Genomic DNA, 57671 nt, shown 5'->3' on the forward strand with positions numbered 1-57671 from the left:
CGCCATTTCTTCTTCCCGCAAGCCGGGCCCCGCATCGCGCACGCACAGGGCCACGCCGCCCTCGGGCACCAGCCTGGCCGACACGGTGATGGCACTGCCCGGCGGGCTGAACTTGACGGCATTGTCCAGCAGGATTTTCAGGCACAGGGCCATGCCGGGCACGTCGCAGCGCAGGCGGGCCGGCAAGTCTTCATCCAGTTCCAGCTGCACGGTGTGGCTGGCCGGCACGGTGGCGGCCGCCTGCTGCAGCAAGGCCAGCGGCGCGATGCCGTCGGCGGCCCGCTCGCGGCCAAGCGCCGCCATGCGCTCGGGCGACAGATAATCGTCGATCATGCCCAGCAGGCGGTCGACGGCCGTCTGGATTTTCACGTAGCGCTTGCGCGTGGCCTCGTCGGCGTCTTTCGACGTCGAAACCAGGCGCTGGATGGCGCCGTCGATGGTGGCCAGCGGCGTGCGAAATTCATGCGACAGCATCGAGGCGAAGCGCTTCTGCTCCTTTTCCCGCTCCGCTTCCTGCGCCTGGATGGCGCTGACGTCGCGCAGCGTGCCCGCCAAGGTCACGCCCCGCCCGGCCGCCGCGGGCACGATGGTCGAGCTGATTTCCAGCGCCAGTAGATGCCCGTCGGCATGCGGCAATTCCACTTCGCGCAGCAGGGACAAACGGCTGGTGTCGCCATCACGCCAGCGCTGCAGACGGGCCGGCAGATCGGCCGCCAGGCGCGCCGCGTGGCTCTGCAAGGCGGCCAGGTCATGGCCCGTCAGGTGCTGCGCGGCGGGGCTGATGTAGAGTAATTCGAGGGTGGTGGCGTCGAGCAGGAAGGCTGCGTCGCGGCCGTGTTCGGCCAGCAGGCGGAACTGCGCTTCGCCCGCGCGCGCGCGCAGCAGGGCGCGGCGCAACTGGACGAAACGCAGCGCCATGAGGATGGCGCCGGCAAGCAGCAGAAGGAGAAAGGGCAGCATGCGTTATACCTGGCAGGAAAGAATCGCCAAGTATAAGCGCGCGGCAGCGTTAATCTTCCAGCGGGGCGAAAATCTGCTGCAAGTCTTCCTGCGTGAGCGCCATCTTCTGCGCTTCGCCTTCGGCCAGGATCGATTGCGCCAGCTCCGATTTCTTTTGCTGCAGCAACTGGATTTTTTCTTCCAGGGTGCCCTTCGCAATCAATTTGTAGACGAACACGGGCTTGTCCTGGCCGATGCGCCAGGCGCGGTCCGTAGCCTGGTTTTCCGCCGCCGGATTCCACCACGGATCGTAATGGATGACCGTGTCGGCCGCCGTCAGGTTCAGGCCCACGCCGCCCGCTTTCAGGCTGATCAGGAAAATCGGCACGGCGCCCTGCTGGAAGGCCGCCACTTGCGCGCCCCGGTCCTTCGTTTCGCCCGTCAGCAAGGCGTAGGGAATGTCGCGCGATTCGAGTTCTTCCTCGATCAATTCCAGCATGCTGGTAAATTGCGAGAAGACGAGGATCTTGCGCCCTTCGTCGAGCAAGTCTTCCACCATCTGCATCAGGTCGAGCAGCTTGGCCGAACCGGCCGACTGCTTCTTCGCCGGCAGGGATTTCACCAGGCGCGGGTCGCAACAGACCTGCCGCAGTTTCAGCAGCGCTTCGAGGATGACGATCTGGCTGCGCGCCACACCCTTCTTGTCGATTTCCTCGCGCACTTTCTGATCCATCGCCAGACGCACGGTTTCATACAGGTCGCGCTGCGGCCCCGTCAATTCCACCTTGCGCACCATTTCCGTCTTCGGCGGGAGCTCTTTGGCCACATTGTCTTTCGTGCGGCGCAGCAGGAACGGTTTGATGCGGCGGTTCAGCAGCATGCGGCGCAGCGGATCGTCCTGGCGCTCGATCGGATGGCGGAACTGGGTGTTGAACGTCTTCTCGTCGCCCAGCAAGCCCGGCAGCAGGAAGTGGAATTGCGACCACAATTCGCCCAGATGATTTTCCAGCGGCGTGCCGGACAAACACAGGCGGTGGCGCGCGCGCAGCAAGCCCGCGCTTTGCGCCGCCTTGCTGCGCGTATTCTTGATGTAGTGCGATTCGTCGAGGATGACCAGGTGGAAATCGTGCTCGCGCAAGGTTTCCTCGTCGCGCGGCAACAGGGCGTAGGTGGTCAGCACCAGGTCGCATTGATCGATCTGGTCGAATTGCTGGGCGCGGTCCTTGCCTTGCAGCAGCAACACTTTCAGGCTGGGCGCGAATTTGGCCGCCTCGTCCTGCCAGTTGCCCATCAAACTCGTCGGTGCAATGACGAGAGCCGGATGCGTGAGGCGTCCCGCTTCCTTTTCCACCAAAATATGCGCCAGGGTCTGCACGGTTTTACCGAGACCCATGTCATCGGCCAGGATGCCCGCCAGGTCATGGTCGCGCAGGAATTGCATCCACGCCAGGCCATCGGCCTGGTAGTCGCGCAGGGTCGCCTGCAGGCCGGCTGGCGCCGCCACTTTTTGCACGGAACCGAACTGGCTCAGCTTGCGGCCCATGGCGCGCAACTGCTCGCCGCCCGTCCAGCGCAGTTCCAGCCCCCGCGCCAGCTCCTCCAGGCGCGCCGCATCGAGGGTCGACATGCGCACCGCATGTTTGATCTTGTCGCTGAAGTACAGTTCCCCCAGGGTGTTGAGGATGGGGCGCACACGGCCCCACGGCAGCGCGACGCGCGTGCCGTCCGGCAAGGTCGCCAGCATCTGGTCATCGTCGGCATGCGCCTCGATGACTTTCGGGTTGAAATCGTTGGGCGCGTTGCGGATCAGCTGCACCAGCACGGGCAGCAGCGGCACTCTTTCCTGGTTGACAACGATGCCCAGTTCCAGCTCGAACCAGGCATTGCCGCTGTCCGGGTCCTGGTCGTCGATCTCCGCGTACCAGTCGCCCACGTCGCTGACGTCATAGCGGTACTTGGCCGTTTTTTCCACGATCCAGCCCTGCTCCAGCAAGGCATCGATGCCGGACTCGGCAAAGCGCAGCCATTCCGCCTGGGACGGCAGTTGCAAGGCGCCCTTCAAGCCGCTCAAGGGGGCCGAGCCCGGCTTCTTGAATTGCAGCTCGGCCAGGGTGGCCAGCGCGCGCGCTTCATCGAGCGTATTTCTCTGGATAATTTCCGTCACCTCGCCCACTTGCCGCACCACGCGCTGCGACGGGTCGAACGAGACTCTTTCCCCATCGTAGTCGTAGGACAGCACGGCAAAATCGCTCCAGCGCTGCGCGCTGCCATCGGCCAGCATGGCGCTGTCGAGCAGCAGGACCGGTTGCGCCGGCACGTCCTTGCGCAAGCGCTGCGGCAACGGTTGCGGCAGCGGCATCAAATGCTGCAATCCTTGCGCCAGCAGCAGTTGCGACACGCGCACCTTGTCGTTCGCATTGAGCGGCGGCGCCTGCGCCACCAGCGCCTGCAGATCGGCGAGGGAAATATCGGAGCCGCCCTGGTTCAGTTCCAGCACGCCGCACGACAGGTTGTCGATGTACCACGGCGGATCGGTGGGCAGCATGTAGTCGATCTGGTCGGCGCCATGGTGCTTCGCGCCTTCCGGCGGGTCCACTTGCCAGCCCAGGCGCATGGTCTTGCCTTCGTCGCGCCAGAACAGGCGCGCGGGACGCACGGGACCTTCCTTCAACGGGTACACGAGGCCATTGCCGACGTCTGCCCAGGAATTGGCCCACAACAGTTTATCTTGCTCGGCCAGCATTTTCAGCAGGGCCGCGCCCACCTTGCCCTTCGGCTCCGTGGCGCTGCCCGTCTGCGAATTCTGCCCGCTGCGCATGGCCACGAAGAAACGCACGAGGTCTTCGTCGGCTGGCGTCAAAAAGGTGGGCGGCGCCGACAGCAGCGAAAAGATTTCGCTGATGGGAGAAGCGGCCGCCACGTCGCCATTCGGCCGCAGCCGCGCCTTGTACAGGCACAGGGCCACATGGCGGCCACCGCTGGTGGGCGCCAGCACGTAGATCAAGCGATGCGCGTTGAGTTTGGGGTCCGGTTCGGCAATCGTCAGCACGGCCTTCGGATGGGCGGCAGCCTCCACCCGCTGCAGCCAGGTGGCGACGGCATACGGCAAAGGCGCTCCCGGCGCGCTGGCCGGGGCAACTGGGGTTTCACTGGTTTCGTCGCGGGTAAAATCCATGGGGCGCATGTTTGTGTAAAGGTCGTATCCAAATCGGCAACAGGCAATATTATCCGCCATACAGGCCTTGCTGGCTTGATTCACACACGCTCTTTGAACAGTTTTAATGCGCGATGCCTAAAAAATAAGTATTTAATACGACACTTGGGACCCGCAGACGGCAAAAATGGCCCGTCACGGGCCATCTTCGCCACCCGTGGATGGTTCTTGTCAGGCCGGCACAGTTTCTTCTTCCGCCACGCTGGCGGCCTCGACTACCGGCGCCGTGCCCGTATCGGCTGGCGTAAAGTTGCGCAAAAACAAAAAGAACTGGCCCATCATCTGCGTCCACAGTTGCAGATTGATATTCAGGTATTCGCGGCTGACGCCACCGGCGACCAGCACATCCATTTCCAGCACGACGAAATCGCCATGCTGGGCCACGCGGGCAAAACGCTTGCTGCGGTGCCATTCGGCCAGCAAGCCGGCCGGCAAGTCGCCGCCCTGCACGCGCAGCGGGCAGCTCAGGGTCAGGTCCGCGTACTGGCCAGGCGCCGTTTCATTGCCCCACAGCACTTGAAAGCCGATGCCATGGCTGGCACTGTGCAGGCGCACGACGCCGTCGTGTTCGATGCTCGTCACGGCGCAGCCGGCCGCCTTGATGGCCTCGGCCGTTTGTTCCGCATTCAGGGTGGTCAGCAAGTTGGTGTTGGTGTGTTCCATCGTCATTCCATTCATTTCAAAAAATAAAGTTATTGGGGTGCCGCCGCGGGAGCGGCCGGCGTTTCCGTCTGGCGCGCGTCAAAGCGTCCCTGGTACAGCTGGTCGCCATATTGCTGGGCGATTTGTTCCAGCTTGACCCGGCTTTGCGCGGCGAACGGCTGGCGCGCTTGCATGACGCCCAGCACATCGAGGCCTTCATACGCACGCAGGATGTCTTGCCCGGCCGCATACAGCTGGGCATTCTTGCTTTCGCAGCGCGCCAGGGCGCTCCGCTGGGACGTCACTTCGCCGTCGAGGCGCGCACGCTCCGCTTCGATCTGCTTGCCCGTGGCGGCCAGCCGTTCGCTGGCCTGGCGGTACTGCGCCAGGCTGGCCGTTGCCTCTTGCGCGGCGGCGGCGCCGCGCTGTTGCTCGGCTGCCAGCTTTTCCCGCTGCGCGCGCTCCTGCGCCAGCTGCGACTGGCTGCGCGCCAGCTCCTTTTTCAAGCCGTCGCTGGCAGGCGCGGCGGCAGCGGGCACGGCCTTGGCTTTGAGTACGTCCAGCTCGCCGCGCGTCTGCTGCAATTGCGCCGTCACATTGCGCAATTCGGCCCGCAGACGCTCTTCCATGCTTTGCCCCTTCTGTCCCTGCGCCTGGGCCGTGCCGGCGCCCAGCAAGCTCAGCAACAGCAAAGGCAGGCGCATTTTCTTGGATATCAACATCGTGGCTCCTTAAAAGCGCGCGTTCAGTTCGATTTGCAGCGTGTCGATCGACAGCGCCGACCCGAACACTTCGCGGCTCGACGTCCAGCGGCCGTTCAGCCAGGTATTCTTGTCGAGCGCATACGCACCGCCCAGGTAATAGCCGCGCGCATTCGTGCCGCCCAGGTGGAAGGTGGAATCGTTGTAGGCGTCAGGCAAGGCGTCCGGTTCGATGCGCTTGTAGCCGAGCAACACGTTCCAGTCGCCGCGCGCGGCCGGGCTGGCCTTGCCCAGGGTCGCCTGCAGCATGTAGGCATTGCCGCCGCTCCTGAAATCGGCTTGCGAGACGCCGCCCGTGCCGCCGAAGTTGTTCATGATGCCGCCCTTGGCGCGCGCCCACATGGCACTCTTGTCGTAGGCCATGTTGCGCACATAATCGCCTTCGATGCGCAAGTCCTGGCCGCCCGCCACCTTGCTGTCCCAGCGCGCATTGATATTGGCCAGACGGAATTTAGAGGCCAGACCGACGAATTGCGGCTGCGGCGTGTTCGCCGGATCGAGCGGGTTCAAGGCGATATTGCGCAGCAACATCAAGCTATTGCCCTTTTGCATGCTCGATGGACGCGACCAGTCCGTGCTGCAGCCATCGGCGCCCGCGTACAGCGCACACGGCTGCGAGTACTCTCCGCTGATGTTGCGGAAGTTGTAGTAGGCCAGGGCGCCGCGCAATTGGTGGTCGCTATTGATCTTCCACGAGGCGCCCACTTGCGCGCCCAGCAGCCACTTGTTTTCGCTGGCCATTTTTGCCTGGCTGCGGCTCGGTGCATTGTCGGACGAGTACTCGAGCGGAATGATGCCCAGGGTGCCGAAGACGGTGACGTCCTTGTTCGCGCCCACCGGTTGCTGCAGCTTGGCGGCGATGCCGTCGAAATTGAGTTCGCTGGAAAACAGTTCGTCGCCAGAGACGAATGGATTGTCGAAGCGGCCCGCCGTCAGTTTCAGCCAGGAAGCGGGCTGGTACGACAACCAGGCCTGGTCCAGCCAGATATTTTTCTTGCCCAGGCCGCCACCGAGGGTTTGCGTGGTCGACACGGGGCTGTCGTCGTTGCCGCTGGCCAGGCGGATACCCGCTTGCGTGTTGTCGGAAAGGTCGGCCAGGATGCCCAGGCGGGCACGCGCGCGCAGCAAGTGCTTGCGGTCTTCGCGCGTGTTCAGCAGCGCCGGCAGGGCCAGGTTGGTGTTCGCATTGACGTCGTAGCCGCTGCCGCTGTTGAGCGAGCGCCAGTCGATCTCGATATTGCTGTTGGCCATGTCGTAATAGCGCGATTCGTAGCGCGCGCGCACATCGCCTTCCAGACGGATGCGCTTGGTCCAGGCCGGCGTTTCATTCGGCGCCGCCCAGCCGCCCGCCTTGGCTTCGGCCAGCACTTGCCCCTTGATCTCGTCGCGGATCTGCTCGCGCACGGTGTGCGACAGATACGGCACGCGCACGTCGCCCGGCTGTACCTGCGCCAGGGCCGCCGGCGCGGCGGCCGGACGGGCTTGCGCTTCGCTCTGCGCTTGCGCCAGCAGCGCCTCGCCGGCATCCTTGTTGAGGGCGCCGCTCTGGATCAGGCCGCGGATCAGTTTGACCATGGTGCTGTCCGCCGGTGCTTGCGCTTGTGCTTGCACGGCGCCTGCCGCCACGCTCAGGGCCAGGGCAGCGAGCGCCAGCGGAAGGCGGCGCAGACGCTGTGGGGAGGTAAATAAGGAATTCATCGCTTCTTTCGGTAAATGAGGAATTAGTTCATGCGCTTACGGGCGCCGACCTTTAATGGAAACGCGGGCCGGGAACCGCAGGGATGCCGGTGGCCGCTCGTCGGCGCGGAAATCGCGCACCATGGCCAGCACTTGCTCATCGGTCTGCGCATTGCCCGTGCCTTGCACCAGCTGCACCTTCGTCGTCTTGCCTTCCGCATCGAGCCACAGGTCGACGCGGATATCGCTAAACGCCAGCTGGCGCGTGCGCGGGTCGCGGGCGAACGCCATCTGCAGGGCATTGGCCACATAGCGGCCATACGATCCCGCGCCGAGTCCGCCGCCACCGCCGCCGCCCGTCATGCCGCCGCCGCGCCCGGCCTGGATGCCGAAGGCGTCGCTGCCGGCCTGCGCCGCACCATCGATGGTGACGGGGTCGCCCTTGTCCGGCGACGGGCTTTCCGGCGCGTCATCCATGGGCTTGTCGGCCGGCGTCGGTTCCGGTTCCGACACTTCCGGCACCACCTTGTCGGGCGTCGGTTCCGGCAGTTTTTCCGGTTCCGGCGGCGGCGGTGGTGGCGGCGGCAGCATCAGCATCGGCGGGGCCGCCACTTCGCGCTTGGTGGCGGCCGTGTCGGACAGCAAATACCAGACCAGCGCGGCCAGACCAGCGGCCAGCAGCGCGCCGCCAGCCACGCCGCCCCAGCGGCGCCACCACTGCGCCGCGCCCGACGCTTCCGGGGCGGCCATCTTCATCATATCGTCACGCTTCACCTTGCGCTCCTCATGCCGGCTTGCCGGTCACCAGGCCCACCTGGTTCAGGTCGATCCGGCGCAGCAAGTCGAGCACTTCGACCACTTTCGCGTATTGCACGGCAGCATCGCCACGCACGATCACGGGAAAGTCGGGCGTCAGGGCCTTTTCCGTGCGCAAGCGCTCTTCCAGCTCGGGCAGGGTGACGGGATAGGCATCGAGAAAGACCTGGCCCGCGTTGTCGATGGTGATGGCCTTGGTCTTCGGTTTTTCCAGCGCCATGGCCGAACTGGCCTTGGGCAGGTCGACCTTGATGCCGGGAATGCTGGCGTTGCTGGTCAGAATAAAAATCACCAGCACCACCAGCAGCACGTCGACGAAGGGCGTGATGTTGATGCCGCCGCTACGCTTGCGGGGGTAAACTTGGCGGAGGTGGCCATGGTTATGTGCCCCTCACGCCTGTTGCAGCACGGGACGCATCTGGCGTCCGTCGCCCTGCTCTTCCGCCAGGCGCGTGGCGAATTCATCGACGAAGACGGCCATATCGGCGACGATGGCGTCCGAACGCGAAGACAGCCAGTTGTAGCCGAACAGCGCGGGAATCGCCACGCCCAGGCCGGCAGCCGTACACAGCAATGCTGCCGCCATGCCCGGCGCCACCGAGTTGATGTCCACGGCACCAGCCATGGCCGCCACGACGAACACCAGCATGATGCCGATCACGGTGCCGAACAGGCCGACGTAGGGCGCGCCTTCGATGGTGGTCGAGAGCCAGATCATGCGTTTGGACATGCGTTCGCTTTCGCGCACCATCACGCCATCCATGGCGGCGCGGATGGCGCCGATCGTCGCGTTCGAGACGGCGTTCAGGTCGTAGCCGCGGTCGTGGCGGCGGCGCATCTCGTCGATGGCCACGTCATACAAACGCCACAGCGAGGAATCGGTCTTCACGGAAGGGCTCAGCTTGCCGTTGCGCGCCAGGTGGTCGAGCGGCGCGCCGGCCGCTTCGTGGAAGGACTGCATGAATTGCGCATTCGCGCGCGCGATGGCGCCATAGCTGCGGCCCTTGCCGATCATGATGATCCACGACAAGACCATCATCAAGCCCAGCAGACCCACGACGATCCAGGCGTCGAGCGGCATGGCGGCGATGATGAAGCCGAAATGGCTTTTGCCCGCTTGCTGTTCATCGGCGCCAAACACGGCCAGGCGCGATTCGGAACCTTGCGAGACGGCGTCGGCCAGCAGCAGCGCATCGGGACGGGCCGTGCGCGACAGGCGCAGCTCGTCGATGGCGCCCGTGAAGTTGGCCAGCGTGGCGGCGCCGGAAGCGACCGGCGGCGCATCGGCGCCCACCGAGGCGGCCGTGGCGAACGCCGGCAGGGCCGTGGCCAGCGAGACGGCCGGACGGCCGCCCACGTACAGGGCCACGTTGGCTTTATCGGCTTTCACCGCCAGGTGCGACCATTGCGCCGCCTGGATCGGCTGGCCCGGCTTGCTGCGCTGGCCATTCACCTGCACGAAGGGCACGCCCTGGTCGATTCCGATCAGCAATTCATTGGCGCCATCGCGGCGCGCATACAGCACTTGCTGCGCGCCCAGGCTGTCCGGGCGCACCCAGGCCGAGAAGGTGAATGGCGCGCCGGCGGCCAGCGCCAGCGAAGGCGAGGCGGGCAGCATCAGCGGCGCGCTGCCCAGGCGGGCGCCGGCGCCGATGACGGAACCGTCCAGCGACGGCACGGCCGTCTGGGCGTGGTTGCCGTAGGCGGTGCTGTCGCGCGAGGGCACGCCAGGCTCGGTGAAGTGGTACACCAGGCTGTAGTCGGGATCGAACGTGCGCTGGCCATTGCCGGACGCGGGCGCCTTCGGATTGCCGTAGTACATCCACAGCTGCTGCGGCGTGCCGGCCGTCAGGGCCGGTACGTCGACCCAGATCAGGGCGATGCCCAGGAGCGGGTTGAACTGTTCGATCTGGTGGTTCAGCACCGTTTTATCGTCGCCCGCCACGAAGCGCAGGTCGGCGCCGTTGTCGCTGACGCCTTCGAAATTGAAATTACCCGAATGCAAGCGCAGCAGCACGGGAATGCGGCCGGGATCGCCGCCCACGGCGCCGGCCTTCGGGCCCGCGTCGACGGTGACGGGTTTGCGGTAAGCCCAGTCGGGCTGCCACCAGGCATGCGCCAGGCCGGGAACGAGCGTGCCCAGGATCGTGAGCAGGAATAATAAACGTTGCATGACAGTGATTCTCCGAATTAAAGTCTAAAAAAGTGCAGTGCTGGTGAGCTGGCCCGTCAGTAGCTGGCCGACAGGTTGAAATTAATGCGGCGCACGTGTTTGTGCGTGCGCGGGCCATCGCGCAGCGGATACGCAAAGTCGATGCGGCCATTCAGGTAGCGCAGGAACTGAAAGCTGCTGCCCACGCCCACCGAGGCCAGGCCGAACAGGTCTTTCTGTTCCACCAACGGGTCGCGCAGGCGCAGGCGCGCGCCATCGGCAAACGCGTACAAACGCCAGTTTTCCAGGCGGCTGAAATACGTCAGCTGGGGCGTGCGCCATTCGACCGTGCCGGACACGCCGTAGTCGCCCGTCGCTTCGGCCGACAGATAGCCGCGCACGGAATTGGCGCCGCCGGCGGCCATCTGCTCGCCCGACACCAGCGCCGCGTCGGCCAGTTGGCCGGCCAGCTTGCCGTACAGCTGCGCGCCGCTGCCCAGGGTGGTGGTGGCGTTGGCGTCGCCTTTCAGGACGAGGAAGCTGGGCGAGGCCTTGTAGCGCTTGTTGTCGTAGGCGGCGCTGTCGCTGCCATAGCCGAATGAAGCGCGCGTGCCGGCCACCAGCGACAGGCCCAGGCCGTAGGTCGCCGCCTCCGTCTGCGCAAAGCCGTTATATGACACGCTGAGCGGCACGTATTTCAAGGGAACGCTGGAACCGGCGCCATTCAGTTTCAGCGCTTCCTGGTTATCCTTGAAATCGATGCCGGCGCTAAAGCTGTGCCACCAGATGCCGCTGTTGGGCACCGTGTAATTGACTTTCATGCCCAGCGCATGGCCCTTGCCCAGCACGCTGGTGCCGCCCGTGCTGGCCACGTTGCTGTTCGACTGGTAGCCGGTCGCTTCCACGCTCCAGCCCTGCGTGCCGATCGGCGCCACGTACGAGGCGGACCACACCTTGGTCTGGTTCAGGTCGCCCGGCGTGCCGAAAAAGCTGATGGTGGCGCTATGGCCCAGTTGCCACAGGTTGTCGTGGCCGAGCGAGACGCTGCTGCGCAGCTTCTTGGTATCGGCGCTGTAATCGTTGTTCAGGCCGACGCTGGCGCGCCACGGGCTGCTGTCGTCCACTTTCAAGTCCACGTCCATGGTGCCGGGCAAACTGCCTTGCTTGACCAAGGGCATCACCTGGCGCTTGGGTCCCCGGTTCAGGGCCGTCAGTTCCACTTGCGCCTGGGTAAAGTCGGGCACCTTGCCTTCCGTCAGCGCCGGCACTTGCTGGCGCACGTCGAGCGGCGAGTTGTATTGCGCACCGACCACGCGCAAGCGGCCCACCCTGGTTTCGCTCACCTGCAGCACCACCACGCCCTGCTCCACCTGCTGCTCGGGCAAATCGACGTAGACGGACTGGTAGCCGCGCGCCTGATACGCGGCAACGAGGGCGTCGCGCGCCCCTTCCACGTCCTTCAAAGTGCGGCCCGGCCCCAGGAAGGGCGTGACGGCCTCTTCGATGGCACGCGCATCGAGTACGGTATTGCCGCGCACCAGGTATTCCTCGATCGTCACTTGCCGTTCCGGCGCGGCCACGGGGGCGGCGTCCTGGGCGCGCGCCATGCCGGGCAGCGCCAGCATGGCCAGGCACAGCATCGTCAAGGCGGTTGCGGGCGCCTGCGGCACGCCGTTACCTCGTTTATTCATCTCACGCATCTTCCATTCACCTTAAAATCAAACGGTTGCCCTACCCGGTATTGCGGCGCCGAACGCTATGCTCAGCAAGACAGTACCTAGACGAACGCCACATGCACGAACTGACGTTTGTCATCAAATGTTCATAAAACTCCGGCCGCGACCTTGGCGCCGCGGCCGGAAAGGCCTCCCGTCAAGCCCGGACTGCGCTTACGGCTGCAAGCCGCGCCGCTCGTTTGGCGTGAGCGCCTGCAGCTGCGGCGCCGTCAGCGGCCCCGCGCCCAGCACCTGCACCACGCCGGCCGGCTGGTAGCTGGACGCTTGCGGCTCGCTGCCCTTGCCCTTGCTGCCCTCGTCCGCCTGCTCGTTGCCAAAGCCCAGCACCTTCACGGTAAACAGCGATGGCAGCGCCTGGCGCGTGGCGGCCCGTTCGCGCTGCAGCACGTCCTGCGCCGCCGTCACGGCTTGCGAGGCGGCCGCGCTGGCGTTGCTCAGTGCGCCCACGTTCACGGAAGCGATGGTCGGCACGCCCGTCGACTTGCCCTGCACCTGGATGTTTTCCGCATTCACCACCTGCAAGGCAGCCAGGTTGACGTTGCCCGAGACGCGGATGCCCGCCTCGCCCGCGTCGATGCTGCCCAGCGGGGCGATCAGGTCGATGTCGCCGGGCGGCACCTCCGGGATCGGATTCAGGGTGGCGATGCCGGCGCCCGTCGTCGGCGTGCTCGGCGACAGGCTGACCAGGCCGATGCTGTCGTAGGTACGGCGCTGCGGCGTGTAGACGACGGTGGACTTGGTGCCGCGGCCCGCATTGATGTCGCCCGTGGCCGACCAGGCCAGGATGTTGCCGCCGAAGGTGGTGAAGATGCGGCTCTGGCCCAGCAGGATGCTGTCTTTCGCATACATCTGGATGTCGCCCTGTCCCTGCGTCAGCACGCCCGAGCCTTCGCCCGGCGCATAGCCGCCATCGACGCCGATCAGCGCGCGCCCGCCCGGCACCGTGATGCCGATGTCGCCGCCGGCATCCGTGTGGATGCCCGCATCGTTGACGGTCACATAAGGCACGTTGTAGTCGGGACGGCCGGCCTCGGCCCATTCCTGCGGACTCAGGTAACGCACGCCCGCGACGGGACGCTTGGTGTACACGCCGCCGTATCCGTTGACCGTGTACAGCGCGCTGCTGAACATCGTCAGGTCGCCCTGGTACTCGATCTTCTGGCCCGCCTTGTCCTGCGATGGGAACAGGGTGGCGATCGCTTCGCGGCCGCGCAGGTAGCTGCCGCGGCGCATGCCGTCCGGATCGTTGTACTCGCGTCCGGCCGCCTTCAGTTCGGCAAAGTAGACATTGCTCAGGTAGACCTGCTGCTGTTCCTTCGGCAAGGCGGCAAAGAAACTGCGCGCATCGGTGGCCGGGTCGTAACGGATGCCCAGGCCGCTGTCGCCGCCAAAGCGCGTCGTCAGCCAGTTCACCAGGTGCAGCTGGCTGACCTGCGCATACTCGCGCGCCAGGTCGCGCCGCACGCCGCCCGTCTGCTGGCCGGCCTTTTCCAGTTCCGCCTGCTTCGTGCCGAGGAAGGCGGACGCGCCCGCCTCGTCGCCGCTGTAGGCGAACTGGCCGCGCAGCCAGTCGGCCAGGGTCAGCTTGCCGCCGTAGACATACACGGCGCTGCCGGCCTGGTCGGCCAGCGGCTTGGCCGGATCGGCCAGCCTGGACGGGTCCAGATAGCGCGCCGCGAAGGCCGCATAGTCGGGACCGTTGCGGCCCACGCCGGCGGCCACGCTGATGCCGGCGCCGTTGCCGCGCTTGTCCTGGCCGACATTGACGATGGAGCCGAGGCTGCGCAATTCCGCCTTGTCGGCCATGTACAAATCGCGCCCGGCGCTCACGTTCAGCTGGCCCGGCCCCGCCACATAGAAGGTGCTGTAGCGGATGTCGCGGCCGGCGCTGACGACGGAAACGTCGTCGGCATGGCGGTGCACGAACAGGTTGCCGCGCGCCGATGAGCTGCCGAAGACGACCGGCTTTTCCGGCAGTTCGGGACTGTTGGCAAAGGGCTGGCCGGTCCATCCCGCTGCGCCGTCCGGTACGCTCTCGACGTTGCCGAGCGGCGTGCCGGAGTTGACGATGTCGCGTCCGGCACGCACGGCCACGGCGCCGCCGCCCTCGTACCACAGGCCCAGGGCGCCGCTGACGCCCTTCAGGTTGCCCCGGTACACGATACCGCCCGTGCGCAGGCCGACGATGTCGCCGCTATTGGCATAGAAGTGCGCGGGCAACTGGCCTGCCGGCACATAATCGGAAACCGTCGGCGGGGTCATGCTGAACAGCGGATACGTCTGCTGCGCACCGCTGGCGCCGTTGCTGGTCGCCCCCAGCAATTTCAGCGCTGAAGGCGCCAGCGCCTCCTGGCTGACGTTATGCAGCGGCAAGTGGCCGAACCACACCGGGCCCAGGGCACCGACGAAACCGGGATTGAACGGGCTCGGCAAGAGTCGCGGATCGGCGCCCGATTGCGTGATCGGATAGCCGGCCGCATGGATGGAGTCGGCGGCCAGCATTTCCAGCTGGCCCGCGCCCGTCCTGACAAACTGCGGCGCCACCGGTGACGGCGCCAGGATCACGCCGTTTTGCGGCATGTCGACCTTGCCGCCATCACCCAGCCTGCCCAGGCTGGCATTGCCGTAGTACAAACTGCCGCTGGCGGCCACGGCGCGCAGCACGGACGGCATGACGAAACGCCCGTCCGACGGCGCGTAGTTGTCGCCGACCGTCGCATTGATCCAGGACGAGGTGGGCGTCAGGTTGCCGCCCGCGCTGAACAGGTCGATGGCCGTGGCCGGCGTCCACAGCGAGAACCAGCTCCAGCCTTCGCCGGTGCGCTCCACGCCCTGGTAGCTGAACGGCGAACCATAGCCCAGTTGCTTCACGCGGCCCGCATCGGCCACGCCGCCCAGCACCACATCGCCGCGCGCATCGATGCGCACGCCGCTGTCGCCCGGCACCAGGATAGGCCCGCCGCTGGCGATCGCCGTACCCGCCGTGTAGGTTTCATACGGCCGCGATTCCTTCGGATCGGCGCGGTCGAAGCGCAATTCGATGCCGCCCACGGCGCCCGCCTCCAGGCGCAGCGCGCCGCGCAGGTTGGTCAGCGTGCTGTTCAGGCCAGGCAGCTGGCGTTCGAAACGCGTGTTCGGGTTCGGCCGGTCGCTATTGCTGTCGAAGCTGCGCACCTCGGCCACAGGGTTCAGCCCGCCGCCGATGCGGATATCGAGATCGCCGCCGCCCGTCAGCAGCAGCTTGCCGTCCGGCGTCACCCTGCCCGTGCTGCCCACGGCCACGTTCAGGCCCTGGCTGCGCGGCGCGAACTCGCCGCCCGCATCGGCGCGCGAGGCCAGCATGCCGGCGTCGCCGCCCGCCTGCAGCAGCAGATTGCCGCCACCGAGGGTGCCGATGCCCGTAAAGCCCGACAGGAAAGGCATGCCCGAATACAGGTCCGCCCCTTCGGTGCCCGGAACATAGGTGCCGAAGTTGATCCACCATGCCGTCGGCACGCCGCCGCCCGTGCTGCCGCTGCCCTGGCGCCACAGCCAGGTGCCGATGTCGCTGGTGTCCTGCTGTGGACGCAGCCAGCCGATCGCGTCTTCGCGCCGGCTGACGGAGGCGGCCAGCGTATCGCCCTTGACGTCGCCCTGGGCGCGCAGCAGCAGGTTGCCGCCATGCTCGGGATACCAGGCGCGGTACAGGCTCTGGCTGCCGCCGTCGACGAACGGGATGAAGGCATCGCCGTCCGTCCCCAGCAGCTGGCCCTTGACGGTCCGCGCGCGCGGCAGATTGAACAGGTCCTTGCCGCCCACCAGCGGCGAGGCCGACTGCGTGCCCGCCGTGTAGACGCCATACAGGGAACGCATGTCGAAGTCGCCCGCAGCGAGCAAATCGAGGTCGCCCGTGCCCGTGCGCAGCACGCTGAACAGGGGCTGGCGCGCCGGCTCCACGCTGATCACCTCAACGGGCGGCGTGCCCTCCGCCACCTTGATCACAAAGTGCGCAAAGTACTCCAGCATGATTTCCTCGCCGCCAAAGTCTTCGACATTGACGTCGCCCGGTCCGTAGCCCTCGGCGATAGCCGCATCGCTGTAGATATATTTGGCCGGCAAACCCGTGCCCGGCTTGATGGAAGTCACCTTGCCCATGCCGTAATGCGCATCGGCCAGCATCAGATGCGCGTCCTTCGCATGCGGCTTCAGCGCGCGCGTGTCGGCGGCCGCCGTATCGGCGCCACCCACCAGGCGCAGCGACCACGCTTGCGAACCCTGGGCCAGCATGGGCGCCAGCGCCAGGTTGCGGCCCTGGCTGCCGCTGCCATCCGCGCTGCGCAGCGACACCATGGTGACGTCGCCCGGCAGCTTGACCACGGTGCCGGCGGGCAGCACGCTGCCCTTGTCCAGCGCCAGCGCCGAGGCCAGCACCACGCCATTGACGGCATTCGTGGCATCGGCCACATCCCACGGCCTGCCTTCGGGGAAAGGCAGGGCCACGTTCGCCGGCCACAGCATGGCCGCCACCCTGGCCGCGCCAGGCAGGCGCAGGCCGGCATCGAGCTGCATGCCGCTCGACAAGGTCAGCGCCTTTGGCAAGACCGTGCCAGCCGCGTACAGCACGCTGCCGTCGGCATTGCGCACGGCGCCGCCCAGCACGCTGCCTGCCGGCAGATTCAACTCCGCCGTCAAGGTGGCGCGCGCCGCCAGCAAGGTGCCACTGCGCAACTCCATGGCTTTCATCGGCACGGCGAAATTGACGCTCGTGCCCGATTTGAAATACGTGTCCTCGGCCAGGGTCACCAGGCCCGCTTGCGGCACGACAACCTCGCCGCCCCACGGCAGCCGGCCTTTCACCAGCTGCCAGCCCTTGTCATCGACCGTGACTGGCAGGGCGCTGGTATCGAAACCGTCGGTGATGCTGCCAAAGACGCTGAGCTTGCCGCCAGCGCGCAGCACCAGCGCACCGGCCTCGCCCGAGCCGTACACGCCGCTCAGGCGCGCCAGCGGGTTGACGCCGTCGTAGCGGTGGCCGGACAGGTCGATGTCGCCATCGATATGCAGGTCGCCGCCCGGCGTGGCGCTGACGATCTCGACGCCGGGGCGCAGGTGAAAAGCGTTGGCGTCGCCGCGCAAGCCGCGCAATTTGTTGTCCATCAAGTTGCCGTTGGCCAGTGCGTGGGCCATGAAGGCCTGGCTGTCCGCGTGTTTCTCGTCCAGGTAAGCCTGGTTGATGCTCTGGTAGCTGCGGCCGTCCGCATCCTTGCCCGTGCCAGCCGGCGCATCCTTGTATTGCCAGAAGGCATTAACGTTGACCGTGCGCGCGCCGGCGATGTTCAGCGCGCCGGCCGCGTCGATGTCGATGTCGTCGCCCGTGGCGCCGCCCAGGCGGCGCGCGTTCAGGTCGATGCTGCCGTAGTTGCCGCCCTTGTCTCCGCTGCGCAGGTCGAAACGCGCGCCGCTTTCCAGGGTCAGGCGGCCGCCAGGCGCGGCCAGTTCGATCACGGCGCGGTTCGGCGCCTCGATCACCTGGCCATAGCTGTCCGTGCGCAGCACCGTGCCGTGCGCATCGAGCACGGCGCCGGATTGGATGGTGACACCGTCGCGACCGGCCAGGCGGATGCTGCCCACCTGCTCGCCGCTGGCGTCGATGCGGCCGCTCACCGTCAAGCTGCCGCCGTCGACGGAGACGCTCACTTCGCGTGCCTTGAGCTCGTCGCCGATGGTCAGATTGCCCTGCTTGAGCTGGAAGCTGCGGCTGCCGAACACCTTGCCCGTGTTCAGGCGCTGGTTCAGGCCGGCGAAGTCGCCGATCTGTTGGGCCCGCACCTCCACGCCGCCCGCCGCGTACGGCACCTGGGTACCGCCCGCGTCATAATGGCCGCTGGCGCCGCCCAGCAGGCTGCCGCGCAAGTCGGCCGTGCCTGCCGCGTCGCCCGTGGCGACCACGCTGAGCTTGCCGGCGCGGTTGTTCACGGCCGACACGTCGATCACGGAAGCGGCCGCCTGGCGCACGTCGCCTGCGCGGCTGTCGAGGATCACGTCGCCGCCCCAGCTGTACTTGCTCGTGTCGTAGAAATCGATCTTGCGGCCCGCCAGGTCCAGCTTGGCCTTGTCGCCCAGCAGCACATCGCGCTCGGCCGACAGGGTCAGCTTTCCGCTTGGCAGAACCACCGAGGTATCGACGCTGACACTGTTGCCGCTGAGCGCCACTTCCGCGCCCAGGGCGCCGGCCAGCGCCGCATTCGTCGGCGTGGCGGCAGCGGCACCGGCCGGTGCGCTCACCTTGACGGCGCCGCCCGCCGTGAGGCGGTTGACGGAGCCGGCCGCGCCCGTCAACAGCGGCGTGTTGATCAGCAGATCGCCGCCGCTGTAACGGTAGCCATTGGTGGCCGTATCCCACGCGCTTTGCGACTGGTAGACGGACAGGCTGCCCTTGTTGTTGGCCGTCAGCTGTTCGCTGGCATTCAACGCCACCTGGCCGAAGCCCAGCATCAAACGGTCGAGGTTATGGATGGTGTCGGGACGGCTGTCCGGCGTAAAGCCGAACTCGATGCGCCTGGCGTCGACCTGCAAACGGCCGCTGCCCGTGCCGGGACCATTGGCGACCACGGCGCCCGGTGCATTCGTCGCGCCCTGCCACACGAGGGTGTCCGTGTGGATGCGCGCCAGCGCGTCCGTGCCGCCATAGCCGTAGATGGCCGGCGTATTGAGCACCAGGCGCGACAGCGAGGACTTGCCCGTGGCCGCATCGATGGTCGACAGTTGCGACGAATCATAGAAGTTGAAGGAATTACGCGCCGTCAAACCCAGGCTTTCCAGCGCCGGTGCGCCCGTGCTGGTGTCGCCGCGCAGCAGGCGGTCGAGCACGCCCTGGTTCAGCGCCAGGCCGTCGGGCAAGGCGCCGCGGGCGCTGGCGTCCGCCAGCGACGCCTCGCTGCCGACATTGATCGCCCCCATGCCCAGCACCAGGTTGCGCGTGCCGTAGCGCACGTTGTCGCGCAGGGTAAACGCGCGCTCCGTCACGGCCGCGATGGTGCCCTCGGAATACAGCGAGGTGCTGCCGCCGCAGGCGCCGCCAACTTTCGTGCAGGCGCCGATATCGATGATGCCGGGGCCATACGATTCGGACGACGGCGGCGCGGCCGGCAGCATGTCCAGCCAGCCGTTCGAGACGGCCAGCACGCTGCCCATGGGCTCGTACACATAGCCATCGCGCGAATCCCAGGCGGCCTTGCCGCGGCCCAGCGTATTGATGCCGGAGCCCTGCTCCAGGATGATGCCGTCGTCTTTTCTCGCCGTCACCAGAAACACTTCGGCCGCCTTCAGCACGGCGCCGTCGCGCAGCACGATGCCGCCCGCCGATTCCTTGATGGCGGCGATATTGGCGTGCTGGTTGCTGCCCGTGCCAAAATCGCTGTAGTTCACGCGCGGCAAGCCGCCGATGCCCACGCGCTGAGCACCGAAGGCATTGATCTGCGACGCATGCACGGACACGCCATCGAAATCGGCCAGCGGCGCCGTGCCGTCGGCCAGCACTTCGTAGCGCGTCGACGCATGGTTGCCCGTGCCCAGCAACAGGGAGCCGCCGAAGCCGCCCTCGGCCGGCGCATACAGGGCGCTGCCATCCATCATCAACGGCGTGTGGTTATCCTTGACGCTGTGCACGGATGGGGCGATCAGCTGCACCCGCACGCCCTTGGCATCGCGCTCCAGCGCGGCGCGCGGCACGCCGTCGCGCGTGGCTTGCGCCACGGCAAAGGCGGCATAGCCCGTTTCATTGTATTGCGAATAGCTGCGCAGCACGTCGGCCGGCGTCAGGATCGCTTGCTGCGCCACCACGTCGCGGATCGCCGTGCCTGCCACGCCCGTCTGCGCCGCCGTGGCAAACGAACCGTTGCGCATGGCGATCGTGCCGCCCGTCTCGACGGCGCCGGCCAGGCCATTCAATTCCACGCGGAAAGCACCGGGCAGCAGGGCGAAATTCGATGGCAGCAGGGTATAGGTGCCGGCCGCCAGGCCAGGCACGCCCGCCGCTATGGTGATCTGGCGTCCCACGGCGGGCTGGCCCGCGCCTTGCTCGGCCGTCAAAGGCGCCACGTCGGGCTGTACGCCGGGAATGATGGCGTACACGGGATTGGTATTCAGGCCGGGCAAGGTAAAGCCGCCGTTCGGCTTCATCTGCACCAGCGGATTGAGGCGCGCGTCGGTGGACCCGCCGCGTCCGGCCAGGAAGGCCGCGCCCGTCAAGGTGCCGCCGCCCGACATGTCGAGCACGGCGCCGGCCTGCACGTCGATGGCGGCGCCCGTCAAGGCGATCTCGGGGCCGTTGCCCACGCCCTTGAAGACGACATCGTTGCCGTCATACAGGTAGCTCAAGCCATCGAGCGTGCCGCCGTAGGGCATCGTCAAGCCTTTCGCGCTGACCGAGGTCAGGCTGCCAGGCAACAGGTTGACGCGGCCCGTATTGGCTTCAAAGCCTTCGGCGCCCAGGTTGATCTGGCCCAGCGGCGCGCGCAGCACGCCATGCTGGTTGATGGTGGGCGCAACCAGGCTCAGGGTGCCGAACACGGAGAACGGCTGGTTTGGCGTGGCGCCGTCGCCGCTGCGCCCGATATTGAGCGTGCGCAGCGGATCGAGCGTGACGCGGAGGTTGCCGTATTCGTCGATGCCGCTCTGCTGGCCCACCGTGACCATGCCGCTGTCGCCCGTGGCCGGGTAGATTTGCGCGGCCACCAGGGTGGCATTGCCGGGCTGGTACAGGGCGGCGCTGTTCGACAGGCGCATGTCGCCGCGGCTGTTCAGGGTCAGCTGCTCGAAGGCATCGCGCTCGACCACCAGGTCGGCGCCGCTGCTCTGCGCGATGGTGCCGCGCGTACCCATGTTGACCTCGCCCGCGATATCGAGCATGCCCGCATCGATCTGCAGCAGGGAATCCTCGGCCACCAGCGGCACGCCCAGGATGCCGCGTCCCTTGCCCAGGTTCTTCGAACCTTTCACGGCATTGGGCACGATGTAATCGTCCTTCTGCGCACGCACGGCCGTACCCAGGCGCACGTACGGCGCCGCCAGGTGCACCTGGCTGGCAAGGCTGCCCGCCTTGTCCTGGCCATCAGGCAAAGGCTGCTGCGCCAGCCCCAGCGAGGTGGCGCTCAGGCGCAGGCTCTGGCCCAGCGACAGCTTGACGTCGCCGTCAAAACTGAGCATGCCGTTCACATGCAGGGCCAGGTTGTCGAAACCGCCCGCCTGCACGCGGTCGGCGCCCAGGCGCGCGCTGCCGTAGCGCAGCGCCGCATCCTGCTGGCCGGCGCGCAAGTCCTCGGGCAAGGCGCTGTCGCCCTGCACCTGCGCCAGCTGCAGTTCGCGCGGCACGCGCACCGCGTTGTCCACGTTGTCGCCTTGCAAGTCGTAGCGGTTGACCTTGCCATAATTGGGCGTGTCCAGCGCCAGCGCCAGGGTGCCGCCGGCCGCACCGGCGCCACCGGCCACGGCGCGCAGGGTGCCATCGGCAAAGATGCCGTTATACGAACTGAGCGCAATCAAACCGCCGTTGCCGGCCACGTTGACGGCGCCCTGGTTCGGCAAGTCCAGCGTGGCTTGCGCGCCGCTGGCGTCAAGCAGCGCACCAGGCCGCACGACGACAAAGGCGTCAGCCGCGTCGACGCTGGCGGCGTCGGCCTTGTAGCGGGCACCGATTTCGATGCTGCCGCCCTTGTCGGCGCGGCCATAGCGGTCGCCGCGCATGTCGGTGGCGACCGTGGCGCGTCCGGCGACGTCGAGCACGGCCTTGTCGCCGATCCAGATCGACGTGGCTTGTCCCTTGCCGTTCGGCACATCCACCTCATTGCCCGTGCCAAACGTGCCGGGCAGGACGGCGATCTTGCCGCCCCAGGCGTCGAGGCGGCCGTCGATGGTGATCTGGTCATTGCCTGTCAGGCTGATCTGGCGGCCCGGATCGACCTTGATGGCGGCACCTTCCTGCACCGCCAGGGCCCCCTTCACGTAGGAGCTGCCGGCCGTCAGCGACAGGTTGGCGCCGGCGCGCTGCGTCAGACGGGCCTTGCGCGCATCTTCCTGGTACAGCTGTGGCGTCCACAGTTCCAGCGCTGCAGCCGGATCGGTACCGCCCGCCACCGTGTGGCCCGTGGCGGGATTGAAACGCAGCACGGGCATCGCGACATCGATCTGCGCATCCTTGACCACCACGACGCCATCGCGGCCCGTGATGGCGTAGTCGGCAAAGCCGCTCTGGAACAGGCTCGCGCCCAGCGCCAGCATGGGCTGGACGGCAACATCGCGTCCCAGCACCATGCCAGTCGGCAGCAGCATGCCGCGCGGCGCGCGCACGTCGTCGGTGGCGACGCTGCCAGCCGCATACTGCGTCGTCACTGGCTGAATCGGCAAGCCGTTCGGAAAAACCGCCGCCGAGACCTCGAAACCTGTAGTGAGACCGTTGATGGCCGTTACCACGCTGCCGGCGGGAACGATGGAACCACCCCAGACATACGCCGTGCCGTTGATGAAGAAGCTCGCGCCCTGCGGCACCAGCAAGTCGGCCCCCAGCACCAGCGGTTTCTGCATCGACACATCCGCCGTCACGGGCTTGGCCAAGGTCTGGCCCGGCTTGATCAGGCTGGTGATGATGGCGAAATCAAAGGGGACCTTCTCGCCCTTGGCAATCAAAAATTCATCGCTCAGGCGCAGGCCGACGGGGGCGCTGCTCCCCGCCGCCAGCACGTCGCCGCCCTGCAGCTTGCCGCCGATGCTGACGGCCGTGCCGCTGTCGATCACCAGGCGCCCGCCGCCCTTCACGCCATGGCCGCGCAACTCGCCGTCAAGCTTGAGCAAGGCGCCCGTCGACGCTTTCTCCGTCGGCAGATCGACCGCCAGGGTGATGTCGCCGCCGCGCCCGCCCTGCAGGCTGCCATTGCTCATCAGGGCCGCGCCGGACGAGACGTCGATGACGCTGCCGCCCGTCAGCTCAACGCCGCCCGAGCTTTTCAGAGTGACCTTGCCGCCATTCACATATGGCAAGCCGGCGACCGCGCCCGGATCGAGTTCCAGGTTGCTCCACAGGCCGCGCGCATCGAGACGCACGCCGGGCGCCACGCGCACGCCGGCCGTTCCCGCAGGACGGTTGTCCGGCACCAGCTTGCCTTCGACCCATACCGCGCCCGCATTCGCCAGGTAGCGCGAGATGATGTCACCGGCGGCGATGCTGCCGCCGCGCGCGCTCACGTTCGCCTTGATGGCCACGTCGGTGGCGTGCAGGGCGACGTCGCCGCCATCGGCCACGCGCACGTCCCCGTTGACGTCGAGCTTGTCGTAGGCGTAGATATTCAGGGCGCCCAGTTCCAGGCCATTGAGCCAGTCCGCATCGAGCTGCAAGGTCTTGCTGCGCGCGGCCGGCAAGGCTTCAGTGAGCAGCTGGCCATCGGCAACAGGCGCCACCTTGCCGATCTCGACTTTTTCCAGCACGGCTTGCGGGCTGTCGCGCAGCTGGCCCGCCTTCGTGTCGAAGACGGGCGTCATTTTGCCGACGATCAATTGACCGGCGCGCGCCGCCGACGTCTGCGCCTGCTTGTAGCTATCCATGCCGTCATCGCGCTTGCGCTGCTGGCGCTCGCCCTGGAACACGGACGTGTCGATATCGCCTTCCAGCACGGCCGCGCCCGTGGAAACGATCAGGCGGCCCGCATCGCGGCCCACCGTGTAGCCGTTTTCCAGGCGTTCGCGCGGACCGATCAAGGCATTCGCATAGGTTTCCGTCGTGTTCGCGCCCCAGCGCGCATGCGTGCTTTCAAAGCCGCGGTACAAGCCAGTGTACAGATTGTCGCCGGGGGCAGTGCTGAGCTTGTACATCGCGCCATCGGCGCCCTTCAGCCACGTCTGCCTGACCATGCCCGTCTGCACGTCCAGCGAGCCGCCGGCGATATTGATGCGCGAACCGGCCTGCGTCACCACTTCGCCGCCGCCAAAGCCGACGGTGCCGCCCTGGGCCGCCCACTCGCCGATGCCGTGGCCACTGGTATTGAGGTAGCCGCTCACTTCCAGCAGGCCGCCGGCCGTGTACCAGCGGTCCGTGGCGTAGCCATTGGTGCCGGCCGGCACCAGCACCAGATCGCGGCGGTCGACCCACACGTCGCTGTTGTTCAGGTATTTCGCGTCGCGGCTGCCAGGTGCGTCGCGCTGTTCGTTGCCCTGCACATTGATCAGCACATTGTTGCTGCTCATGTCGACCTTCACGCCGACGGCGCCGGAGACGTCGATGGCGGCGTCGCGCGCCACGTGGCTGCGGCGGGCCGCGTCGACCAGCACCTGGCCGCCCGTGGCCAGGGTCAGCGAATCGCCTTCGAATTCCACGTTACCGGCCGAAACGATGCGCACCAGCGACTGGTCGCGCCGGTCCAGCGGCGTGTCCGTGCCCTTGCCCGTGTCTTTCAGCAAGGTATCGCGCTGCACGTCGAGCGCCGTGGCGCCGTTGTCGTCGATAAAAATGGCGCTGACGCTGCCGCGTCCCATGGTGACCTTGGCGTCCTCGCCCGCCGCCGACAGGTGGATGGCGCCGCGTCCGTTGACGGAGGTGCTCGACAGCAGCATGCCGTCCTGGCGCAGCGTGTTGCCGCTCAGCGTGATGTCGCCGCCGGCCGACTGGATCAAGCCGCGGTTGACGACGGCGCCGGCGCCGCTGCCGGCCGTGCGCAGCATCTCGACTTCATTGCCGCGCGTGCTCGAATGCTGGTTCTTGTCCGTGCCCTGGCCCGGGCGCACGACGATGGCGTCGCCGGCGGCCAGCGTGGTCTGGCCATTCGGCGTGGTGATGGCGCCCGCATTGTCGACGCTGCGGCCGGCCAGCAGCACATAGCCGCCGCCTTCCGTCACCGTTTGCGGCTTGCGCGTGTCGATGCGCGCGCCGGCGGCGACGACGACGTCGGCCTCGGCCTTGCCATGCGTAAAGGTATTCTGGCCCAGCAACAAATCATTCGCGAAGGTCGGCACGGCGCCCGCGCCCTGCGCCTTGCCGTACAGGCCGCTCTTGAACTGGCTGTCGCTCATGCCCATGGCGGCGGCCGCCAGGTTGCGCGTATCGACCTGGCTGCTGCCCGTAAACACGATGCCGTTGCGGTTGACGATCATCACCGTGCCGTCGGCCTTGATCTGGCCCTGGATCTGGCTGGGGCGCGCCAGCGGATCATTCACGCGGTTCAAGACGGACCAGTGCGATTTCTGCTCGAACTGCACGGTGGTGTTTTTGCCGACGTTAAAACTTTCCCAGTTCAAAATCGCCTTGTCGTCCGTCTGCACCACCTGCACGACGGTCTTGCCGTCGGCCTGGCTCTGCACGGGGCCCTGGGCGTTGAGCCAGCCCGCCGTCAGGCTGTTAGTGTCGACCTGCAAGCCGCCCTTGACCAGGCCATCGGGCGCACCGCCGGCGGCCAGTGCCGCCTGGCGCGCAGCCGCCTGCACCGCCTGTTCGGCGGCGATGCCGCGCGCGGCCAGCAACAGGTTGTTCAGCGATTGCTGCAGCTTGCCTTCGGCCTTTTGCTGCTGCAGCAAAGGATTGTTCAGCGAGGTGGCCGGCTGGCCATTCGGCAAGCGTCCCGTGGTGGCGGCCGTGCCCTGCTGCGCGCCCTTGCCCGCGAACCAGGCGCCGCTGAACGGCTGCTGCGCTTGCGCACCGCCCGCCTGCAGCAGCATGGCGATGGCCAGCGCCAGCGGTTTCAGGCGCACCGGACGCCCGTGGTGGCTGCCCGCCATGGCGGAGGAGGATGCGTGTTTCGTGACCGACTTGCTTCGCTGCATGGCGACATTCCCTTTTCATGTTCCGTTGCTGACCGATATCGCGAAAGGGCGCGCGGCACGCACGGGGCGGGCGGCAGGCACTGATTCGCGGCTTCCAGCAGCATTGACAGGGAACAAGGTCCGGGACTGCAAAAGGTCATGAAAATGTCATAATTGGCTGAGCACCTCGGGGCGCCAAGGCGGAGCGCCAAGGCGGGGCTCAGCCGAACAGCACGATGCCGCCCGGCAGCCGCGTCACGCGCGCGCCATACGCGTCCTGGATCAGGGCGATCACGTCGTCGAGGCGGTCGAGCGAAAAGCTCGCTTGCACGCGCGTCAGTTTCAAAGCCTCGCCATTGAGGATCAGCTTGCCGGGACGGTAGCGGTTCACCTCGTCCACCACCTCGGCCAGGGTGCTTTGTTTAAAAACCAGCAACCGGTGGCGCCACGCGCTGACGTCGCTTTTTGCCACCGCGCGGGCGATGCCGAAATGCTCGGGCCGGTAGCGCAGCTGCTGGCCCGCCGCCAGTTCCGCATCGTTGCCGGCCTGCGCCACGCGCAAGCGGCCCGCCAGGCACGTCACGCACACTTCCTGGCCGAACAGCCGGATATTGAAGCGCGCACTGCCGGCCGACACCGTGCCGTCGCCCGCCTGCACGCGCACCCGCGCCGCGCCGCGCAAGCCGGCCTGAAATTCCGCTTCGCCCGCCAGCAGCACCAGCGCCGCGGCGCCATCCTGCAGCGGCGCCGCATCGAGGCGCGTCTGCGTATTCATCTGCACCAGCACGCCGCCGTCGAGCGCCACTTCGCGCTGCTCGCCCGTGCCGGTGGCGTAGTCGGCGGCAAGACCGGCCACGGCCGGCCACAGGTCCGTGGGCGGGCGCAGCACCAGTAAACCCAGCGAGGCGGCCACGGCGCCACCGAGCCAGGCGCGCCGCGCCACGTTGACGGGCGCCTGCGCCCGCTTGACGGCGCGCGCGGCCGGCGCCATGGCGCCCCACACGGCGCGCGCCTCGGCAAAGGCGTTGGCATGCTTGCGGCTGCGCGCGCACCAGTGGCGAAACACTTGCGCGTCGCGCTCGCTGACCTGGCCCGAGGCCAGGCGCACGACCCACGCCTGCGCTTCCTTCTGGATGACACCCATGTCGTCTTCCGTTTGTTCAATCATGATGTTTAGACGTTTTTCCCGCGCCGGGACCGAAGCGCTGGATGAAATCGCGTCCCATGCGTTCACAACAGTGTTCGAGGCCGGCGCGCAATTCCTTCTCCACCGTGCGGGCGGAAATGCCGAAGCGCTCGGCGATGTCGCGGTGCGGCAACTGGTCGACGCGGGCGGCGATGACGATGGCGCGCCGGCGTTTCGGCAACTCCTGCATGGCCCGTTCCAGTTCTTCCAGTTCGGCGCGCGCGCTGAAGGTGCGGGCCGGGTCGGCCAATTCATCGGCCATCTCGTACAAGTCGTCGATGTCGGGCAGGCTGAGCAGACGCGCATTGTCGCGGCGTTGATCTTCCGCAATGTTGATGGCGATACGCATCAGATACGCGGACGGGTAGCTGATCGCCTCGGGCGTATTCATCCGTTCCACCCGCAGATACGTTTCATGCAGCGCGTCATTGGCCAGGTCTTCCGAGCCGAGGCGGCGCTGCAGGTGGCGGCGAAACTGGCCGTAGCGCTCCAGGAACAGCTTGCGCAAGGTGGTTTTGAGTAATTCCGACATGCTCAGGGCGCTCCAGCCAGCTGCAGGTAGGGCGCGCAATCGGCGCCAGGGTCGGGCCGCGGCGTTAATAAAATCGTCAGCGGCTGCGGCAAGCCCGCCGGCGGCGCGCCATCGATCAGCAGGCTGCTCAAGCGCAGCAGCACGGCACGGTCGCGCTGTTCCACGCCGCTCGGTTCGAGCACGTGCACGGCGCGCACCTTGCCCCGCTCGTCAAGCCACAGCTGGAAGGCCAGCCGGTAGCGGCCAAAGGCGTCCGGATGCAGCCGGCACAGGGCGCGCGTGAGCGAGCGCTGCAGGATGGCGGCATAGCCTTGCAATGCTGCGCTGGCAGGGGTCACTTCGGCAGGCACGGGCGCTGCTGCCACGGGCGCGTCGGCCAGCGCCAGCAAGGTAAACGCATTGCTGCCGCTGAAGCGCGCGCCCAGCTGGGTGCCTGCCAGCAGGCGCTGCAGCGCTTCGGCCGGCGTGTAATCGCCGCGCACGGGCGCGGCCACTTTGCCGGCCGCCAACTGGCTGCTGACGAGCACGGAATACCCGGTCACTTCGCCAAACGCCACCAGGGCCGCATCGAGCGGCTGGGCGGGCAAGTCGAAGCGCACGGTGGCCTGCGTGCCGGCCTCATTGCCGGACGCACTGGCAGCCGGCCGCGCGAATGTCATGAATGTCATCAATGTCATCAGCAAGCAGGCGGACAGGGCATTACCCCTTGCGGTGCGGCGGTGGATTCGTGTCATTGTCCAGGGAAATCAACGAGAGCCTGCTCATGAAGTGTCTTGACTGCAATGTTGTCTGCAGAATGGCAGGATGGTAGCTTCATAAAATGACAACTGCATGACATGGCGCCAGCCCGCATCCCGCCTGTGTCATCGCCGCGACATATGATCTTGCTATGCTGAACGCCTCATCCACCTCTCCGGGAGCCGCCATGGCACGCCTGTTATCACTGTTGCTGCTGGCCTGCGCCACCCTGCCCGCGCAGGCGGACGAGCACACCGTCGTCGTGCAAGCCGCCGCACCGGAGAAGGGCTGCGTGGAAGTGGAAGTGAACGGCAAGCGCGCGCAATCGATGTCTTGCTTGAGTGAAAAATTATTACCCAACAGCAACACCGTGAACCGGCCGCCGCCTGCCCTGTCCGGCGCGGAGGCGGTCATGCAGCGCCCGTCGAACCAGCTGGGCCTGTACAACCGCGCCGCCCTCGAACACCGCATGGGCAATGCCTTTGGCAAATCCGTCACGCCGCAGCGCCCGAGCACGCCGCCGCCCGCCAGCCCGCTGCTGCCGCCGCGTTGACCTTGTTGTCAACGCACAGTCCATTTGCGCTGTCAAGATTGCGCAATCGCGCCGATTGCGTATCATTCCAGGCTTGATCGCTCTGGAAACAACCATGCTGCCCACTATCGAACAACGCCTTGCCCTTGAACTTGCCGCCAAACCGGTGCAGGTTGCCGCCGCCATCGAACTGCTCGACGAAGGCGCCACCGTGCCCTTCATCGCCCGTTACCGCAAGGAAGCGACCGGCGGCCTCGACGATATCCAGCTGCGCCTGCTCGAAGAGCGCTTGCGCTATCTGCGCGAGCTGGAAGAGCGGCGCGCCGCCATCGTGGCCTCGATCACGGAACAGAACAAGATGACGCCCGAGCTGCTCGACGCCGTCATGCACGCGGAAGACAAGACGCGCCTGGAAGATTTGTACTTGCCGTACAAACAGAAGCGCCGCACGAAGGCGCAGATCGCCATCGAAGCGGGCCTGATGCCGCTGGCCCACTGTTTGCTGGAGAACCCTGAACTGACGCCGGAAATGGAAGCGGGCAAGTTCCTGCGCGACGCGTTTACTAGTGCCGACGGCAACAACCCGGGCGTGGCGGACACCAAGGCGGCCCTCGACGGCGCGCGCCAGATTCTGATGGAACGCTTCGCCGAAGACGCAACCTTGCTGCAAACTTTGCGCGAATACGTGCAGGAACATGGCATCGTCGAATCGAAAGTGGTGGAAGGCAAGCAGGACGAAGGTGAAAAATTCGCCGATTATTTCGACTACTCGGAAACCATTTCCACAGTCCCATCACACCGCGCGCTGGCGCTGCTGCGCGGCCGCCGCGAGGTTATCCTCGACGTCACCCTGCGCCTGGACACGGAAGCGGAAAAACCGAAATGGGATGCGCCGCACAACCCGTGCGAAGGCCGCATCGCCGCCCGCTTCGGCATCAAGCAACAAGGCCGCCCGGCCGACAAATGGCTGGCGGACACGGCACGCTGGACCTGGCGCGTGAAAAGCTTCATGCACCTGGAAACGGAACTGATGGGCGCGCTGCGCGAACGCTCGGAACTCGACGCCATCAACGTCTTCGCCACCAATCTGAAAGCGCTGCTGCTGGCCGCGCCGGCCGGCCAGCGCGCCACCATGGGCCTCGACCCTGGCTTGCGCACGGGCGTCAAGGTCGCTGTCGTCGATGCCACCGGTAAAGTCGTCGACACGGCCGTGATCTACCCGCACCAGCCGAAGAATGACTGGGACGGCTCGCTGCATACGCTGGGCCGCCTGGCCGCCAAGCACAATGTGTCGCTCATTTCGATTGGCAACGGCACCGCCTCGCGCGAGACCGATAAACTGGCGCAGGATTTGATCAAGCAGCACCCGGAAGCGAAGATGACGAAGATCGTCGTCTCGGAAGCGGGCGCGTCGGTGTATTCGGCGTCCGAATTCGCGTCGAAAGAGTTGCCGGACATGGATGTGTCCCTGCGCGGCGCCGTCTCCATCGCCCGCCGTCTGCAAGACCCGCTGGCCGAACTGGTCAAGATTGACCCGAAATCGATCGGCGTGGGCCAGTACCAGCACGACGTGAGCCAAAGCCAGCTGGCTCGCTCGCTCGATGCGGTGGTGGAAGATTGCGTGAACGCCGTCGGCGTGGACGTCAATACGGCGTCGGCGCCCCTGCTGGCGCGCGTGTCCGGCCTGTCGGCCAGCGTGGCGCAAAGCATCGTCAGCTACCGCGACATGAAGGGCGCGTTCACTTCGCGCGCGGCCTTGAAAGCCGTGCCGCGCCTGGGCGACAAGACGTATGAACAGGCTGCGGGCTTTTTGCGCGTGATGGGCGGAGACAACCCGCTGGACGCTTCGGCCGTCCACCCGGAATCGTACCCGCTGGTGGAAAAAATCCTCGCCGACATCAAAAAGGATATCCAGGCCGTCATCGGCGAAACGGCGCTGCTGAAAACCTTGAGCCCCGCAAAGTACGCCGATGAAACGTTTGGCGTGCCAACCATTTCCGACATTTTGAAGGAACTGGAAAAGCCGGGCCGCGACCCGCGTCCGGAATTCACCACCGCCACCTTCAAGGAAGGCGTGGAAGAAATCCGCGACTTGCGCCCGGACATGATTTTAGAAGGCGTAGTCACCAACGTGGCCGCCTTTGGCGCCTTCGTCGACATCGGCGTGCACCAGGATGGCCTCGTGCACATCTCGGCCCTGTCGAACACCTTTGTAAAAGACCCGCACACGGTGGTCAAAGCTGGCCAGGTCGTGCGCGTGAAAGTGCTGGAAGTCGACGAAAAGCGCAAGCGCATCGCGCTGACCATGCGTTTGACGGACAGCGCGCCGCAGGCGGGCAGCAAACCCGAGCAAAAGGGCGACCGCAACGACCGCCGCAGCATGGCGCAGCACCAGTCGCAGTCGCGCAATGCGCCCGAGCCGGCCGGCAGCATGGCCGCTGCGTTCGCCAAGCTGCGCGGCTAAGTGCATGGCCGCCGGGCATGATCTGATCATCCTGGCGGTGGATGCCGCCAGCGCCGATGCCCAGTTGCTGCTCGACGCATTGTCGGACGCGCTGCTGCGCATCAATGGCGACAGTGGCCGTTCTTCCTTCGATGTAGAAGCGGCAACGCCGCGCGGCGGCTTTTACCTGGCCCGCGATGCGGCTGGAGAACTGTTCGGCTGCGCCGCCCTGCGCCCGCTGGGCGAAGCGGACAGCGCCATAGGCGAACTCAAGCGCATGTATGCGCGCCCGGGTTCGGCCGGCGTGGGCGCGGCCCTGCTGGCCCATGTGGAGGCGCAGGCGCGTGTGCATGGCTACCAGGCCTTGCACCTGTCCACGCGCGTGGCGAATAGCCGTGCCGTGGCGTTTTATGCCAAACACGGCTATGCACCCGTCATTGCCTGGGGCAAATACGTGGGTGCGGCACAATCGGTATGCCTGGGCAAGACCTTATAAGCGTCAGCGTGGCTGACTTGCCCGATTTATGACTTGAGCGCATACCCGTGCCGTCGTTTTCTTATAAAATGACGGCATCTATTTATTTACCCATCAGAGGCAGCTATGAGCGACGTACAAACCTGGATCAAAGAAACCGTGACGAACACGCCAGTCGTGCTGTTCATGAAGGGCACCGCCCAATTTCCGCAGTGCGGCTTTTCCGGCCGCGCCATCCAGATCCTGAAGGCCTGCGGCGTGGAAAACATCGCTACCGTCAACGTGCTGGACGACCCGGAAGTTCGCCAGGGCATCAAGGATTACTCGAACTGGCCAACCATTCCGCAGCTGTATGTGAAAGGCGAGTTCATCGGTGGTTCCGATATCATGAATGAAATGTTTGAATCGGGCGAATTGAAATCCCTGATCAATGCCTGATAGCCAGCTTGCGCGGCCGCGCCGTATCGTCGTGGCCATCACGGGCGCCACGGGCGCCGTGTATGGCTTGCGGCTGCTGCAGTTACTCGGCGCCATCCCCGGCGTCGAGACGCATCTGGTCTTGTCGGATGCGGCCGTACTGACCCTGCACCAGGAAACGGGCGTGGGGCGCAAGGACATCGAAGCGCAGGCACATGTGGTGCACAAGCTGCGCGACATCGGCGCGTCGATCGCCAGCGGCTCGTTTCAATCGGATGGCATGGTCGTCGCGCCGTGCTCGATGAAGACGCTGGCGGCCGTGGCGCATGGCTTGTCGGATAATTTGATCACGCGGGCCGCCGATGTGGTGCTCAAGGAGCGCCGGCGCCTGATCCTGATGGTGCGCGAAACGCCGTTCAACCTGGCGCACCTGCGCAATATGACAGCCGTGACCGAAATGGGCGGCATCATCTTCCCGCCCTTGCCAAGCTTTTATCACCACCCGCACAGCATCGCGGACATGGTCGACCATACGGTGGCGCGCGTCATCGACCTGCTCGGCATCGAGCACGCCCTGGCGCCACGGTGGAATGGTTTGAAAACGCCAGACCAGCCAGCAACAAACTAACAGGCTACATCACCAACTACGCACGTCACGATGCCTGACAAAAGCGTAGCGAGCGTCAGTGATTTGTGGCCGAGAAGCGCAACCGTGCTGAAGCACGGTGAGCATCGCCGGCCGCAAAGCGCGATGCGCAGTAGCTTTGGTCAGGCATCCCTCATCTCTTGTCGAACTGCATGGCACTTGCCTGTTTCAAATCCCTGGCTTCTTCAACCATCCTGCGGTGGGCGATCCGTTTGCGCATCACTTCCGCATGTTGCGCGGCAGTCATGGGAGGCACGGTCATCAAGTCCTTCAGCTGCGCGGTATTGCTGTAGTTACTTTTCATAAGACGGCTCAAATGCTCGGCTCCGTAGTGGATGAACTGGCTGCTTCTGCTGTGATTATGCGCTGGTATTGGCTGCCGCGCCGCTGCGTACGGGATTATTGTCAAATAATTCCGCTGCAGCGCAACATGCGAGGTCTTATTGTGCAGCAAAATCATGTCTCCAGTATGACCTTGCGCAAATAAAATGACAGGGGGAGCACCGCCAGCGAAAAGCGGACGGCGCCGGCCTGGGAGGGCCTGAATGCTTACTTTTGGTAGTTGACTCTGACCAGCATGCGAATAAATTCACGCGCGATTTGACGATGATGTTCATCTAATCTTTGCAAATCGGCAATTAATTTCACATCGGCGGACTCAAAACGCGACAAAGCGCTGCCCGCTTCGCCATTCGGCGTGGCGCTTTCCGGGCCGCCAAACCGCAACCATTCCGCCGGAACGCCCAACCATTGGGCAATCATGCGCAATTTCTCTTGCGTAGGAATTGCTTCACCTACTAACCATTTCCTAGCTGCATGCACGGTAATCGGGCGTCCGTCGAAACGGATGTTGAATTCCCGGGCCAGTCTGGTCGGGCTGTCTGGAGAGTAATGGGCGTTTTTGAGAGCCAACTGAAGTCGTTGGCTGAAGCTTTCGCGTTCGTTAGAAGAATTCATAGGTGTACTATTTCATGTTGTAACATGAAAGTCAGTTTCTTGAATGACCATACAGATTGTTACATTTGAAAAGAGTGAAAATTAACAATTAACACTCCGGCCAGGCTTTTCAGGTGCAAAAGTGGCCCAAATTTTCTCTTGTGATTCTGTGTGGCTTCGGTTCAAATTCGCGGCTGGCCTTGATTTTCGCACTGCAGCACGATTCAAAGCCTCGGTTTGGCATTACAACGTACGGTATCGGATAATGCCTTCCTCTACGATACATGCAATGCCCATGTCATACAATTTCTTGTAGACAAAGTTTTCAGAAGGGCCATTTTGTTTTCAATATAGAAACGACAAATACAACGTACTCATAGCAAAACGTTGTTTTTTTGATCGTGCCTACTGGATACAGACTGCGTCCAAAAATTTTACTGCCATCGCAGCGAAAAGAATGTCGCCGTTATGCCAGGAAAGCTCTTTTTGGTGTCATCTTGGCCACCAACTCTCGATCTTAAGCGCGTTTGCGCAAGAAGAATCAATTTATTTTCAGTAATTGTTGTCTGATTCGCCAAACTCCCGCGTTCACGCCTTCTTTTTTCTTTGTTGCAGCACGGGCAGGGCACGCTACAATAGTATTGACGTTGACGTAAACGGCACTTTGCCACCATTGCCTCGCAGTACCCATCCAGCTACCGATCACCCATGCAACCGACACCGCCCGCAGCAATGACGACCTATACCATTACCGAACTGGCGCGGGAATTCGACATCACGGCACGCGCCATCCGTTTCTATGAAGACCAGGGCTTGCTCAGCCCGAAACGCGAAGGCGCCGGCGGGCGCAGCCGTGTCTACACGCCGCGCGACCGCACCCGCCTGAAGCTGACCCTGCGCGGCAAGCGCCTGGGCCTGGCCTTGTCGGAAATCAAGAGCCTGGTCGACATGTACGAGTCGCCGAAGGACACGCGCGCGCAGATGGACCGCTTCCTGGGCGTGCTGGCGCAGCACCGGCAAACGCTGGAGCAGCAGCGCATCGATATCGAAATGGCGCTGGCGGAAATCAGCGCGCATGAAGACGCATGCGCGCGCATGCTGGCGGACTTGAACCTTGATAAGGCGCAAACAAACTAAAGGCGCGAGCAGCAGACCGCTGCCGCGCATCGGTTGACGTTTACGTAAACGTCACAACTGAGTATCATAGCTTCACTGACCCGGCACCCATGACCGCTACACTCATACTTATAACGACGACGAGGACGACATGCTCCATCTCCCAGGCTTGACCTTTGACCACGGCGACGACATCGCCTCCTTGCGTGAAGCGATCCAACAATTCGCCGCCGCCGAAATCGCGCCGCGCGCGGCCGACATCGACCGCACGGACCAGTTCCCCATGGATCTGTGGCGCAAGATGGGCGACATGGGTTTGCTCGGCATCACCGTCAGCGAAGAGTACGGCGGCGCTGGCATGGGCTACCTGGCGCACATCATCGCCATGGAAGAGATCTCGCGCGCCTCGGCGTCCGTCGGCCTGTCCTACGGCGCCCACTCGAACCTGTGCGTGAACCAGATCAAGCGCAACGGCACGGCCGAGCAAAAAGCCAAATACCTGCCGAAACTGATCACGGGCGAGCACATCGGCGCGCTGGCCATGTCGGAGCCGAACGCGGGCTCGGACGTCGTCAGCATGAAGCTGCGCGCCGACTTCAAGGGCGACCGCTGGGTCTTGAACGGCACCAAGATGTGGATCACCAACGGCCCCGACGCGGACGTGCTGGTGGTGTACGCGAAAAACGACCTGGAAGCAGGTCCGCGCGGCATGACGGCCTTCCTGATCGAAAAGAATTTCAAGGGCTTTTCCATCGCGCAAAAACTCGACAAGCTGGGCATGCGCGGCTCGCACACGGGCGAACTGGTGTTCCAGGATTGCGAAGTGCCGGCCGAAAACGTGCTCGGTGGCCTGGGCAAGGGCGTCAATGTACTGATGTCGGGGCTCGACTTCGAGCGCACCGTGCTGTCCGGCGGCCCGCTGGGCATCATGCAGGCTTGCATGGACCTGGTCGTGCCCTACGTGCATGACCGCAAGCAATTCGGCCAGGCCATCGGCGAATTCCAGTTGATGCAAGGTAAGCTGGCCGATATGTATTCGACCATGATGGCGTGCAAGGCCTATGTCTACGCAGTGGGCCAGGCCTGCGACCGCGCCACCACGCCGGAAGCCGTGCGCCAGTTGCGCAAGGATGCGGCCGGCGCCATTCTGTATAGTGCAGAGAAAGCGACCTGGATGGCGGGCGAAGCGATCCAGGCCCTGGGCGGCAACGGCTACATCAACGAGTATCCGGCCGGCCGCCTGTGGCGCGATGCCAAGCTGTATGAAATCGGCGCCGGGACCAGCGAAATCCGCCGCATGCTGATAGGCCGCGAACTGTTTGCGGAAACCAAGTAAGCACGGGCGCGCGACGATCGACTGGGTGATGAGCCATTCATGCGAGCACAACTATGACGCACATTGCCTTCCCCAAATTGCTCTCTTCCCAGATTGCATTCGATATCGCGCGCACCATCCGCGACGGCTTCGACAAGCATTACCGTCTGTTCCGTGAAACGAGCCAGCACGCCAAGCGGTACTTCGAGCAAGGCGCCTGGAGCGCGGCGCAAACGGCAGCCCGCGAACGCATCGACTTTTATGACAAGCGCGTGCAGGAATGCGTGCAGATGCTCGAAGATGAGTACGAAGAGTCGGAGTTGAGCGACGAAGTGTGGCGCGAACTGAAGCTGCACTACATCGGCATGCTGACGGAACACAAGCAGCCGGAACTGGCGGAAACCTTCTTCAATTCCGTCTGCTGCAACATCCTGCACCGCACGTATTTCAATAACGACTATATTTTCGTGCGTCCCGTCGTTTCCACGGAATACATCGAGACGCAAGACCCCGTCCCCACCTACCGCGTGTATTACCCCGGCAAGGATGGCTTGCGCCATACTCTGCAAGGCATGGTGACGGGCTTCCAGCTCGACTGCGCCTTTGCCGACCTGGAGCGTGACGTGGCCCAGGTGGAAGCGCGTTTGCAGCAGCTGTTCGGCAGTGACCGGATCGAGCCGAACCACCAGCTCCAGGTCTTGACCAGCTTGTTTTACCGCAACAAGGGTGCCTACCTGGTCGGCAAGGGCATCAACGGCAACCGCGAATATCCGTTCGTCGTGCCGATCCTGCACAACCGCCACGGCAAGCTGGTACTCGACACGGTGCTGTTCGAGCAGCAGCAGATCGCCGTGCTGTTTTCGTTTACGCGCGCCTACTTCCTGGTGGATATGGAAGTGCCGTCGGCCTATGTGCAATTCCTGCGCAGCTTGCTGCCGCGCAAACCGCGCAGCGAAATCTATACGATCCTGGGCCTGCAGAAACAAGGCAAGACCTTGTTTTACCGCGACTACCTGCAGCATTTAAAACACTCATCGGACCACTTTGAAAGCGCGCCCGGCATCCGCGGCCTCGTGATGCTGGTGTTTGCCCTGCCCTCGTTTCCGTATGTCTTCAAGGTCATCAAGGATTTCTTTCCTCCCCCCAAGGAAACCACGCGCGCGCAAGTCCAGCAAAAGTATTTGCTGGTGAAACACCATGACCGCGTGGGCCGCATGGCCGACACGCTCGAGTATTCCAACGTGGCCTTTCCCCGCGCCCGTTTTGCCGAGGAATTGCTGGCCGAGCTGAAACAATTCGCCCCCTCGCTGATCGAAGAAGACGACGAGCAGATCATCATCCGCCACCTGTACATCGAGCGGCGCATGGTGCCGCTGAACATGTGGCTGAGCAATGCCGAAAAGGAAGGCCGCGCTGACCTGGTGGAACACGCCATCATCGAGTACGGCAACGCCATCAAGGAGTTGGTGGCGGCGAATATTTTCCCCGGCGACATGCTGTATAAAAACTTTGGCGTGACCCGTCATCAGCGTGTCGTTTTTTACGATTACGATGAAATCGAGTACATCACCGATTGCCAGTTCCGCATCATCCCGCAAGCCCGCACGGAGGAGGAAGAAATGTCGGCCGAACCGTGGTATCCCATCGGCAAGCACGATGTGTTTCCCGAACAATTCGGCACCTTCCTGCTGGGCAATCCCCGCATCCGCAAGTATTTCATGCAGCACCATGCCGACCTGCTGACGGCGCAATATTGGCAGGCGCGCAAGCAGCGCATCGAAGACGGCCATATCGAGGACGTCTTCCCGTATCCGCAGCACCTGCGTTTTTGTATGCAGTCACCCTCCCCACCCTTAACCGGAGATCCAACATGAATGATCCAGTCGTAATCGTCGGTGCCGCGCGCACCCCCATGGGCGCCTTCCAGGGCGACTTTGCCAACGTCACCGCCAGCGACCTGGGCGCCGTGGCCATCCGCGCCGCCGTGGAACGCTCCGGCGTGGCGCCGGATGCCGTTGAGCACGTGTTTTTCGGCAATTGCCTGATGGCCGGCCAGGGCCAGGCACCTGCCCGTCAAGCCTTGCGCAAGGCCGGCTTGCCCGATTCCACGGGTGCCGTGACCCTGTCGAAAATGTGCGGCTCGGCCATGCAGACGACCATGTTCGCGCATGACACCTTGCTCGCCGGCAGCGCCGACGTGGTGGTGGCGGGCGGCATGGAATCGATGACCAACGCCCCCTACCTGGTGCCGAAGGCGCGCGGCGGCTACCGCATCGGCCACGGCATGATCTATGACCACATGATGATGGATGGCCTGGAAGACGCCTACAGCCGCGATGAAAAGGGCAACGCCCGCTCGATGGGCACGTTTGCCGAAGAATGCGCCAGCCAGTACCAGTTCACGCGCGAAGCGCAGGATGCGTTTGCCATCGAATCGGTGAAACGCGCGCAAGCGGCCACCAAGGATGGCAGTTTTGCATGGGAAATCGCGCCAGTCACCGTTTCCGGCCGCGGCGGCGACACCATCGTCAGTATCGATGAAGGCCCACAAAAAGCCCGCCTGGAAAAAATCCCGACCTTGAAGGCCGCGTTCAAGAAGGATGGCACCATCACAGCCGCCTCGTCCTCGTCGATCAACGATGGCGCGGCAGCCCTGGTGCTGATGCGCGAATCGACGGCGAAAAAGCTCGGCTGCACCGTCATCGCCAAGATCCACGGCCACGCCACGCATGCGCAGGCGCCGAACGAGTTCACCACGGCCCCCATCGGGGCGGTGAAAAAGCTGTACGCCAAGACGGGCTGGAGCAGCAGCAACGTCGACTTGTTCGAGATCAATGAAGCGTTCGCGGCCGTGCCGATGGCCGCCATGCACGACCTCGACATTCCGCACAGCAAGATCAACATCCACGGCGGCGCGTGCGCGCTGGGCCACCCGATCGGCGCCTCGGGCGCGCGCATCATCGTCACCCTGCTGGGTGCCTTGAAAAAAACCGGCGGCAAGCGCGGCGTGGCAGCCCTGTGCATCGGCGGCGGCGAAGCGACGGCGATGGCAATCGAACTGGTATAAGCTCTTCCTGAGCAAGGGCGCGCACCGCGGTTCACGGTGTGCGCTTTCATTTTATTTTCAGGGAGAATAAATATGCCTACCGCATTGATCATCGGCGCCTCGCGCGGCATCGGCCACGCAATCGTCCGTCAATACCGCCACGACGGCTGGCGGGTGATTGCCACGGCGCGCACGCAAGACGCTTGCGACGCCCTCGCGCAACTGGGCGCCGAAGCGCACCGGCTCGACGTGACGGATGTGGAAGGCTGTGCCGGCCTGGGCTGGAAGCTCGACGATGAAAAGCTCGACGTGGCCATCCTCAACGCGGGCGTGTATGGCCCCCGTCACGACGGTACGCCCACGCAAGAAGATTTCGATGCCGTCATGCACACGAACGTGCTGGCGGCCATGCGGCTGCTGCCGATCCTGGCGCCGCTGGTCGGCAATGCCAAAGGCAAGCTGGCTGTGCTGTCCTCGCACATGGGTTCCCTGAGCGAGCGGGGCAACCCCAGCGGTTCGCTGTACCGCGCCAGCAAGGCGGCCTTGAATTCCGTGCTGATCGACACGTCCCTCGTGCATGGCCCGCAAGGCGTCAGCTGCATCGCCTTCCACCCGGGCTGGGTACGCACGGACATGGGCGGCGCCGGCGCCGATATTTCGCCCGAGCAAAGCGCTGCCGGCATCCGCACCACCTTGGCCAGCCTGCCGGCCACGGACAAGGCCGTGTTCCGCAACTACGATGGCAAGCCCATCGCCTGGTAATTCCCGCATCCACTATAAAAATATACGAGACGACGTCCCATGATACTCAATGAAGAACAAACGATGATCCAGGAAGCGCTGCGCAGTTTTTCGCGCGAGCGCCTGGCGCCCAATGCGGCCCGCTGGGACAAGGAACATCATTTCCCGAAAGAAGAATTGCAGGAACTGGCCGCGCTGGGCGCCTTTGGCGTGGCCGTGCCGGAAGCGCTCGGTGGCGCCGGCCTCGATTACGTGTCGCTGGCCCTGGTGCTGGAAGAAATCGCCGCCGGTGATGGCGGCACCTCGACCATCATTTCCGTGAATAATTGCCCCGTGTGCAGCATCGCCATGATGTACGCCAACGACGCGCAAAAGGAACAATGGCTGCGTCCGCTGGCGCAAGGCGCCATGCTCGGTGCGTTTTGCCTGACGGAACCGCATACGGGCAGCGACGCCTCGGCCCTGCGCACGACGGCCACGCGCGATGGCAATGCATACGTCATCAACGGCACGAAACAATTCATTACCAGCGGCAAGTATGCGGACGTGGCCATCGTCATGGCCGTCACCGACAAGGCAGCCGGCAAGCGCGGCATCAGTGCCTTCTGGGTGCCGACGAACACGCCAGGCTACATTGTGGCGGGACTGGAACAGAAGATGGGCCAGCATTCGTCGGACACGGCGCAAATCCTGTTCGACAATTGCCGCATCCCGGCCGAAAATTTAATCGGTGAAGAAGGACAAGGCTACAAGATCGCCCTGTCCGGCCTGGAAGGCGGACGCATCGGCATCGCCTCGCAAGCCGTGGGCATGGCGCGCGCCGCATATGAGGCAGCCCTGCAGTACGCACGCGAGCGCGAAAGTTTCGGCAAGCCCATCTATGAACACCAGGCCGTGCAATTCCGCCTGGCCGACATGGCCACGCAGATCGAAGCGGCGCGCCAGCTGATACGCCACGCGGCGGCCATGAAGGATGCGGGCTTGCCCTGCCTGAAGGAAGCGGCCATGGCCAAGCTGTTTGCGTCGGAAATGGCGGAAAAAGTGTGCTCGGACGCCATCCAGGTGCATGGCGGCTACGGCTATGTGTCCGACTTCCCCGTCGAGCGCATCTACCGCGACGTGCGCGTGTGCCAGATTTATGAGGGAACCAGCGATATTCAGAAGATTTTGATTGCGCGGGCTTTGTAAACCCCACGGCAAAGACCGGGGTCGTACCCTGCAGGGTACGACCCCAGCTTCTGCCTTTGGGTTTCTCCTGCCAACAATAGACGAAAAAAAAGCCCGCTAGCGCGGGCTTCGTTCCAATGTATTACCAATGCTTTAATCGTGTCATGGACGCCAGTGCTATCTGCAAAGTGCCTCCTGATTTTCGGACTCCCATGCTATCTGCAAGGTGACTCCAAGTGTAAAATCGACCATCGTATCCGGAATTACAAAATCCATTTCTTCGCACTGTCACGCCATCGACATTACACCTGTCGGTCGCCGCGCTGAAACTGGATGGTGAGATGATTTGCTGCCAAATCTCAATCACTGAACGGAGTATAGCACAGCATTTTGTGCGGTGCAATAAATATTTAAAATCAAGTCCTTAGCGCCAGCGGCTTGTCCTCTTCGCCGCCACGCGCCACTCTTTCGTATTCGGAAATTACTTGCGCGCCCAGCAGCAGCAGGGTGGCGCCGATTTCCAGGCTGAACATGACGACGATGGCCGTCGTCATCGAGCCATACACGACGTTGACCTGCGACAAGGTGGAGAAATACCAGACCAGCACATGGCGCGCGATTTCCCACAGCAGGGCCGCCGTCACGCCGCCGATCAGCGCATGCGTAATCGATAATCTTCCCACCGGCATGACCAGGTAGATCGAGCTGAGCACGAGGATTTCACCCGCCAGCCCCAGCAGATACAGCAGCACGCCGGACACGCCTTCCAGGCCCCAGTCGTGGCGCAAGAAGCGCACGCTTTCCTCGCCCATCACCTGCAAGCCGCCCGCCACCAGGGTGATCAGCAGGATACCCACGCCCAGGCACAGGATGTAGCAATACGGCAGCACGGCGGAAATGAGGAAATGGCGGCGGCGGATGGCCACGCGGTGAATAAAGATCACGCTCATGGCGTTTTCAAGCACGGTAAACGCCAGGGAGCTGAAGAACAGCATGGTGAGCAGCAGCAGCCAGCCGATCACGCCCCGGTTGTCGAGAAAATGCGCGATCTCGCCCACGATGGCTTTCGATTGTCCCGGTACCAGCCACTCCAGGTAATGGCCGATTGTTTGCAGCAATTCGTCCTGCGCGATCACGTGCGACAAGGCCACCACCACCAGCATCAGCAGGGGCACGATGGACAGCAGCGAGTAATACGCGACGGCGCCCGCCAGCAGCAAGCCCTGGTTGGCGCGAAAGCCCTTCAGCACCTGCAGCACGAAGGCCAGCGGATGGCTGAGGATGTAGGTACTGGCGTGGCGGTTGATCATATCGGGTGCGGTGAAAAGGCGACGCGGCCTCGTGCCACGCCTGCAATCACACTAGCATACGGACAAGCGCCCCGCTGCACCGTACGCTAGCAGACGCCTGGCTCCAATAAAGTCAAGGTTTGCCGGTCCGCATCGAGAGTGGCCAATATACCCATCGGTAGCGTGAACTGGTGGCGGATGTGGCCAAACGAGTAGCCGCTGACGGCCGGCACGCGCAAAGGCTGCAAATGCTGGTCCAGGGTGTCGTTCAGGGTCAGCGACGTATCGCCGTCGGCCGCCTCGCAATGCTCGAAGATGCCCAGCATCAATGCCGCCGCCTTGTTGAACCCCACGGACAGGTCGAGCTGGCACAACATCCTGTCGATGCGGTACGGCACTTCGTTGATTTCTTCGAGGAAAAGAATATGCTCGCGGAAATCGGCCGCATACGGCGTGCCGGCCAGCGCGCTGACCAGGCACAGGTTGCCGCCCGTCAAGCGTCCCGTCGCCTGGCCGCCGTGCACGGTGCGGATGGCGAAGTTCGGCTGCGTCTGCGCGCGGCGGTGATTCTCCAGCGCCATCGGGATCGTGTACTGCTCTTGCGGCATCATCAGCACGTTTTGCAGCTGCGTCACCGTGTACTCGGAAAACGTCGATGAAGCCACGGGACCGTGAAACGTCACCAGGCCCGTCTGGCTGGCGATGGCCAGGTGCAAGGCCGTGATGTCGGAATAGCCGATCAGCACTTTCGGGTTGGCGCGTATCAAGGCATAGTCGAGCAGCGCCAGCAGTGAAATGCAGCCGGAGCCGCCGCGTATCGCCCACACGGCCTTGACGTCCGGGTCGCGGAAAGCGGCGTGCAAGTCGTCGAGGCGTTGCTGCACCGTGCCCGCATAATTGCCGTGCACGGCGCGAATATTCGCGCCCAGACTGGCGCGCAATCCCAGCGCTTCGATATTGCGCTGGGCCTTGGCGATGGCGTCTTCATCCGTAAAGCCGCCCGGTGCGATGATGGCGACCAGGTCACCCGGCTGCAGGCGCGCCGGCTTGATCAATGCGTGTGGCTGTTGCATGCGTTTGCCCTTCCCTTGCGCGGCCGCCGCCCAGGCCGGTGTGCCTGCCGCCCCCAAGGTAGCGGCCAGCAAGCCGCCGAAGCGGCGCCGGCTGAGATTGGTCTGACTGGACATGCGGCCCTTTCCTGAAACAAAAAACGGCGACGTCAGGCGCCGCCGCACGAGAGTAGCATGCCGGCAATCTTGCCGCCGGCAGCGCTGCCTTACATGAACTTGTACTTCAGCTGGAAGGTGAAGGCGCGGCCACGCGGGTCGGCCACGCGCGGATCCCAGCCGGCGCCCACCACTTCATCCACGTTGTGCGCGGTGAACGGCGGATCGCGGTCGAACAGGTTCTGGATGCCCAGGGTCAAGGTGGTATTCTTGAAGCCCGTGTACGTGCCCGACAAGTTATACGTGGTGTAGCTGGACACATCGGCCTTGAAGCCCGGCGGCGGCGTGCCCTTGCCGTCATTCGGTACCTGGTCCTTGTAGCCGGAAGCAAAACTCTGGACCAGCAAGCCGCTCCAGTCGCCGCGCGAGACACCGAGGCTGGCATTGTGTTTCCAGCGCAGGTACAAATCACGCGTGTAGAAATTGCCGACCAGCTCCTTGTATTCTTGCCCCTTGTATTCGGCAAATTTAAAACTGTCCATGTACGTGCCGTCCAGGGTAGCCGTCCATTTCACTTCCTGGACCTTGCCTTCGCCGCGCAAGCTGACGTCCAGGCCGCGCACGCGGCTGCCGCCCGCATTGAACCAGCCCGCCTGTACATAATCGATGGTGCCATCGGATTTGCGGAAAATGTACTGGTTCAGCGCCTGGTAATTGGCCAGCACGACTTGCGGCGTGCGTTTCAGGAGCTGGTCCTGGGTATTGATGGCCCAGTAATCGAACGAGGCGGAATACCCCTTCACCGGTTCGATGACGATGCCGACGCTGCCCTGCTTCGACGTTTCCGGCTTCAGGTTCAGATTGCCACCCGTCGTGTAGCTGAGACGATCGATGCTGCAATATTCCTTCACGCCAGGATTTTTGGCGCAGCCTTCCTGATCTTTCACACCATTCGGCAATTCCTGCGTCAATACACCTGAATAGAGCTGGTCGAAACTCGGAGCCAGGAAGCCCTTGCTGGCCGAGGCGCGGAACAGCACGAAGTCGGCCGGCTGATAACGCAAGGCAATCTTCGGATTCGTCGTGGCGCCCACCTGGCTGTAATCGTCACGACGCACGGCCAGCTGCATTTCCAGGTCTTTCATGACGGGCACCAGCAACTCGGCATACACGGCCTTGACGTTGCGGCTGACATCCTTCAATGCGGCATTTCCTGGCGCCAACAGAATCAGGTTGGCATCGACATCCTGTCCGAAACTGTAGCCCTCGCGGCGCAAATCAAAACCGGCCGCCATCGCCACGGCGCCAGCCGGCAGCTGGAACAGCTCGCCCGAGACGGCGCCATCGATCTGGGTCAGGGTCGTCTTGCCATGCTGGAAGGCGCCACGGAACTTGGTCGACTCGATCAATTGCCTGGCCGCTTCCGTCTGGCTCTGGCCCGCGCCCACCCACGGATTGATGATGCCTGTCCCCAGGGCCGCGTACAGCTTGTCCGTGTAGGAATAGCCATCCGTCAGCTTGGTCTTGGTGGTGCTTTGCGCGTAGGAAACGCCGGTCTTGTAATCCCACTTGCCGAAGTTGCCTTCAAAACCCAGCAGTACGCGGGCGTTATCGGTGGTATTTTCCTGCGTGCGGTTGCCAACGTCATTGGCGCGCCATTTGTAGGCAATCGGCTTGGTCTTGTCGAAAGACGGGATGTAGGCCGACAAATCCTGGTAATACGCGCCGCCCACGGGGTAGACGGCCTTGTTGGCAATGCTGGTCTGCACCTGCATCGGCGTCAAAATCGCCGTAGCCTTGGTGCGCGAACCGAGCGCTTCGACAAACATGCGGTGGTCGGGTGCCAGCTTGAACGTGCCGCGTGACAGGAAATTGGCCCGCTCAACAGGGAATTGCAGCACATAGTCGGCGCCATAGTCGTAGGCGCAGGAATACTTGGTGCGCAACGGCGACGTCACGTCTTTCCACAGTGCCGTCTGGTATTGCGACATACCCGGTACCGTGTCGCACTTGCCCTGGAAGCTCAGGGGATTGGCTTGCAGGTATTGATTCGCATCGCCAGGCAGCTGGAAGGCGGTGCCCAATGCCGTGCCGGCCCCCGCCATCTGGTTGGCAAACGGCGTGCCCGTGGTATCGGGCGACAGGCCGCGGCCCGGCTGGTAGCCATTGACGAAGGAGCGGTCGCTGCCGTTCAGGCGCTGCGCCTTGTCGACGGTCAGGCTGCCCATGAGGTTGTAGCCGTCCTCTTCCAGCGAACCCGTGCCGGCCAGGATGGAAGCGCGGCGCGTGGCGCCGCCACCCGCTTGCGTGTCGTTGGTGGAAACGGAGGCTTCCACGCCGCTGTAATTGGTTTTCAGAATGAAATTGATCACGCCGCCGATGGCATCCGTGCCGTAGATGGCCGAGGCGCCATCCTTGAGGATTTCCACGCGAGAAATTGCACCGAGCGGAATGGAATTCAAGTCGACGGCGCGGCCACTGGCGCCATGCGTGGCCACGCGGCGGCCATTCAGCAGCACCAAGGTCGCGCCCGGTCCCAAGCCGCGCAGCGAGGCGAACGAGGCGCCGCCGGCCAGACGGTCCGCGTCGGCGCCAAAGACGTTATTGCCCGAAGTCATGTTCTCGGCACCCGTGCCGTTTGCCGACAGGGTACGCACCAGTTGCTCGGCCGTCGTGATGCCCTGCTTTTCCATCTGCTCAAAACTGATGACTTGCACCGGCAGCGCGCCTTCCTTGGCCACACGTTTGATGCTGCTGCCCGTGACTTCGACCCGTTGCATCGCTGGCGCCGCTTCCTGTGCCATCACCGGCCCCACCACCCCCATCAATGCCACCAACTGCGCTAGCTTCTTCAACTTCACGGGTCTCTCCTTTATTTGGGCAATCGAAACTTGAGTTATCAAGTCAGGCTGTTAGATATGTCGCAACGTCTGTCCCGCAGTACATTTTTTATGACATTTGCGCATGACTTTATTTGTTTTCATTTTCAGAGTAGCGCGATGCATCCGGGCCCAGCCAATGAAAAATGCTTTCCTAACCATAACTTTTTGGAATGAATGCCCTTTTCAGCGACGTGGTCACCTGCCTGCGGGGCGGCCCTTGGCGGGATCGACGTCCAGATAGCGCCAGGACGTGAATTCCACGGGGTGGCGCCTGTAGTTTTTTAGCCACGGTTGCTGCAGATCGGCAGAGATGGGATGCGTCAGCAATACCCACGGCGTGTAAGCGTGGATCAGCTGAAACAGGTCGAAGTACAGACTGCGTCGGCGCGGCGTATCGGATAGCAGGCGCGCCTCCTCATAGCGTTTATTGTAATCGGGCAAGTTGAAGCGGGCATAGTTGGCGCGGCCAACGTTGCCGCCATACAACAATTGCATAAAGTTATCACCATCGGGGAAGTCGGCGATCCAGTTGGTCTCGAACATTTGCACCTTGCCCAGGCGCGAGGCCTTGATGATTTCCGTCTTCTTGTCGCTTTTGAACTCCACGCGCAGGCCGATGGCGTTCAGGTTGCGGCGCCACAATTCGTCGCGCAAGCGCCCCACCGTGCTCGGTTCCGTATGCATGGTGAGCAGCAAGGGTGTGCCGTCCGGCTGCGTGCGGAAACCATCGACGCCCACCTTGTAGCCGAAGCGCTCCAGCAAGGCGCGCGCCAGCACGGGATCGTAGCCGACGGGACTGCGGTAGCTCTTGTCGTAACCGAGCACATTGGGCGGCAGCGGCGATTGCGCCGGCAAGGCCAGCCCCTTTTTTAATAACGCGATGTCTTCGCGGCTGTTGTAGCTGAGGGCAATGGCGCGCCGCAGGGCCAGCTTGTCCTTGCTCGTACCACCCAGCACGGGATCGTCCATGTTCATCCACATGTAATACGTCTGCAGCACGGGAAAGCGCGTCAGCTGCAAGCCCTTGGCGGCCAACGCCGGTTTCAGGGCGCCGTTTTCCAGCACCATGTCCGTCATCGATTCCGGTACTTGCTCCAGGTAATCGAATTCACCTTTCAAAAAACCCAGCATGCGCGATTGATATTCCTCGACGATGCGCACTTCGATGCGCTCGACCAGCGGCAGACGCTGGCCTTCCAGCGCCATGGCGATGGCGCGCGCGTCGACCGGCAAGGCGGCCAGCGCCTTGGCCTCGGTATGAAACACGGTGGCACGGAAAGTCGGGTTGGCTTGCAGCACGATCTTGTCGCTGCGTTTCCACTCCTTCACCAGAAACGGCCCCGTGCCCACGGGGTGATTACCGATCTGCCCTGCCGCCGGGTACGCTTCGGCCACTTCGCGCGCCACCACGGCGGTCGCCGGCATGGCCAGGTAAAACAGGAAGTTCGGGTCGACGCCATTGAGGCGGATGCGCAGGGTGTATTTGTCCAGCGCCTGCAAGCCGGCGATCGGCGTGTCGTAGCTAAACTTGCTTTTCAAGGCCGCATCGCCCACCAGCTTGTCTTCCAGCAAGAACAGCCACGGCGACTTCAGGCTGGGGTCATACAGCCGCGTCAGGCTGTAGACATAATCCTGCGCCGTCACTTCGCGCGGCTGTCCCTTGAAAGCGGGATCGGGCGTGAAGAAAATACCTGGCTGCAAGTGAAAGGTATACGTGCGCCCGCCATCTTCCACGGCGGGCAAGCCGCGCGCAGTATTGCCCTGCAGCTGCACCGGACGCGCCAGGTAGTCATAGCGCAAGAGCGGATCAAAAATGTTTTCCATCAAGTTCAGGCTGGCCAGGTCCGACGCCACGGCCGGGTCCAGGCCCGTCTCGCTGGTGCTCAAAAACAAGTGCAAGGTCTTGTTCGCGCGGGCATCGGCGGCGGCGTGGGCCGCTACAGTGAACAGCGTCAACAGGGCCAGGCCGGCGGCGCAGGCGGTTTTGCGTAAAAACATCATCAGTGATCCAGTGCAGACAAGGGTAAGGAACAGCGGTAAGCGACAGGCATCCCCCACACTACGCGGGCAAGCGACGGGGCGCCAATGAAAACAGGCTGCCAGCTTATAACTTTTTGGCATGCGATTGCTGCATTCTTTCATCAACTCGTATCGGGCTGCCCCTATACTTTGTTTGCAGACATTTTTCACTCCCGACACACAGAACTGATCGCATATGGCACTTAATTACATCTGGTCCGGCTTTTTCCTCGTTGGCTTCCTGGCCGCAGTGCTGCAGTGGCTGTTTCTCGGCGATACCGATATCTTCAAGCGCATCATCGACGGCACCTTCGAAACGGCGCGCATGGGCGTGATGGATATCGCCCTGCCGCTGGCGGGCGTGATGACCTTGTGGCTGGGCATCATGAACATCGGTGAAAAGGCGGGCATCGTCGGCTGGCTGGCCAAAGTCATCGCACCCTTCTTTTCGCGCATCTTCCCGGAAATTCCGAAAGACCATCCGGCCACGGGCCACATGGTGATGAATTTCTCGGCCAACCTGCTGGGCCTGGACAATGCGGCCACGCCGTTCGGTCTCAAAGCCATGGAAAGCCTGCAAACCCTGAATCCGAACAAGGAAGAGGCGACAAATGCGCAAATCATGTTTCTGGTGCTGCACACCTCGGGCCTGACCCTGATTCCGCTGGCCATCATGGCGCAGCGCTCCATCCTCGGCGCGGCCGATCCATCCGACATCTTTATCCCCTGCATGATCGCCACCTATGTAGCCACCATGGTCGGCATCATCACGGTATCCATCAAGCAACGCATCAACTTGCTCAACCGGGTCGTGCTGGGCTGGATGGGCGGCATGACGAGCGCCATCGTCGCCATGATCTGGTACTTCACGCAATACCTGACGAAACAGGAAATCGAGCTGGTCTCGAAGGTGGTCAGCAACCTGGTGCTCATCAGCGTCATCGCCATTTTCATCATCGGCGCGCTGCGCAAGAAAGTGAACGTGTATGACGCCTTCATCGAGGGGGCGAAAGGCGGCATCCAGACCTCGATTACCGTGATTCCCTACCTGGTCGGCATGCTGGTGGCCATCAGCGTGATCCGCAATGCGGGCGTGTTCAATTTCCTGATGAGCGGCATGAACTGGTTCTTTGCCAACCTGGGCATCAATACGGATTTCGTGCCCGCCCTGCCGACGGCCATGATGAAGCCGCTCAGCGGTTCCGGCTCGAAAGCCATGATGATCGACGCCATGAACACCTACGGCGTCGACTCCTTCGTCGGCCGCCTGGCCTGCGTCTTCCAGGGCTCGGCCGACACCACCTTCTATATCGTGGCCCTGTACTTCGGTTCCGTCGGCATCCGCAAGACGCGCTATGCGATCACGGCCGGCCTCATCGCCGATTTCGCTGGCGTGGTCACGGCCGTCTTCGTCGCCTACGTCTTTTTCCACTAAGGAGCACCATGTTACGTCCTGTTCTGATGGCTGCGCTGTTGGCGGGTCTTGGCCTGTCGACGGCCCACGCGCAATTGCCCGAGTCCGTCAGCCTGCTGCTGCGCAGCGCGAATATCCCCGAAGACGCCATGGGCGCCATCGTCTTGCGTGGCAACACCACCGTGCTGTCGCATGGGGCCGAACGCAGCATGCAGCCCGCTTCCACCATGAAGCTGGTGACGACGGCGGTGGGCCTGGAGCAATTGGGCCCCATCTTTCGCGGCCGTACGGAGTTGCGCACCAGTGCCGACGTCATCAATGGTGTGCTGAAGGGCGACTTGATCCTGCGCGGCGGCGCCGACACGGATTTCAATGCGGACGTGCTGGCACACATGCTGCAAACTCTGCGCAACCAGGGCATCGTCAAAATCAAGGGCGATTTGATCCTCGACCGCCAACTGTTCCAGCCGGCCCGGCCCGATATCGGCGCAGCGCCATTCGATGAATCGGCCGAATTCCGCTACAACGTCATCCCCGATGCTTTATTGCTGAACACCAACCTGCTCGATATCAATATGACTTCGACGGACCGGCAATTGAGCATCCTGATGCAGCCGCCGCTGGAGAACGTCAGCATCACGAGCGACATGAAGCTCATCAAGGGCAGTTGTGCAAGATGGGAAGACGGCTGGCGCCCACCCGAATACCGGCGCGATGCGAGCGGCAAGCTGCAAGTAATACTGCATGGCACCTTCCCGCAAAACTGCAACAAGGCCACCAGCATCAATGTGCTGGACCGCACTGATTATGCGGACCGCTTGTTCCGTGCCACCTGGAAACGCCTGGGCGGCACGCTCACGGGCACGGTGCGCGAAGCACCGTTGACGGGCTTGCCGCCGACGGCCGAACCGGTCGGCACGCGCATGCTGGCCGATCATGTGGCGCGCGCCTTGCCGGAAATCTTGCGCGATATCAACAAGACGTCTGACAACACCTTGGCCCGCACCCTGTTCCTGAGCCTGGGCAGCTTGCAAAGCGATGGCTGGCTGGGCAGCCGCCCCGTTGCCATGGCAGCGCCGGAAGATACGGCCACGCGGGCGCGGCTAGTGATCCAGGAATGGTTCCAGCGGCACCATATCGACACTCAGGGCATGCTGATCGACAACGGTTCCGGCTTGTCGCGCACGGGGCGCATTGCGCCTGCGCAAATGGCCGGCGTCTTGCAGGCGATGCAGCAAAGTCCGTGGGCGCCCGAGTTCCAGTCCAGCCTGCCCATCGTGGCACTGGACGGCACCATGCGCAAGCGCCTGCTGAACACTCCGGCCGCCGCGCGCGCCCGCATCAAGACGGGAACATTAAAGAATGTGGTGGCCATCGCCGGCTATGTGCCCGACGCCAACAACCAGCTATGCGTGGTGGTCGCCATGATCAATAGCGACCTGGTGGGCAATGGCAATGGCCGCGCCGCCGTCGATGCGCTGATCGAGTGGGTGGCCAGGAGCGGCGCCACGCCGGTGGTGGCTGGCCAATAAGGCCGGTGAGCGGCCTAGCGTGGTGCGCTGGCGAAGGCCAGGCGCAGCACGTAGGCGGCGACGGCGCTGATCAGCAAGACCGTCACCAGCGACGCTTCCACACCGAAGGCGCCGCCCGTCAGCATGGCATTGCCCAGCAGTTCGCCACGCAGCAGACCATCCGTGGCCGCATGGCCCGATACAGTCGAGGAGAACACTTGGCTCACACAATAATTCCAGCCGACATGCGTGCCGATGCACACCCACAGGCGGCGGGTCTGCATGTACAGGGCGGCCTGCAGCACGCCATACGAGGTAATCGCAAGGATTGCCAGCAGCGAAAAGCCGGCATTGGGCAAATGGGCGAGGGCGAACACCAGCGATGAAATCACGATGGCGGCCTTGCTGCCCAGCGCACGTGCCGTCACGCCGAACAGGATGCCGCGAAACATCATCTCCTCGGCCATGCCGACCAGCACCAGTTCGGCCAGCGGCAGCAACAGCACGGCATGCACGGCATTGACACCGCTAAACTGATACACGCCCAGCACTGCCAGCACGATAAAGGTGAGGCAGACCAGTCCGGCGCCGAGCAGCAGTCCCCGTCCCAGTTCTCGCGCCATGCCCGGCATCGCCAATTCGGTCGGCTGGCGCTTTTCGATGTGGCGCACATAAAAACGGTAGCCGCACCACACCAGCAGCGCCGCCAGCAATTGCGGCCACAGGATGCGGTAAGGCTTTTCCACCAGCTGGGAGGCGGTGCCCATCACCAACGGTACCGCGGCAAACGTCAGGACCATGCCCAGCACAATCTGCACCAGGGGATAGGCCATCAGGCGCGCCAGGGGGGATTTTTTGCTTGCCATACTCAGGGTGTTGTCCATCATCGCTTTCCTCGTGGGTTGTCAGGGAGTGGCTGTTACTTTCTAGCTTGCATCGCGGATGCGCTCGCCGAATGAACGCTGTTCCAGCATCGTGATGGCTTGCGCCAGGCATGTGGATAAAGGAAATGCCAGTTCCGCGTCCAGGCTGTCTTCATCGATAGTACAGCATTTATATAAGCGCTTATATAAATAGTGAAAGCTGTTGCATTTTATGCACAATGCATCTGCTGGGTGCCTGAAAATGGGAGGAGAGTGGCAAGGAATCGCCAGACGAAAAAAAACCCGACCATTTCTGATCGGGTTTTTCTCTACTGCGTATAACAAGCCTGACGATAACCTACTTTCACACTGGTTGCAGCACTATCATCGGCGCAAAGTTGTTTCACGGTCCTGTTCGGGATGGGAAGGGGTGGGACCAACTTGCTATGGTCATCAGGCATAACTTGCACTGGCATTTGTCTCCACTTGGACGACAAAGCCTGAATCTGGAAGAAGCAAAGATTGGGGTAATGACTGGTAGTATCAACAAACACGCAACGTTGTACCGTCTTATCCTCTGTACCTGCTAAGGTTATAGGGACAAGCCGTACGGGCAATTAGTACTGGTTAGCTTAATGCATTACTGCACTTCCACACCCAGCCTATCAACGTCCTGGTCTCGAACGACCCTTCAAAGAGCTCAAGGCTCTGGGAAATCTCATCTCAAGGCAAGTTTCCCGCTTAGATGCTTTCAGCGGTTATCTCTTCCGTATTTAGCTACCCGGCAATGCCACTGGCGTGACAACCGGTACACCAGAGATACGTCCACTCCGGTCCTCTCGTACTAGGAGCAGCCCCCTTCAAATTTCCAACGCCCACGGCAGATAGGGACCAAACTGTCTCACGACGTTTTAAACCCAGCTCACGTACCACTTTAAATGGCGAACAGCCATACCCTTGGGACCGGCTACAGCCCCAGGATGTGATGAGCCGACATCGAGGTGCCAAACTCCCCCGTCGATATGAACTCTTGGGAGGAATCAGCCTGTTATCCCCAGAGTACCTTTTATCCGTTGAGCGATGGCCCTTCCATACAGAACCACCGGATCACTATGTCCTACTTTCGTACCTGCTCGACTTGTCAGTCTCGCAGTTAAGCACGCTTATGCCATTGCACTATCAACACGATGTCCGACCGTATCTAGCGTACCTTCGAACTCCTCCGTTACACTTTAGGAGGAGACCGCCCCAGTCAAACTGCCTACCATGCACTGTCCCCGATCCGGATAACGGACCAAGGTTAGAACCTCAAACAAACCAGGGTGGTATTTCAAGGTTGGCTCCACGAGAACTAGCGTCCCCGCTTCAAAGCCTCCCACCTATCCTACACAGATTGGTTCAAAGTCCAATGCAAAGCTACAGTAAAGGTTCATGGGGTCTTTCCGTCTAGCCGCGGGTAGATTGCATCATCACAAACATTTCAACTTCGCTGAGTCTCGGGAGGAGACAGTGTGGCCATCGTTACGCCATTCGTGCAGGTCGGAACTTACCCGACAAGGAATTTCGCTACCTTAGGACCGTTATAGTTACGGCCGCCGTTTACTGGGACTTCAATCAAGAGCTTGCACCCCATCATTTAATCTTCCAGCACCGGGCAGGCGTCACACCCTATACGTCCACTTTCGTGTTTGCAGAGTGCTGTGTTTTTATTAAACAGTCGCAGCCACCAGTTTATTGCAACCCTTTCACCCTCATGGAGTAAACCAATCAAGCTACCGGGGCGTACCTTTTCCCGAAGTTACGGTACCAATTTGCCGAGTTCCTTCTCCCGAGTTCTCTCAAGCGCCTTAGAATACTCATCTCGCCCACCTGTGTCGGTTTGCGGTACGGTCTCGTATGACTGAAGCTTAGAGGCTTTTCTTGGAACCACTTCCGATTGCTTCGTGAATAAATTCACTCGTCTCAACCCCTTGAATTCCGCACCCGGATTTGCCTAAGTGCCTTCTATGAGCCAAAAACCAACTATTCCAACAGTTGGACAACCTTCCGCGATCCGTCCCCCCATCGCATCATACGACGGTGCAGGAATATTAACCTGCTTCCCATCAGCTACGCATCTCTGCCTCGCCTTAGGGGCCGACTCACCCTGCTCCGATGAACGTTGAACAGGAAACCTTGGGCTTACGGCGTGGAGGCTTTTCACCCCCATTATCGCTACTCATGTCAGCATTCGCACTTCTGATACCTCCAGCATCCTTTACAAGACACCTTCGCAGGCTTACAGAACGCTCTCCTACCATATATATCTGTGATAAATCACAGAACAATATCCGCAGCTTCGGTGACTGGCTTAGCCCCGTTACATCTTCCGCGCAGGACGACTCGATCAGTGAGCTATTACGCTTTCTTTAAATGATGGCTGCTTCTAAGCCAACATCCTGACTGTTTTAGCCTTCCCACTTCGTTTTCCACTTAGCCAATCTTTGGGACCTTAGCTGGCGGTCTGGGTTGTTTCCCTCTTGACGCCGGACGTTAGCACCCGACGTCTGTCTCCCAAGCTCGCACTCATCGGTATTCGGAGTTTGCAATGGTTTGGTAAGTCGCAATGACCCCCTAGCCATAACAGTGCTCTACCCCCGATGGTGATACTTGAGGCACTACCTAAATAGTTTTCGGAGAGAACCAGCTATTTCCAAGTTTGTTTAGCCTTTCACCCCTACCCACAGCTCATCCCCTAATTTTTCAACATTAGTGGGTTCGGACCTCCAGGGCGTGTTACCGCACCTTCATCCTGGCCATGAGTAGATCACTTGGTTTCGGGTCTACACCCAGCGACTGATCGCCCTATTCGGACTCGATTTCTCTACGGCTTCCCTATGCGGTTAACCTTGCCACTGAATGTAAGTCGCTGACCCATTATACAAAAGGTACGCAGTCACGGAACAAGTCCGCTCCTACTGTTTGTATGCACACGGTTTCAGGATCTATTTCACTCCCCTTCCGGGGTTCTTTTCGCCTTTCCCTCACGGTACTGGTTCACTATCGGTCGATTACGAGTATTTAGCCTTGGAGGATGGTCCCCCCATATTCAGACAGGATGTCACGTGTCCCGCCCTACTTGTCGTACGCTTAGTACCACCGGTCCGATTTCACATACGGGGCTATCACCCACTATGGCTCCTATTTCCAGAGGATTCTGTTATCGGTCCGACTATCACGTACAGGCTCTTCCCATTTCGCTCGCCGCTACTTTGGGAATCTCGGTTGATTTCTTTTCCTGCAGCTACTTAGATGTTTCAGTTCGCCGCGTTCGCCTTGCATACCTATGTATTCAGTATGCAATACCCTAAAAGGGTGGGTTGCCCCATTCGGAAATCTGCGGATCAAAGTGTGTTTGCTCACTCCCCGCAGCTTATCGCAAGCTACTACGTCCTTCATCGCCTGTAATCGCCAAGGCATCCACCATGTGCACTTATTCGCTTGTCCCTATAACGTTAGCCTCTCATCATTTGCATGAGGAAAGAGCGCTACAGGGATAAGAAAGTACAACGTTGTTGCTTGTTTGTTGATACATACAATCATTACCCATCGATTTACCTTTTACGGCAAACCGATCAATAAATAATCTTTACTTCTTCCAGATTGTTAAAGAACATACAGCACTTGGTCTCGAAAAGACCAAACCTAAATCCCGGCGCACTATCTGCACTGATTTACGTTTGAACTTTTGGTGGAGGATGACGGGATCGAACCGACGACCCCCTGCTTGCAAAGCAGGTGCTCTCCCAGCTGAGCTAATCCCCCTAGGGTATTTCCAGACTACAGAAACTGGTAGGGCTGGTTGGACTCGAACCAACGACCCCCGCGTTATCAACACGGTGCTCTAACCAGCTGAGCTACAGCCCCAAATGCTGTTCTTTATATTAACAGCCGATAAGTGTGAACATTTGATGCGTGAATCATTACTGATTCGTGCAAACTCTAGAAAGGAGGTGATCCAGCCGCACCTTCCGATACGGCTACCTTGTTACGACTTCACCCCAGTCACGAATCCTACCGTGGTAAGCGCCCTCCTTGCGGTTAAGCTACCTACTTCTGGTAAAACCCGCTCCCATGGTGTGACGGGCGGTGTGTACAAGACCCGGGAACGTATTCACCGCGACATGCTGATCCGCGATTACTAGCGATTCCAACTTCATGCAGTCGAGTTGCAGACTACAATCCGGACTACGATACACTTTCTGCGATTAGCTCCCCCTCGCGGGTTGGCGGCGCTCTGTATGTACCATTGTATGACGTGTGAAGCCCTACCCATAAGGGCCATGAGGACTTGACGTCATCCCCACCTTCCTCCGGTTTGTCACCGGCAGTCTCATTAGAGTGCCCTTTCGTAGCAACTAATGACAAGGGTTGCGCTCGTTGCGGGACTTAACCCAACATCTCACGACACGAGCTGACGACAGCCATGCAGCACCTGTGTACTGGTTCTCTTTCGAGCACTCCCCAATCTCTCGGGGATTCCAGCCATGTCAAGGGTAGGTAAGGTTTTTCGCGTTGCATCGAATTAATCCACATCATCCACCGCTTGTGCGGGTCCCCGTCAATTCCTTTGAGTTTTAATCTTGCGACCGTACTCCCCAGGCGGTCTACTTCACGCGTTAGCTGCGTTACCAAGTCAATTAAGACCCGACAACTAGTAGACATCGTTTAGGGCGTGGACTACCAGGGTATCTAATCCTGTTTGCTCCCCACGCTTTCGTGCATGAGCGTCAATCTTGACCCAGGGGGCTGCCTTCGCCATCGGTGTTCCTCCACATATCTACGCATTTCACTGCTACACGTGGAATTCTACCCCCCTCTGCCAGATTCTAGCCTTGCAGTCTCCAATGCAATTCCCAGGTTGAGCCCGGGGATTTCACATCAGACTTACAAAACCGCCTGCGCACGCTTTACGCCCAGTAATTCCGATTAACGCTTGCACCCTACGTATTACCGCGGCTGCTGGCACGTAGTTAGCCGGTGCTTATTCTTCAGGTACCGTCATTAGCAAAAGATATTAGCTCTCACCGTTTCTTCCCTGACAAAAGAGCTTTACAACCCGAAGGCCTTCTTCACTCACGCGGCATTGCTGGATCAGGCTTTCGCCCATTGTCCAAAATTCCCCACTGCTGCCTCCCGTAGGAGTCTGGACCGTGTCTCAGTTCCAGTGTGGCTGGTCGTCCTCTCAGACCAGCTACTGATCGATGCCTTGGTAGGCTTTTACCCTACCAACTAGCTAATCAGATATCGGCCGCTCCACGAGCATGAGGTCTTGCGATCCCCCACTTTCATCCTTAGATCGTATGCGGTATTAGCGTAACTTTCGCTACGTTATCCCCCACTCTAGGGTACGTTCCGATATATTACTCACCCGTTCGCCACTCGCCACCAGAGCAAGCTCCGTGCTGCCGTTCGACTTGCATGTGTAAGGCATGCCGCCAGCGTTCAATCTGAGCCAGGATCAAACTCTTCAGTTTAATCTCTGTTACTTTGCCCTTTT

Annotated in this window: 33 protein-coding genes, 2 tRNA genes and 3 rRNA genes (1 of these 38 running past the window's edge); 13 read left to right on the forward strand and 25 right to left on the reverse strand. The window is 62.7% G+C overall.

What is annotated here, in order from left to right; all coding sequences use genetic code 11:
• The 13 genes from CLU91_RS15815 to CLU91_RS15875 form a co-directional block, all read right to left on the reverse strand.
• Positions 1-960 carry the 5' portion of a PAS domain-containing sensor histidine kinase gene (locus CLU91_RS15815; RefSeq protein WP_100874920.1) on the reverse strand. 168 nt of this gene lie to the left of the window's left edge, so only the first 960 of its 1128 coding nucleotides appear in the window; it begins with the start codon at positions 958-960; the stop codon falls past the left edge of the window.
• A gap of 49 nt (positions 961-1009) precedes the next feature.
• Positions 1010-4114 (reverse strand): DEAD/DEAH box helicase, encoded by a 3105-nt coding sequence (locus tag CLU91_RS15820; RefSeq protein WP_100874921.1) that lies wholly within the window; start codon positions 4112-4114, stop codon positions 1010-1012.
• Positions 4115-4324: 210 nt separating this feature from the next.
• Complete coding sequence (locus tag CLU91_RS15825) at positions 4325-4816, reverse strand: YbjN domain-containing protein (RefSeq protein ID WP_232730771.1); 492 nt, start codon at positions 4814-4816, stop codon at positions 4325-4327.
• 29 nt (positions 4817-4845) lie between these two features.
• A complete protein-coding gene (locus tag CLU91_RS15830) occupies positions 4846-5517 on the reverse strand; it encodes a hypothetical protein (RefSeq protein WP_100874923.1) in 672 nt (223 codons plus the stop codon).
• A 9-nt stretch (positions 5518-5526) separates the two neighbouring features.
• Entirely contained in the window at positions 5527-7254 is a 1728-nt protein-coding gene (locus CLU91_RS15835; RefSeq protein ID WP_100873646.1) for a putative porin, read from the reverse strand.
• A gap of 36 nt (positions 7255-7290) precedes the next feature.
• Entirely contained in the window at positions 7291-8007 is a 717-nt protein-coding gene (locus CLU91_RS15840; RefSeq protein WP_232730663.1) for an energy transducer TonB family protein, read from the reverse strand.
• A 10-nt stretch (positions 8008-8017) separates the two neighbouring features.
• Positions 8018-8383, reverse strand: coding sequence for an ExbD/TolR family protein (locus CLU91_RS15845; protein WP_100874924.1), 366 nt, complete (start codon positions 8381-8383; stop codon positions 8018-8020).
• A gap of 57 nt (positions 8384-8440) precedes the next feature.
• Positions 8441-10222 carry a DUF2341 domain-containing protein gene (locus CLU91_RS15850; protein ID WP_100873647.1) on the reverse strand — a complete coding sequence of 594 codons (1782 nt, stop codon included), beginning with the start codon at positions 10220-10222 and terminating at the stop codon, positions 8441-8443.
• A 56-nt stretch (positions 10223-10278) separates the two neighbouring features.
• Entirely contained in the window at positions 10279-11892 is a 1614-nt protein-coding gene (locus tag CLU91_RS15855) for a ShlB/FhaC/HecB family hemolysin secretion/activation protein (RefSeq protein ID WP_232730772.1), read from the reverse strand.
• 198 nt (positions 11893-12090) lie between these two features.
• Entirely contained in the window at positions 12091-25719 is a 13629-nt protein-coding gene (locus tag CLU91_RS15860) for a filamentous haemagglutinin family protein (protein WP_100874926.1), read from the reverse strand.
• A 199-nt stretch (positions 25720-25918) separates the two neighbouring features.
• Positions 25919-26866 carry a FecR family protein gene (locus CLU91_RS15865; protein WP_100874927.1) on the reverse strand — a complete coding sequence of 316 codons (948 nt, stop codon included), beginning with the start codon at positions 26864-26866 and terminating at the stop codon, positions 25919-25921.
• On the reverse strand, positions 26859-27416 hold the full coding sequence (locus CLU91_RS15870; protein ID WP_100874928.1) for an RNA polymerase sigma factor: 558 nt from the start codon (positions 27414-27416) through the stop codon (positions 26859-26861). The genes CLU91_RS15865 and CLU91_RS15870 overlap by 8 nt, the downstream gene beginning before the upstream one ends.
• Positions 27417-27418: 2 nt before the next feature.
• Positions 27419-28084 carry an STN domain-containing protein gene (locus tag CLU91_RS15875; protein ID WP_157814710.1) on the reverse strand — a complete coding sequence of 222 codons (666 nt, stop codon included), beginning with the start codon at positions 28082-28084 and terminating at the stop codon, positions 27419-27421.
• A gap of 257 nt (positions 28085-28341) precedes the next feature.
• Here CLU91_RS15875 and CLU91_RS15880 point away from each other — a divergent pair, with 257 nt between their 5' ends.
• The 5 genes from CLU91_RS15880 (at position 28342) to CLU91_RS15900 (ending at position 32649) form a co-directional block, all read left to right on the forward strand.
• Positions 28342-28707 (forward strand): hypothetical protein, encoded by a 366-nt coding sequence (locus CLU91_RS15880; protein WP_100874930.1) that lies wholly within the window; start codon positions 28342-28344, stop codon positions 28705-28707.
• Positions 28708-28801: 94 nt separating this feature from the next.
• Positions 28802-31150 carry a Tex family protein gene (locus tag CLU91_RS15885; RefSeq protein ID WP_100874931.1) on the forward strand — a complete coding sequence of 783 codons (2349 nt, stop codon included), beginning with the start codon at positions 28802-28804 and terminating at the stop codon, positions 31148-31150.
• A 4-nt stretch (positions 31151-31154) separates the two neighbouring features.
• A complete protein-coding gene (locus tag CLU91_RS15890; protein WP_100874932.1) occupies positions 31155-31625 on the forward strand; it encodes a GNAT family N-acetyltransferase in 471 nt (156 codons plus the stop codon).
• 105 nt (positions 31626-31730) lie between these two features.
• On the forward strand, positions 31731-32042 hold the full coding sequence (grxD, locus tag CLU91_RS15895; protein WP_100874933.1) for a Grx4 family monothiol glutaredoxin: 312 nt from the start codon (positions 31731-31733) through the stop codon (positions 32040-32042).
• Positions 32035-32649 (forward strand): UbiX family flavin prenyltransferase, encoded by a 615-nt coding sequence (locus CLU91_RS15900; RefSeq protein WP_100874934.1) that lies wholly within the window; start codon positions 32035-32037, stop codon positions 32647-32649. The genes grxD and CLU91_RS15900 overlap by 8 nt, the downstream gene beginning before the upstream one ends.
• Positions 32650-32800: 151 nt before the next feature.
• Here CLU91_RS15900 and CLU91_RS15905 read toward each other — a convergent pair whose 3' ends face one another.
• Positions 32801-33127 carry a hypothetical protein gene (locus CLU91_RS15905; protein WP_100874935.1) on the reverse strand — a complete coding sequence of 109 codons (327 nt, stop codon included), beginning with the start codon at positions 33125-33127 and terminating at the stop codon, positions 32801-32803.
• An 89-nt stretch (positions 33128-33216) separates the two neighbouring features.
• Complete coding sequence (locus CLU91_RS15910; RefSeq protein ID WP_034753756.1) at positions 33217-33624, reverse strand: hypothetical protein; 408 nt, start codon at positions 33622-33624, stop codon at positions 33217-33219.
• Between the two features lie 711 nt (positions 33625-34335).
• Between CLU91_RS15910 and CLU91_RS15915 the strand changes: the two genes are divergently transcribed.
• From CLU91_RS15915 to CLU91_RS15940, 6 genes are all read left to right on the forward strand, one after another.
• Positions 34336-34740 (forward strand): MerR family transcriptional regulator, encoded by a 405-nt coding sequence (locus tag CLU91_RS15915; protein ID WP_034753754.1) that lies wholly within the window; start codon positions 34336-34338, stop codon positions 34738-34740.
• Positions 34741-34870: 130 nt separating this feature from the next.
• Positions 34871-36055: an isovaleryl-CoA dehydrogenase gene (locus CLU91_RS15920; RefSeq protein ID WP_035823159.1), complete on the forward strand. Its 1185-nt coding sequence runs from the start codon at positions 34871-34873 to the stop codon at positions 36053-36055.
• A 53-nt stretch (positions 36056-36108) separates the two neighbouring features.
• Positions 36109-37908 carry a bifunctional isocitrate dehydrogenase kinase/phosphatase gene (gene aceK, locus CLU91_RS15925; protein ID WP_100874936.1) on the forward strand — a complete coding sequence of 600 codons (1800 nt, stop codon included), beginning with the start codon at positions 36109-36111 and terminating at the stop codon, positions 37906-37908.
• A complete protein-coding gene (locus CLU91_RS15930; RefSeq protein WP_100874937.1) occupies positions 37905-39101 on the forward strand; it encodes an acetyl-CoA C-acyltransferase in 1197 nt (398 codons plus the stop codon). Before aceK ends, CLU91_RS15930 begins: the two co-directional genes overlap by 4 nt.
• A 72-nt stretch (positions 39102-39173) precedes the next feature.
• The gene (locus CLU91_RS15935; RefSeq protein WP_100874938.1) at positions 39174-39842 is read left to right on the forward strand and encodes an SDR family oxidoreductase; all 669 of its coding nucleotides are present in this window, start codon (positions 39174-39176) and stop codon (positions 39840-39842) included.
• Positions 39843-39881: 39 nt separating this feature from the next.
• Positions 39882-41009 (forward strand): acyl-CoA dehydrogenase family protein, encoded by a 1128-nt coding sequence (locus CLU91_RS15940; protein WP_100874939.1) that lies wholly within the window; start codon positions 39882-39884, stop codon positions 41007-41009.
• A 395-nt stretch (positions 41010-41404) separates the two neighbouring features.
• On the opposite strand, the gene CLU91_RS15945 is transcribed toward CLU91_RS15940, so the two are convergent.
• From CLU91_RS15945 to CLU91_RS15960, 4 genes are all read right to left on the reverse strand, one after another.
• Positions 41405-42298 (reverse strand): YihY/virulence factor BrkB family protein, encoded by an 894-nt coding sequence (locus CLU91_RS15945; RefSeq protein WP_100874940.1) that lies wholly within the window; start codon positions 42296-42298, stop codon positions 41405-41407.
• Positions 42299-42384: 86 nt separating this feature from the next.
• Positions 42385-43464: a S66 peptidase family protein gene (locus CLU91_RS15950; protein ID WP_100874941.1), complete on the reverse strand. Its 1080-nt coding sequence runs from the start codon at positions 43462-43464 to the stop codon at positions 42385-42387.
• An 89-nt stretch (positions 43465-43553) separates the two neighbouring features.
• Positions 43554-46304 carry a TonB-dependent receptor gene (locus tag CLU91_RS15955; RefSeq protein ID WP_232730773.1) on the reverse strand — a complete coding sequence of 917 codons (2751 nt, stop codon included), beginning with the start codon at positions 46302-46304 and terminating at the stop codon, positions 43554-43556.
• Positions 46305-46520: 216 nt separating this feature from the next.
• The gene (locus CLU91_RS15960) at positions 46521-48326 is read right to left on the reverse strand and encodes an ABC transporter substrate-binding protein (RefSeq protein WP_198521344.1); all 1806 of its coding nucleotides are present in this window, start codon (positions 48324-48326) and stop codon (positions 46521-46523) included.
• A gap of 214 nt (positions 48327-48540) precedes the next feature.
• On the opposite strand from CLU91_RS15960, the gene CLU91_RS15965 reads away from it, so the two are divergent.
• Both CLU91_RS15965 and dacB read left to right on the forward strand, forming a co-directional pair.
• Complete coding sequence (locus CLU91_RS15965) at positions 48541-49779, forward strand: nucleoside recognition domain-containing protein (RefSeq protein WP_100874942.1); 1239 nt, start codon at positions 48541-48543, stop codon at positions 49777-49779.
• Between the two features lie 8 nt (positions 49780-49787).
• Positions 49788-51290, forward strand: coding sequence for a D-alanyl-D-alanine carboxypeptidase/D-alanyl-D-alanine endopeptidase (dacB, locus tag CLU91_RS15970; RefSeq protein ID WP_100874943.1), 1503 nt, complete (start codon positions 49788-49790; stop codon positions 51288-51290).
• Between the two features lie 14 nt (positions 51291-51304).
• On the opposite strand, the gene CLU91_RS15975 is transcribed toward dacB, so the two are convergent.
• From CLU91_RS15975 to CLU91_RS16005, 6 genes are all read right to left on the reverse strand, one after another.
• On the reverse strand, positions 51305-52156 hold the full coding sequence (locus CLU91_RS15975) for a CPBP family intramembrane glutamic endopeptidase (RefSeq protein ID WP_232730774.1): 852 nt from the start codon (positions 52154-52156) through the stop codon (positions 51305-51307).
• A 321-nt stretch (positions 52157-52477) separates the two neighbouring features.
• Positions 52478-52590, reverse strand: a 5S ribosomal RNA gene (gene rrf / locus CLU91_RS15985).
• Between the two features lie 138 nt (positions 52591-52728).
• Positions 52729-55618, reverse strand: a 23S ribosomal RNA gene (locus tag CLU91_RS15990).
• A gap of 242 nt (positions 55619-55860) precedes the next feature.
• Positions 55861-55936: transfer RNA gene (locus CLU91_RS15995), tRNA-Ala, on the reverse strand.
• A gap of 25 nt (positions 55937-55961) precedes the next feature.
• Positions 55962-56038, reverse strand: a tRNA-Ile gene (locus CLU91_RS16000).
• A gap of 79 nt (positions 56039-56117) precedes the next feature.
• Positions 56118-57648: ribosomal RNA gene (locus tag CLU91_RS16005) — 16S ribosomal RNA — on the reverse strand.
• The 16S, 23S and 5S rRNA genes sit together here with 2 tRNA genes alongside, the layout of an rRNA operon.
• Positions 57649-57671 lie beyond the last annotated feature (23 nt).

The organism is Janthinobacterium sp. 64 (assembly GCF_002813325.1).
GTDB lineage: Bacteria > Pseudomonadota > Gammaproteobacteria > Burkholderiales > Burkholderiaceae_D > Janthinobacterium.

Bases quoted from the DNA above. Each gene is read 5' to 3' on its own strand.
- CLU91_RS15820 (WP_100874921.1), bottom strand. From the start codon at position 4,114: ATGGATTTTACCCGCGACGAAACCAGTGAAACCCCAGTTGCCCCGGCC.
- CLU91_RS15825 (WP_232730771.1), bottom strand. From the start codon at position 4,816: ATGGAACACACCAACACCAACTTGCTGACCACCCTGAATGCGGAACAA.
- CLU91_RS15830 (WP_100874923.1), bottom strand. From the start codon at position 5,517: ATGTTGATATCCAAGAAAATGCGCCTGCCTTTGCTGTTGCTGAGCTTG.
- CLU91_RS15835 (WP_100873646.1), bottom strand. From the start codon at position 7,254: ATGAATTCCTTATTTACCTCCCCACAGCGTCTGCGCCGCCTTCCGCTG.
- CLU91_RS15850 (WP_100873647.1), bottom strand. From the start codon at position 10,222: ATGCAACGTTTATTATTCCTGCTCACGATCCTGGGCACGCTCGTTCCC.
- CLU91_RS15855 (WP_232730772.1), bottom strand. From the start codon at position 11,892: ATGAATAAACGAGGTAACGGCGTGCCGCAGGCGCCCGCAACCGCCTTG.
- CLU91_RS15860 (WP_100874926.1), bottom strand. From the start codon at position 25,719: ATGCAGCGAAGCAAGTCGGTCACGAAACACGCATCCTCCTCCGCCATG.
- CLU91_RS15865 (WP_100874927.1), bottom strand. From the start codon at position 26,866: ATGATTGAACAAACGGAAGACGACATGGGTGTCATCCAGAAGGAAGCG.
- CLU91_RS15870 (WP_100874928.1), bottom strand. From the start codon at position 27,416: ATGTCGGAATTACTCAAAACCACCTTGCGCAAGCTGTTCCTGGAGCGC.
- CLU91_RS15875 (WP_157814710.1), bottom strand. From the start codon at position 28,084: ATGACATTCATGACATTCGCGCGGCCGGCTGCCAGTGCGTCCGGCAAT.
- CLU91_RS15880 (WP_100874930.1), top strand. From the start codon at position 28,342: ATGGCACGCCTGTTATCACTGTTGCTGCTGGCCTGCGCCACCCTGCCC.
- CLU91_RS15885 (WP_100874931.1), top strand. From the start codon at position 28,802: ATGCTGCCCACTATCGAACAACGCCTTGCCCTTGAACTTGCCGCCAAA.
- CLU91_RS15890 (WP_100874932.1), top strand. From the start codon at position 31,155: ATGGCCGCCGGGCATGATCTGATCATCCTGGCGGTGGATGCCGCCAGC.
- grxD (WP_100874933.1), top strand. From the start codon at position 31,731: ATGAGCGACGTACAAACCTGGATCAAAGAAACCGTGACGAACACGCCA.
- CLU91_RS15900 (WP_100874934.1), top strand. From the start codon at position 32,035: ATGCCTGATAGCCAGCTTGCGCGGCCGCGCCGTATCGTCGTGGCCATC.
- CLU91_RS15905 (WP_100874935.1), bottom strand. From the start codon at position 33,127: ATGATTTTGCTGCACAATAAGACCTCGCATGTTGCGCTGCAGCGGAAT.
- CLU91_RS15910 (WP_034753756.1), bottom strand. From the start codon at position 33,624: ATGAATTCTTCTAACGAACGCGAAAGCTTCAGCCAACGACTTCAGTTG.
- CLU91_RS15915 (WP_034753754.1), top strand. From the start codon at position 34,336: ATGACGACCTATACCATTACCGAACTGGCGCGGGAATTCGACATCACG.
- CLU91_RS15920 (WP_035823159.1), top strand. From the start codon at position 34,871: ATGCTCCATCTCCCAGGCTTGACCTTTGACCACGGCGACGACATCGCC.
- aceK (WP_100874936.1), top strand. From the start codon at position 36,109: ATGACGCACATTGCCTTCCCCAAATTGCTCTCTTCCCAGATTGCATTC.
- CLU91_RS15930 (WP_100874937.1), top strand. From the start codon at position 37,905: ATGAATGATCCAGTCGTAATCGTCGGTGCCGCGCGCACCCCCATGGGC.
- CLU91_RS15935 (WP_100874938.1), top strand. From the start codon at position 39,174: ATGCCTACCGCATTGATCATCGGCGCCTCGCGCGGCATCGGCCACGCA.
- CLU91_RS15940 (WP_100874939.1), top strand. From the start codon at position 39,882: ATGATACTCAATGAAGAACAAACGATGATCCAGGAAGCGCTGCGCAGT.
- CLU91_RS15945 (WP_100874940.1), bottom strand. From the start codon at position 42,298: ATGATCAACCGCCACGCCAGTACCTACATCCTCAGCCATCCGCTGGCC.
- CLU91_RS15950 (WP_100874941.1), bottom strand. From the start codon at position 43,464: ATGTCCAGTCAGACCAATCTCAGCCGGCGCCGCTTCGGCGGCTTGCTG.
- CLU91_RS15960 (WP_198521344.1), bottom strand. From the start codon at position 48,326: ATGATGTTTTTACGCAAAACCGCCTGCGCCGCCGGCCTGGCCCTGTTG.
- CLU91_RS15965 (WP_100874942.1), top strand. From the start codon at position 48,541: ATGGCACTTAATTACATCTGGTCCGGCTTTTTCCTCGTTGGCTTCCTG.
- dacB (WP_100874943.1), top strand. From the start codon at position 49,788: ATGTTACGTCCTGTTCTGATGGCTGCGCTGTTGGCGGGTCTTGGCCTG.
- CLU91_RS15975 (WP_232730774.1), bottom strand. From the start codon at position 52,156: ATGATGGACAACACCCTGAGTATGGCAAGCAAAAAATCCCCCCTGGCG.